General features: G+C 73.2%; 37 protein-coding genes and 8 pseudogenes (2 of these 45 cut by a window edge). 22 read left to right on the top strand and 23 right to left on the bottom strand.

What is annotated here, in order from left to right; translation table 11 throughout:
• A protein-coding gene (locus tag E4N62_RS22275; RefSeq protein ID WP_230216996.1) for a glyceraldehyde-3-phosphate dehydrogenase crosses the window boundary here: on the top strand, nt 1-668 show its 3' end. It extends 787 nt beyond the left edge of the window; 668 of the gene's 1,455 nt are visible here — the last part of the coding sequence; the start codon falls outside the window, past its left edge; its stop codon occupies nt 666-668.
• 574 nt (nt 669-1,242) lie between these two features.
• Nucleotides 1,243-3,345 (top strand): NAD-dependent DNA ligase LigA, encoded by a 2,103-nt coding sequence (gene ligA / locus E4N62_RS22270; protein ID WP_230216994.1) that lies wholly within the window; start codon nt 1,243-1,245, stop codon nt 3,343-3,345.
• Between the two features lie 91 nt (nt 3,346-3,436).
• On the opposite strand, the pseudogene E4N62_RS22265 reads toward ligA, so the two are convergent.
• The 11 genes and pseudogenes from E4N62_RS22265 to E4N62_RS22210 form a co-directional block, all read right to left on the bottom strand.
• Nucleotides 3,437-4,661: pseudogene (locus E4N62_RS22265) on the bottom strand (PP2C family protein-serine/threonine phosphatase).
• A gap of 158 nt (nt 4,662-4,819) precedes the next feature.
• Nucleotides 4,820-5,017: a hypothetical protein gene (locus tag E4N62_RS22260; RefSeq protein ID WP_230216992.1), complete on the bottom strand. Its 198-nt coding sequence runs from the start codon at nt 5,015-5,017 to the stop codon at nt 4,820-4,822.
• 15 nt (nt 5,018-5,032) lie between these two features.
• Complete coding sequence (locus E4N62_RS22255; protein ID WP_230216990.1) at nt 5,033-5,836, bottom strand: endo alpha-1,4 polygalactosaminidase; 804 nt, start codon at nt 5,834-5,836, stop codon at nt 5,033-5,035.
• The gene (locus E4N62_RS22250; protein WP_230216988.1) at nt 5,833-6,495 is read right to left on the bottom strand and encodes a spherulation-specific family 4 protein; all 663 of its coding nucleotides are present in this window, start codon (nt 6,493-6,495) and stop codon (nt 5,833-5,835) included. The genes E4N62_RS22255 and E4N62_RS22250 overlap by 4 nt, the downstream gene beginning before the upstream one ends.
• Nucleotides 6,492-7,556: pseudogene (locus E4N62_RS22240) on the bottom strand (NAD-dependent epimerase/dehydratase family protein). The gene E4N62_RS22250 and the pseudogene E4N62_RS22240 overlap by 4 nt, the downstream one beginning before the upstream one ends.
• A gap of 7 nt (nt 7,557-7,563) precedes the next feature.
• The gene (locus E4N62_RS22235) at nt 7,564-8,277 is read right to left on the bottom strand and encodes a sugar phosphate nucleotidyltransferase (RefSeq protein ID WP_230216984.1); all 714 of its coding nucleotides are present in this window, start codon (nt 8,275-8,277) and stop codon (nt 7,564-7,566) included.
• Nucleotides 8,278-8,318: 41 nt separating this feature from the next.
• Nucleotides 8,319-9,320 (bottom strand): GDP-mannose 4,6-dehydratase, encoded by a 1,002-nt coding sequence (locus E4N62_RS22230; RefSeq protein ID WP_230216982.1) that lies wholly within the window; start codon nt 9,318-9,320, stop codon nt 8,319-8,321.
• A 78-nt stretch (nt 9,321-9,398) separates the two neighbouring features.
• A complete protein-coding gene (locus E4N62_RS22225) occupies nt 9,399-10,817 on the bottom strand; it encodes a hypothetical protein (protein ID WP_230216980.1) in 1,419 nt (472 codons plus the stop codon).
• A complete protein-coding gene (gene pelF, locus E4N62_RS22220; protein ID WP_230216978.1) occupies nt 10,814-12,322 on the bottom strand; it encodes a GT4 family glycosyltransferase PelF in 1,509 nt (502 codons plus the stop codon). Before pelF ends, E4N62_RS22225 begins: the two co-directional genes overlap by 4 nt.
• Nucleotides 12,323-12,414: 92 nt before the next feature.
• Entirely contained in the window at nt 12,415-14,574 is a 2,160-nt protein-coding gene (locus E4N62_RS22215; RefSeq protein WP_230216976.1) for a hypothetical protein, read from the bottom strand.
• Nucleotides 14,575-14,984: 410 nt separating this feature from the next.
• Nucleotides 14,985-15,512: a hypothetical protein gene (locus E4N62_RS22210; protein WP_230216974.1), complete on the bottom strand. Its 528-nt coding sequence runs from the start codon at nt 15,510-15,512 to the stop codon at nt 14,985-14,987.
• A gap of 745 nt (nt 15,513-16,257) precedes the next feature.
• Here E4N62_RS22210 and E4N62_RS22205 point away from each other — a divergent pair.
• The 5 genes and pseudogenes from E4N62_RS22205 (at nt 16,258) to E4N62_RS22185 (ending at nt 29,220) form a co-directional block, all read left to right on the top strand.
• Nucleotides 16,258-17,124 carry a DUF4132 domain-containing protein gene (locus E4N62_RS22205; protein ID WP_230216972.1) on the top strand — a complete coding sequence of 289 codons (867 nt, stop codon included), beginning with the start codon at nt 16,258-16,260 and terminating at the stop codon, nt 17,122-17,124.
• Complete coding sequence (locus E4N62_RS22200; RefSeq protein ID WP_230216970.1) at nt 17,121-22,040, top strand: DNA-binding protein; 4,920 nt, start codon at nt 17,121-17,123, stop codon at nt 22,038-22,040. Before E4N62_RS22205 ends, E4N62_RS22200 begins: the two co-directional genes overlap by 4 nt.
• A gap of 112 nt (nt 22,041-22,152) precedes the next feature.
• Nucleotides 22,153-23,313, top strand: a complete 1,161-nt coding sequence (locus E4N62_RS22195; protein WP_230216968.1) for an AAA family ATPase — start codon at nt 22,153-22,155, stop codon at nt 23,311-23,313.
• Complete coding sequence (locus tag E4N62_RS22190) at nt 23,310-27,197, top strand: DUF5682 family protein (protein WP_230216966.1); 3,888 nt, start codon at nt 23,310-23,312, stop codon at nt 27,195-27,197. The genes E4N62_RS22195 and E4N62_RS22190 overlap by 4 nt, the downstream gene beginning before the upstream one ends.
• Nucleotides 27,194-29,220, top strand: a pseudogene (locus tag E4N62_RS22185) (hypothetical protein). Before E4N62_RS22190 ends, E4N62_RS22185 begins: the two are co-directional and overlap by 4 nt.
• Nucleotides 29,221-29,355: 135 nt before the next feature.
• Here E4N62_RS22185 and E4N62_RS22180 read toward each other — a convergent pair.
• Nucleotides 29,356-30,384, bottom strand: coding sequence for a hemolysin family protein (locus E4N62_RS22180; RefSeq protein WP_230216964.1), 1,029 nt, complete (start codon nt 30,382-30,384; stop codon nt 29,356-29,358).
• Nucleotides 30,381-31,352 (bottom strand): annotated as a pseudogene (locus E4N62_RS22175) (hemolysin family protein); the annotation flags it as partial. The pseudogene E4N62_RS22175 and the gene E4N62_RS22180, both read right to left, overlap by 4 nt.
• A gap of 70 nt (nt 31,353-31,422) precedes the next feature.
• On the opposite strand from E4N62_RS22175, the gene E4N62_RS22170 reads away from it, so the two are divergent.
• From E4N62_RS22170 to E4N62_RS22155, 4 genes are all read left to right on the top strand, one after another.
• Nucleotides 31,423-32,631, top strand: a complete 1,209-nt coding sequence (locus E4N62_RS22170) for an ABC transporter permease (protein WP_230216962.1) — start codon at nt 31,423-31,425, stop codon at nt 32,629-32,631.
• Nucleotides 32,628-33,734, top strand: a complete 1,107-nt coding sequence (locus tag E4N62_RS22165; protein ID WP_230216960.1) for an ABC transporter permease — start codon at nt 32,628-32,630, stop codon at nt 33,732-33,734. Before E4N62_RS22170 ends, E4N62_RS22165 begins: the two co-directional genes overlap by 4 nt.
• A gap of 173 nt (nt 33,735-33,907) precedes the next feature.
• Nucleotides 33,908-34,255, top strand: coding sequence for a hypothetical protein (locus E4N62_RS22160; RefSeq protein WP_230216958.1), 348 nt, complete (start codon nt 33,908-33,910; stop codon nt 34,253-34,255).
• A 324-nt stretch (nt 34,256-34,579) separates the two neighbouring features.
• Nucleotides 34,580-35,191: a hypothetical protein gene (locus E4N62_RS22155; protein WP_230216956.1), complete on the top strand. Its 612-nt coding sequence runs from the start codon at nt 34,580-34,582 to the stop codon at nt 35,189-35,191.
• Nucleotides 35,192-35,281: 90 nt separating this feature from the next.
• Here the strand turns inward: E4N62_RS22155 and E4N62_RS22150 are convergent, their stop codons facing one another.
• Entirely contained in the window at nt 35,282-35,863 is a 582-nt protein-coding gene (locus E4N62_RS22150; RefSeq protein ID WP_230216954.1) for a TetR/AcrR family transcriptional regulator, read from the bottom strand.
• 86 nt (nt 35,864-35,949) lie between these two features.
• Here E4N62_RS22150 and E4N62_RS22145 point away from each other — a divergent pair.
• Nucleotides 35,950-36,417, top strand: a pseudogene (locus E4N62_RS22145) (zinc-binding dehydrogenase); the annotation flags it as partial.
• A gap of 366 nt (nt 36,418-36,783) precedes the next feature.
• Here E4N62_RS22145 and E4N62_RS22135 read toward each other — a convergent pair.
• The 3 genes from E4N62_RS22135 to lnt form a co-directional block, all read right to left on the bottom strand.
• Entirely contained in the window at nt 36,784-37,179 is a 396-nt protein-coding gene (locus E4N62_RS22135) for an aminotransferase class III-fold pyridoxal phosphate-dependent enzyme (protein ID WP_230216952.1), read from the bottom strand.
• Nucleotides 37,180-37,375: 196 nt separating this feature from the next.
• A complete protein-coding gene (locus tag E4N62_RS22130; protein ID WP_184898127.1) occupies nt 37,376-37,852 on the bottom strand; it encodes an NUDIX domain-containing protein in 477 nt (158 codons plus the stop codon).
• Nucleotides 37,853-37,919: 67 nt separating this feature from the next.
• Nucleotides 37,920-39,536, bottom strand: a complete 1,617-nt coding sequence (gene lnt, locus E4N62_RS22125) for an apolipoprotein N-acyltransferase (RefSeq protein WP_230216950.1) — start codon at nt 39,534-39,536, stop codon at nt 37,920-37,922.
• A 282-nt stretch (nt 39,537-39,818) separates the two neighbouring features.
• On the opposite strand from lnt, the gene E4N62_RS22120 reads away from it, so the two are divergent.
• Entirely contained in the window at nt 39,819-40,814 is a 996-nt protein-coding gene (locus tag E4N62_RS22120; RefSeq protein WP_230217091.1) for an O-antigen ligase, read from the top strand.
• 77 nt (nt 40,815-40,891) lie between these two features.
• Here E4N62_RS22120 and E4N62_RS22115 read toward each other — a convergent pair whose 3' ends face one another.
• A complete protein-coding gene (locus E4N62_RS22115; protein ID WP_230216948.1) occupies nt 40,892-41,449 on the bottom strand; it encodes a hypothetical protein in 558 nt (185 codons plus the stop codon).
• 50 nt (nt 41,450-41,499) lie between these two features.
• Nucleotides 41,500-42,306: a glutamate racemase gene (locus tag E4N62_RS22110; protein WP_230216946.1), complete on the bottom strand. Its 807-nt coding sequence runs from the start codon at nt 42,304-42,306 to the stop codon at nt 41,500-41,502.
• A 39-nt stretch (nt 42,307-42,345) separates the two neighbouring features.
• On the opposite strand from E4N62_RS22110, the gene E4N62_RS22105 reads away from it, so the two are divergent.
• The gene (locus tag E4N62_RS22105) at nt 42,346-43,539 is read left to right on the top strand and encodes a glycosyltransferase (protein ID WP_230216944.1); all 1,194 of its coding nucleotides are present in this window, start codon (nt 42,346-42,348) and stop codon (nt 43,537-43,539) included.
• Between the two features lie 63 nt (nt 43,540-43,602).
• Here the strand turns inward: E4N62_RS22105 and E4N62_RS22100 are convergent, their stop codons facing one another.
• Complete coding sequence (locus tag E4N62_RS22100; RefSeq protein WP_230216942.1) at nt 43,603-44,898, bottom strand: TerD family protein; 1,296 nt, start codon at nt 44,896-44,898, stop codon at nt 43,603-43,605.
• A gap of 321 nt (nt 44,899-45,219) precedes the next feature.
• Here E4N62_RS22100 and E4N62_RS22095 point away from each other — a divergent pair.
• The 5 genes and pseudogenes from E4N62_RS22095 to E4N62_RS49560 form a co-directional block, all read left to right on the top strand.
• Nucleotides 45,220-45,640 (top strand): annotated as a pseudogene (locus tag E4N62_RS22095) (DUF6643 family protein).
• Nucleotides 45,641-45,694: 54 nt separating this feature from the next.
• Nucleotides 45,695-46,519 carry an MOSC domain-containing protein gene (locus E4N62_RS22090; protein ID WP_230216940.1) on the top strand — a complete coding sequence of 275 codons (825 nt, stop codon included), beginning with the start codon at nt 45,695-45,697 and terminating at the stop codon, nt 46,517-46,519.
• 252 nt (nt 46,520-46,771) lie between these two features.
• A complete protein-coding gene (locus E4N62_RS22085; RefSeq protein WP_230216938.1) occupies nt 46,772-47,395 on the top strand; it encodes a hypothetical protein in 624 nt (207 codons plus the stop codon).
• Between the two features lie 111 nt (nt 47,396-47,506).
• A complete protein-coding gene (locus tag E4N62_RS22080) occupies nt 47,507-49,945 on the top strand; it encodes a right-handed parallel beta-helix repeat-containing protein (protein WP_230216936.1) in 2,439 nt (812 codons plus the stop codon).
• 272 nt (nt 49,946-50,217) lie between these two features.
• A pseudogene (locus tag E4N62_RS49560) lies at nt 50,218-50,286 on the top strand (hypothetical protein); the annotation flags it as partial.
• A gap of 37 nt (nt 50,287-50,323) precedes the next feature.
• On the opposite strand, the gene E4N62_RS22070 reads toward E4N62_RS49560, so the two are convergent.
• Nucleotides 50,324-52,936, bottom strand: a complete 2,613-nt coding sequence (locus E4N62_RS22070) for a hypothetical protein (RefSeq protein ID WP_374117030.1) — start codon at nt 52,934-52,936, stop codon at nt 50,324-50,326.
• 291 nt (nt 52,937-53,227) lie between these two features.
• Between E4N62_RS22070 and E4N62_RS22065 the strand changes: the two genes are divergently transcribed.
• Entirely contained in the window at nt 53,228-54,061 is an 834-nt protein-coding gene (locus E4N62_RS22065; protein ID WP_184898106.1) for a DeoR/GlpR family DNA-binding transcription regulator, read from the top strand.
• Nucleotides 54,062-54,188: 127 nt separating this feature from the next.
• Here the strand turns inward: E4N62_RS22065 and E4N62_RS22060 are convergent, their stop codons facing one another.
• Nucleotides 54,189-55,313, bottom strand: coding sequence for a PLP-dependent cysteine synthase family protein (locus E4N62_RS22060; RefSeq protein WP_230216933.1), 1,125 nt, complete (start codon nt 55,311-55,313; stop codon nt 54,189-54,191).
• Nucleotides 55,314-55,668: 355 nt separating this feature from the next.
• Between E4N62_RS22060 and E4N62_RS22055 the strand changes: the two genes are divergently transcribed.
• Together E4N62_RS22055 and E4N62_RS22050 are read left to right on the top strand one after the other, a co-directional pair.
• Nucleotides 55,669-55,992, top strand: a complete 324-nt coding sequence (locus E4N62_RS22055) for a hypothetical protein (RefSeq protein WP_184898104.1) — start codon at nt 55,669-55,671, stop codon at nt 55,990-55,992.
• A 270-nt stretch (nt 55,993-56,262) separates the two neighbouring features.
• Nucleotides 56,263-56,796 (top strand): ATP-binding protein, encoded by a 534-nt coding sequence (locus E4N62_RS22050; protein ID WP_230216931.1) that lies wholly within the window; start codon nt 56,263-56,265, stop codon nt 56,794-56,796.
• 28 nt (nt 56,797-56,824) lie between these two features.
• Here E4N62_RS22050 and E4N62_RS22045 read toward each other — a convergent pair.
• A pseudogene (locus E4N62_RS22045) lies at nt 56,825-57,671 on the bottom strand (ketol-acid reductoisomerase) (its annotated part continues 329 nt past the right edge of the window); the annotation flags it as partial.

Genomic DNA, 57,671 nt, shown 5'->3' with positions numbered 1-57,671 from the left:
CCGGCAAGGGCGACGTCCCGAACATCGTGCACGGCGTCAACCACCACACGATCAAGCCGGACGAGCAGATCCTGTCCTGCGCGTCCTGCACGACCAACGCGATCGTGCCGCCGCTGAAGGCGATGGACGACGAGTTCGGTGTGCTGCGCGGTCACGTGGAGACCGTCCACTCGTTCACCAACGACCAGAACCTGCTGGACAACTACCACAAGTCGGACCGTCGTGGCCGCTCCGCGCCGCTCAACATGGTCATCACCGAGACGGGTGCCGCCTCGGCCGTCGCCAAGGCGCTGCCCGACCTGAAGGCGCCGATCACCGGCAGCTCGATCCGCGTCCCCGTCCCGGACGTCTCGATCGCGATCCTCAGCCTGCGCCTCGGCCGTGAGACGGACCGCGAGGAGGTCCTCGACTACCTCCGGGGCGTCTCGCTGACCTCGCCGCTCAAGCGCCAGATCGACTTCACCAACGCGCCCGACTCTGTATCCAGCGACTTCATCGGCTCCCGCCACGCCTCGATCGTCGACGCCGGTGCCACCAAGGTCGACGGCGACAACGCGATCCTGTACCTCTGGTACGACAACGAGTTCGGCTACTCCTGCCAGGTCATCCGGGTCGTCCAGCACGTCTCCGGGGTGGAGTACCCGACCTACCCGGCACCGGCGGTCTGATCCACCGGGCCGAGCGCCCTCCCATGTGACACCGACCGCCCGCCGGGGCCTTCCGCCCGGCGGGCGGTTCGCGTTCCACGGAACCCTTCGGAACGTCTTGAATCGGGCTTGGGCCCCTGGTCGGCGCAGGGCACGACGAACGGGCCCTGGAGGTCGGCCCCGCGCATCAGCGGCGGGTCCTCGGGGCCGGGCGTTGACCCCTATGGGCGTGGACATCGTGCGCGAGCAGGGCGGTTACCGCATCGCCGTCGAGCCGTAGAGCCGTCGGTGGTCGACGCGCACCGGTTCCGCGAGCTGACGAGCCTGGCCGCGCCGGCGGGCGCGGACGAGCGGGCGGTGGCGTGCGGGGAGGACGCTCTGGGACTGTGGCGAGGAGAGGCGTTCGCCGGAGCCGACACACCGTGGTTCAACAGCCGACGCGCACTGCCGGACGGGGAACGCCTCCCCGCGCGAATGGACCTGACGGACGTACGGCTCCGTTTCGCCGGCCCGGGGACCTTCAGCCGCACCTTCCGCGACATCGTGGCACCTCGCCGCGGGGGGCGTTGTCAGTGGTGGGCGGCAGGATGGGGGCATGACGACATCAGCTGCAGTGATCGTGGATGCCGCCGCCTACGCACAGGCCGTCGAGGACGCGGTGCGGGCCTCGGCCGCCTACTACACCGGGGGTACGTCGGCGCTGGACGACGACACCTACGACCGGCTCGTGCGCGGCATCGCGGCGTGGGAGGCCGAGCATCCCGATCTGGTCCTGCCCGACTCGCCCACCGGCAAGGTCGCCGGTGGCGCGGTCGAGGGGGACGTGCCCCACACGGTGGCGATGCTGAGCCTGGACAACGTGTTCTCGGGCGAGGAGTTCACCGCGTGGACGGCGTCGCTGGCCCGGCGTATCGGGCACGATGTGGAGCGGTTCAGCGTGGAGCCCAAGCTCGACGGGCTCGCGGTCGCCGCACGCTACACACGGGGCCGGCTCACGCGGTTGATCACCCGGGGCGACGGGACCGCCGGGGAGGACGTCTCGCACGCCATCGGCACGATCGAGGGGCTGCCGGACGAGCTCACCGAGCCGGTCACGGTCGAGGTGCGGGGCGAAGTCCTCATGACCACCGCCCAGTTCGAGCACGCCAACGAGATACGCACCGAGCACGGCGGGCAGCCGTTCGCGAACCCGCGCAACGCCGCGGCGGGCACCCTGCGCGCCAAGGAGCGTGCCTACACCGTGCCGATGACGTTCTTCGGGTACGGGCTGCTGGCGCTGCCGGGCACGGACGCCGCCGACGCCGCCCGGCTGACCGAACTCGCCCACAGCGAGCTGATGTCCCGGGCCGCAGAACTGGGCGTCAACACCACCGCGAGCACGGCCGTGCCCGGTGTCACCGCCGCCTCCGTCGAGGAGGTTCTCGCCCGGGTGACGGAGATCGCCGCGCTGCGGGCCGGGCTGCCCTTCGGGATCGACGGGATCGTCGTCAAGGCCGACCTGGCCGCCGACCAGCGGGCCGCCGGGTCCGGTTCCCGAGCCCCGCGCTGGGCGATCGCCTACAAGCTGCCCGCCGTCGAGAAGATCACGCGGCTGCTGGAGGTGCAGTGGAACGTCGGCCGCACCGGCATCATCGCGCCGCGCGGTGTGCTGGAGCCCGTCGAGATCGACGGCTCCACCATCACGTACGCCACCCTGCACAACCCGGCCGACATCACGCGCCGCGATCTGCGGCTGGGCGACCATGTCATGGTGCACCGCGCCGGTGACGTGATCCCCCGCGTGGAGGCGCCCGTCGCCCATCTGCGCACCGGCGAGGAACAGCCCATCGTGTTCCCCGAGGTGTGCCCCAGATGCGGGTCCGGCATCGACACCGGCGAGCAGCGCTGGCGCTGCGAGAACGGCCGCAACTGCCATCTGGTGGCCTCCCTGTCGTACGCCGTCGGCCGCGACCAGCTCGATGTGGAGGGGCTCGGGCACACCCGGGTCGTCCAGCTCGTCGAGGCGGGCCTGGTGGCCGACCTCGCGGACCTGTTCGCCCTCACCCGGGAGCAGCTCCTCGGGCTGGAGCGCATGGGGGAGACCAGCACCGACAATCTCCTCGCCGCGCTGGAGACTGCCAAGGGGCGGCCGTTGTCGCGGGTGCTGTGCGCGCTGGGGGTGCGGGGCACCGGACGTTCCATGTCCCGCCGTATCGCCCGCCACTTCGCCACCATGGAGAACATCCGGGCCGCGGAAGCCGAGGCGATCCAGCGGGTCGAGGGCATCGGCACCGAGAAGGCCCCGTCGATCGTGGCCGAACTCGCCGAGCTCGCCCCGCTCATCGACAAGCTCGTGGCGGCCGGGGTGAACATGACCGAGCCGGGCGCCACACCTCCCGCGCCGGCCGGCGAGGACTCCCCCGACGCCGAGAACTCCGCCGCCGAGGAGGGCGCCGGGGCCGCGGGCGGGCCGCTCGCCGGGATGGCCGTGGTGGTCACGGGCGCGATGACCGGCGTCCTGGAGAAGCTCAGCCGCAACCAGATGAACGAACTCGTCGAACGCGCCGGGGGACGCGCCTCCTCCAGCGTCTCCAAGAGGACGTCCCTGGTCGTCGCGGGAGAGAACGCCGGCTCCAAGCGTGCCAAGGCCGAGGCCCTCGGCATCCGCCTGGCCGGCCCGGACGAGTTCGCCGCGCTGGTGGCCGACTTCCTGGACTGACCGTTCGTGGCGCCGCGGTGAGCGGCGTCGCGCGGCGGGGCCTCGGGGTGGCTCGGCGAGCGGTGCCCGTGGCGGCCACCGGCCGTGCGTCTCACAGCCGAAGGATCACGAGGGCAGTGTCGTCGGTGGCGCGGCCGTGGTGGAGGAGGTCGAGGAGCAGGGCGTCGGCGAGAAGCTCGGGGGCGGAGCGGCGATGGCGGGTGAGCGCCTCGGCGAGGCGGCCGAGGCCGGCGTAGATGTCCTCGTCACGGCGTTCGATCAGACCGTCCGTGTAGAGGACCAGGGTGTCGCCCTCGCTGAAGTCCAGGGTGGCCTCGGGCGGGTGTGCTCGGGCGGGCGCCGAGCGGCGGGTCGGTGGCCCCGTCGAGGAAGACGACCGTGCCGTCACGGCACAGCAGGGCGGGTGGCAGATGGCCCGCGCTGCTGTAGGTGATGGTGTGGGTGTCCCAGTCGACGCAGGTCTGCACGACAGTGGTGTTCTCGGCGCCGTCGACGGAGCGGGCGTACAGGCCGAGCGCGTCCAGCGCCTGGGCGGGACCGTCGGCCACCAGGGACGCGGCGCTCAGCGCGCTGCGGAGCTTGCCCATGACACAGGCGGCGGCCAGACCGTGACCGACCACGTCACCGACGGCGATCCCGACACGGTCGACGCCGGACAGGTCGACCAGGTCGTACCAGTCGCCGCACACGTTCAGGGCGTCCGTCGCCGGCTGGTAGCGGACGGCCGCCCGATGGTTCCCGATCGGGTCGGGCGCGGGCAGCATCGCCTTCTGCAGGGCGAGCGCGACGTCCCGTTCGTGGGCGTGTGCCTCGCGCAGCCGTTCGTTGACCTCCTGCAGCTCCCGCGCGCGGGTGTAGAGCTCGGCCTCCATGACGCGGGCCCGGTCGCCGGGGGCGCGCTCGCGGGCGCGGATCAGCTCGGTGACCTCCTCCACCTTGTGGATCAGCAGCACCACCTTCCCGTCGGAGCCGAGCACCGGCGCGTTCACGGGGCTCCAGTACCGCTCCTCCCACTCCCCCGGCCGCTCCACCGACTCCACGTCGTAGCGCTGCAACGCCATCGAGTCCCTCTCGCCGGTCTCCACCACGCGGTTGAGCGAGGCCGCCAGATTCCGCATCCCGCTCGCGGACGGGTCACGGGGATTGTCGGGGAAGACGTCGAAGAGGTACCGGTTCACCACCTGCTCGCGGGTGCGCCCCGACATCCGCAGAAACTCCTCGTTCGCGTCCGCGTACACCAGCTCGGGTGTCAGCAGCGCCACCATGCCCGGCAATGCCTGGAACACCGCCGCGTAGTCGATCGCCGTATCCGCCATGGTCGCCGCCTCAGCGTCCGTCGCCAGCCTGTGATCTCCACCATAGGAGCCGAGAGCCGCGTGGGCGCGGTTCTCGTTCCAGGAGAACCGCGCGGTCACGCACGGTTGCAGGAGCGACGACACAGTGTCGCGGGCGCGAGAGGGGCCGCCGGAGGTCGTCAGCGGGCGGTGCGCGGGAGGAAGCCGCGCATCGAGCCCATGCCGTACGTGTCCTCGTGGCCGGACAGCTCGGCGGCCTCCCGCAGGAGGGGACCGATGTCGATCCCCACGCGCCGGACCCCCTCGGGGGTGGGCCCGTCGGGCAGGTGCACGCCCCAGCGGAACGCGGTGTGGTGCGGCCGCGGGGCGGCGTCCACCCGGGCGGCCCGCGCTCAGCATGGCTGGCGCCACACCCCCAGCTCCAGTCGTTTGACCATGGACGAGAGCCCGAGCCGGCGGGACTCCGCGCAGAAGCGGCTCCTGGGTTCGGTGTACTCGACGTGGAAAACCGCCTTCCCGGCCTCGATGAAGGGCGAGAGCCGCGCGCATTCGTCGTACTGGGCGCACTCCTCGTTGACCGCGAAGTCGAAGTCGGCCAGCAGCTGGGGTATCTGGGGCAGGTCGTTCTTCAGGCCCACCGCCAGGCCGCGCTCGTGGGCGATGTCGGCGATCATGCGGTTGTAGGTCAGCTGGTCGCGCGCGGTGAGGGGGAAGCCGGTGTCGTCGCCGTAGCCTTCCATCAGGTCGGGCTCCACCGCGTCGAAGCCCTTGTCCCGGCACATGTCGAAGCGGCGTTCCATGAGGGGCCGCAGGACGTCCACCTGCCGTATGTCCAGCCAGCGTTCGCCCGCCCAGCCGTTCTCCTCGCCGAGCAGCGAGCGCGGGAAGGCGTCCTTGTCGGGCCGGAAGTCCTCCCAGGCGCCGACGTTGATGTAGCAGATGACCTTGCGGCCGTCCCGGTGCAGCCGGGCCACGTCGGCGGCGGAGTTCTCGAAGCCGTCGATGTCGTAGACGGGGACGTCCGCCGAGGGGTCGACCCTGCCGTCCAGCTGCCACTGCCAGGCGAGACCGGGGCGGGGTTTCCAGCGCGGCCCGGACGTGGATTCGTTGTCCGGCTCGGAGTCGCCGCAGCCCGCCAGGGTCGAGGCCACCAGGGCGGCCAGCAGCGCCGCGTACGCGAACGTCGGCCTCCTCATCGGTCCGTCCCGGTGAGGGCGGGCGTCAACTGGGCCCAGGGGTTGGGTGGTTCCCCGGTCACCGGGCCGCAGACGGCGGCGCCCCGGTCGTGCGCGGTGCGCACGGCGAGCGGGACGAGGGCCTCGGGTACGCCGTAGACGAGGTGGCAGAGCCGCTCGGGCGGGTGGCGGGCGGCCCAGGCGGGCCGGCTGAACGCCGACACGTACGTCGACCAGTGTCCCTCGAAGGTGACGGTCAGGTCGGCGAGGCGGGCGTAGCCCGGGGCCGGGTGGACGCCGGGGTTGAGGACGACGGTGGTGGCGCCGAGCCGGCGGACGGCCCGGACGAGCCTGCGGCAGGCGGGCAGGCCGTCCGGGGTGGCCGTCACCTGGTCGAGGAAGCAGCCGTCGGCCGCGTACCACTCCCGGTGACGGCGTACGTCGTCGGCGATCTCGGCGCGGTCGCGCACCCCGTAGTCGGTGTCGACGTAGCCGAGCAGCCGGGCCCCGGCCGCGCGCAGCGCCCCGGCCGCCGCGGTGAAGGCGGGGTCGGGGACGTCGCCGGGACCGTTGGCGGGGTTGAGGACGACGGCGTAGGTGCGGGGCGCCGCCGTGATCAGACGGTGCCAGGCACCCGGGTCCTCGGCCGGGTGCACGTAGAGCGGGATCAGCAGACTCACGACGTACGGTCACCTTTCCCGCCGCCGCCGTTGTCTTCCCGTCCGCTCTCCCACAGCGTGGTGAGCGCGTCGTCCAGGCTGTGCAGGGGCCGCCAGCCGAGCGCCGCCTCGGCGGCGGTGATGTCGGAGCACTGCCACGACACGTCCGCCGACCGGAGGGAACCGGCCGTCGACGCCGGGACGGCAGCCCCAGGGACCGTCACCACCCCGGCCTCGGCGGGCGTCGCAGGGGAGGAGGGACCGGCCCCACCCCTACCCGGCCCCGCGGCACCCACCGCCCTCGTGCGGCCGCGCGCCCCGCGCCCGGCGCGTTCTCCTCGATGCGGCCGCGGAAGCCGCCTTGGCCGCCAGGCCCCGGACCACCTCGCGGGCCGGGACGGCCCTGCCTCCGCCGATGTTGAGGATGCGGGGCAGCGGACCGGGAGCCGTGGCCGCGAGGACGACCGCCCGGGTGACGTCGCGTACGTCGACGAAGTCGCGGTACGCGGAGAGGTCGCCCAGGGGCAGGACCGCGTCGGGGTCGGGGCCTACCGTGCGGAGGAGCGTGGCGATGCGGCCGGGGAGGCCGGTCGGGGTGCGCCGGGGCCGACCGGGTTGCCGACGCGCAGCACCACCGCGTCCAGGCCGGAGGCGGTGACGGCGACCGTGCCCGCGAGCTTGGTAGCGCCGTAGGGGGCGACCGGACGGGTGGCCGCCGACTCCGTGACCCGGATGTCCGGGACGCCGGGCCCGTACTCGGCGGCCGAGCCCAGGTGCACCAGCCGGGCGCCCGGGGCGGCTTCGCGGAGCGCGGCGCACAGGACGGCGGGGCCACGGGCGTTGACCTCGGCGAGGGTCACGGGATCGCCGCCGGTCGCACCCGCGCAGTTGACCACGGTGTCGGGTGCGGCCGAGGCCAGGATCTTCGCCAGTTCCGGTGGGCCGATGGTGGCGAGGTCCACGGTGTGGTCGGCGGTGGGCCCACGTCCCCCGCCGAGGACCAGCGCGCCCGGCAGGCCGCGCAGCCCCTCGACGACATGGGTGCCCAGATAGCCGGTGAAACCCAGGACGAGAATGCGCATGTGGTGCTCAGGCTCCCTTGAGCAGAAGCGACTTGCGGGTGGTGAACTCGGCGTTGGCCCGGTCGTAGTCGTCCGGTCGGCCTATGTCCAGCCAGTATCCGTCGAAGTCGTAGGCGTGCGGCTGGTTCTGAGTCCTTATCAGATCCAGGACCAACTCGTCGAAGCCCAGCGGCAGTCCGGGGGTGTAGCCCTCCAGGGTGGAGCGGGAGACGCCGTAGACGCCCATGGAGACGCGGTAGTCCATGCTCGGCTTCTCGGTGAAGGCGACGACCTTGCTGTCGTCGGTGGTCAGGACACCGAAGTCGATGTGGACCTCGCGGGTGTAGGTGGCGATGGTGAGCGGCGCCCCGGAATCCCGGTGCCGGCGCAGGACGTCGGCGTAGTCGAGGTCGGTGAGGATGTCACCGTTCATCACGAGGAACGACTCGGGCAGCTTCTCGCGCAGGTTGAGCAGCGGGCCCATGGTGCCCAGCGGGCTCTCCTCGGGGGCGTAGTCGACGGTCAGGCCCCACTGGGAGCCGTCGCCGACGTAGGCACGGATGATCTCGCCGAGGTGGCCGATGGCGATGGTGACATGGGTGAAGCCGGCCGTGCAGAGCTGGCGAAGCACGATCTCCAGGATGGCGTGCTGGTCGCCGATGGGGACGAGCGGCTTCGGCAGCGCGGTCGTGTAGGGCCGCAGCCGGACGCCCTTGCCTCCCGCCAGGATCACTGCGTGCATGGTGCTCCTCCTTCATGCTTCGTGCCGTGCGTGGACGGGAGTCAGATGTTGTAGATGCCGGTCTTGTAGCGGGCGAGGTTGGTCGGGTCGCGGAAGAACTCCACGGTGTGCGCGAGGCCTTCCTCCAGGGTGTGGGCGGGCTGCCAGCCGGTGGCGGCGGTCAGCCGGGTCGCGTCGGCGACGAGCCGCATGACCTCGGAGTTCGCGGGCCGGATGCGTGCCTCGTCCTCGCGGACGTCGAGTTCGCGGTCCATGACCTTGCCGATCAGCGCGACGAGGTCGCCGACGGAGATCTCGCCCCCGGTGCCGGCGTTGAAGGTGCGGCCCACGACCTTGTCGGCGGGAGCGGTGCCGACGGTCAGGAACGCCTGGGCGGTGTCCTTGACGAAGGTGAAGTCCCGGGTGGGGCGCAGATCGCCGAGGGTGATGGTGCGCTCCCCCGCCGCGACCTGCCCGATCACCGTGGGGATCACCGCGCGCATCGACTGGCGGGGTCCGAAGGTGTTGAAGGGTCTCAGGGTGACGACCGGGGTGTCGAAGCTCGCGTGGTAGCTGTCGGTGAGTCGGTCCCCGCCGGCCTTCGAGGCGGCGTACGGGGACTGGGTGTTGATGGGGTGGTCCTCGGTGATCGGCACGGTCCGCGCGGTGCCGTAGGTCTCGCTGGTGGAGGTGTGCACCAGGCGGGGTGTGCCGAGGGTTCTGACGGCCTCCAGGACGTTGAGGGTGCCGGTGACGTTGGTGTCCACATAGCTGTGCGGCGCCTGGTAGGAGTACGGGATCGCGATGAGGGCGGCCAGGTGGTACGCGGTGTCGGCGCCGTCGAGGAGGCCGCGGACGGAGCCGGGGTCGCGGACGTCGCCGAGGACGATCTCGACCTGGTCGAGGACGTCCGGGTGCAGGGTCTCCAGCCAGCCGTAGGAGGAGAAGGAGTTGTACTGGGCCATGGCCCGGACCCGGTGTCCGGAGGCGACGAGCGCCTCGGTCAGGTGCGAGCCGATGAAGCCCTCGGCTCCGGTGACGGCGGCGAGCGGTGCGGAGGTCAACTGGTGTGTCCTTCCGGTCGGTCGGTTGTGTGGGGGTGGCACGTGAGGGGGGTGCGGTGGTCGTGGTGAGCACGGGGCTCAGGCGTGCGGCGCGGGTCGGCCGAGCAGCCGCAGCGCGCACGCCGACAGACAGAGCGCGGCGGCGGCGCAGCACAGGGGCAGCGCCAGGTCGCCCGGTGGCAGGCGCAGCAGGGTGACCGTCCCGGCGGCGCCGGCCGCCGCGAGACAGATGGCGGCCGACGGCCAGGCCGCCCCGAAGGCCTGCAGCAGCAGCGCGGTCCACAGGACGGCGGCGAGCAGCAGGAGCGGGACGGGGTCGGCGTCGGTGAGCAGGGCCGCGGGCAGCAGCGGCAGCAGGTACGCGAGCAGGCAGAGGCCGAGGATGCCGGCCGAGCGCAGCAGGAACCCGGCGGGGGTCGCGACGGCGCGCAGCGCGGAGACGGACAGTCCCCGGTAGCGGTGGAGCAGCCATTCCGCGGGGCCCATGCTCACCGTCAGCACGATCACCGCGTACGGCTCCTGCCGGCCCTCCAGCAGCACGAGGACACCGGCGGCCAGTCCGAAGAGGCCGTACGGCAGGGACCACAGCGGGCGGGAGCGGCCGGCGTCCGGGACGGCCGGGGCGGCGAGGGTGGTCCGCAGGGTCAGGGCGGTGACGGCGAGGGTGGCGAGCAGCGCGAGGAGCGGCAGTACGCCGCGGAGCCACGGTCCCGGTTCCCACCAGGGCAGGACGGCGGCACCGGCGATCAACGGGCTGAGAGCGGCGAGGAGTTGACGTTCCCGCCCCAGGACCAGCAGGACGCCGGCCGCCGCGAGGTACGCGGACTGCGCGGCGGCCACCAGGGTCACCGGGCCGCCCTCGGCGGGCAGCGCGGCGACCGCCGTGGCGAACAGTGCTCCGACGGGCGCGCCGGTCATGAGCGTACGGCCCGCCTCACGCGGCCCGGTCGCCATCCGCAGATGGGCGCGGTGGCCGAGGGCCTGGCCCCAGGCCCAGGAGACAAGTCCCGCCACGATGAGTGCCGGGGCGTGTGCGCCGGGGTTCCACAGCGGGGCGGTCAGCAGATAGGCGAGGCCGGGCAGGGCGAAGAGGACACCCCGCAGCAGGCAGCGCACGGTGTCCGGGCGCCAGGGGTCGACGCCAGGCGCGGGTTCGGGGAACGTCCTCGGCACCCGTTCGTACAGGGCCGAGGCCAGCGAGAACAGGTTCGGGTGGCCGTAGCGTTCCTTGATGAGGGAGGCGGACAGGCCCTCCGCCTCCAGGATGGCGGCCACCTCGTACGGGTGGACGGCGGGGCCGACGCGGTCGGCCAGTTCGGCGGCGAGCGCGTTGACCGCGTCCTCGTCCGGGCCCTGGTACGGGAGCCGGATGGTGAGGGTGGTGTCGTCGCCGAGGGCCCAGCTGGGGCGGCGGCGCGGGCGGCGCCGGTCGGCCAGCCGGATGGCGAGGGTGTCCTGTTCGACGCCGCCGGGTTCGAGTGACAGGGGGCCGCTCATCCGGCCACCGTGCTGATCGGGGCGGGCGTCGGCGCCGGGATGTCGACGGTCGTCGATCGCCTTTCCAGGGTGGGCAGTTCGAGGTAGATGGAGCGGAAGGTGTCGATGGTCCGGCGGAGGGTGAACTGCTCGATCACCCGGAGCCGGGCCGCCTCCCCCATGGCCCGGCGGCGTGCCGGGTCGCCCAGCAGTTCCAACGCGGCCTTCGCCATCGTCTCCGGGTCGCGCGGTGGCACCACGAGCCCGGTGTCGCCGACGGCCTCGCGCACACCGCCCACGTCGGTGGAGACGGTGGCCCGCCCGCAGGACATGGCCTCGATGAGGGTGAACGGGAAGCCTTCGCTGATGCTGGAGAGCATGACGACGTTGCCTGCGGCGTAGGCGTCCTTGATGTCGTCGACGCGGCCCTCGAAGGTGACGGCGTCGCCGTGGCCCAGCTCGGCGGCGAGGGCCTCGCAGCGCTCCCGGTAGGCCTCGCCGCCGCGTGGTGTCCCGCCGAACAACCGCAGCCGCGCGTCCGGGAGTTCCGCCCTGACGAGGGCGAACGCCCGGATGAGCGTCTCCAGGTCCTTGATGGGGTCGACGCGGCCCGCCCAGCTGAGGGTGAGCGTCTCCGGTTCGGGCCCGGCGGGTGGGAACGCGGCGGGGTCGACGCCGTTGTAGACGGTGCGGATCGAGTCGGGGTCGGCGCCGCCCTGTTCCTCCCAGAGCCGGTTGTAGCGGTTGCCCGGGGTGATCAGGGCCGCCCGCCGGTAGGTCTCCTCGGCGAGGAGGCGGAAGAAGCCCAGGACGACGGCCTTCACGGGCCAGCGGTAGGGGGCGGTGCGGTAGCCGAGGTAGCGCTCGCGCAGATAGACGCCGTGTTCGGTCAGCAGCAGGGGGACGCCGTGCCGTTCGAGGGCGGCGAGGCCCGGCAGGACGGCGACACCACCGCTGACCGCGTGCGCGACGCCGGTCTCGGGAGCCGGTGCGGCGAGCGGGCGCAGGGCGTGTTCGAGCAGGGAGGTCGCGGTGAGCGCGTCGTGCAGCGTGGGGCGGGCCTCGCGGACGGCAAGGCCGGGGCGGTTCCAGACGGCGGTCAGCTGGGCGATGGCCCGGTCCGAGCGCAGGTAGGGGCTGAGTGCGCCGTCCCCGGCTGCCCGGGCCAGCTCGTACAGGGCGGGCGCGAAGCCGTCCTCGGCCCCCGGGTCGAGCAGGGCGGTGAGGAACCGCTCATAGGCGCCGGCGAGCCGGTGACGGGCACGGCCCTGGGGCGCGCGGCCCTCGGGCGGGTCGCCCCACATGGGGACCGACAGCACACGGGCGACGTGTGCGGGCAGGTCCCAGACGAGGGGTTCGCGTCCGGTGCCGGTGACGGCGATGACGTCGAAGTCGAGGTCCGGCATGCCCTGGACCAGTTGGTCGCACCAGACGCTGACGCCGCCGTGGCTGTGGGGATAGGTGCCTTCGGTGAGGAGGGTGACGCGCGCCGCGCCGAGTCGGCGCGCGTCGTGGGGAACGGGCATCGGTGTGCTCCACGGCCGTGGTGTGGGGTGGTTCCTGCCGGTCCCGGCCGGTGCAGTGCGGCCGGGACGGCTCGATGGGCGGGAGCCGCGGGTCAGTCGTCCGCGGTGGTGGAGTCCGAGGTGACGGATTCCGCGGTGTACGGCACTCTCTCGCTCACGCCCGCGGGAACACGGGTGTCCGGTGCGGGGGCCGTGGTCTCGACGGGCCCGGTGGCGTCGGTGGCCGAGGGGCCGACGGAGGCGGGCAGGCCGAGGGAGAGGGGGGCGCCCGTGGAGGGGGTCCAGCCGGAGACGGCGCCCGCGTAGGCGTCGCCGAAGGCGGAACCGGCGAGGGTGGTGCCGGTGGGCGCGGTGACGGTGATCGCCAGGCCGTCCGGGGCCTCGACGGTGACGGTGTCGCCGATGCGATGGGCGGTGACGTCACCGGCCTGCAGCGCGGCCTGCCAGGCGGCCCTGCGGCGGAGTTCGGCGCCGACGTCCTTCATCCGCAGGTTGACCACGGGGGTGTTCTCGGCGAACAGGGCCGCGTAGCCGTCGAGGACGCCGTCGAGCACCGGGTAGGCGATGCGGTCCTCGGCCAGGTTCGACTGGTGGATGAAGTGCGGCTTGGGGTCGCCGGCGAGGACGTGGCCGAGGGCGATCCGCTTCTCCAGCGGCACGATGACCTCTTCGTAGCCGGTGGCCGGGTCCAGCGGTGCGGTGAGGCAGGTGGTGGTGGCGGGGTTGTCCTCACAGATGCCGCTGCCGCCCTGGGCGCGGCCGGTGTAGATCCAGTTGTACTCGTCGACCTGTTCGGCCGCGCGGCCGGCGTTGTAGAAGACGTTCATCGGGTGGCGGGGCACGGTCGTGGCGGGGCCGACCTGCCGCTGGACGGGCTCGCGGGAGTTGTCGGAGCCGAGCCAGGTGATGTCGTTGTCGTCGAGGGCGAGCGCCAGGTTGGGGTTGTCCGCGGGCTGTTGCGGCAGCACCTTCATGCCGGAGTGCTCACCGGTGACCAACTCGTCCTCCTCCAGGGGGAGTCCGGCGGTCTCACCCCAGACGCGGTTGGTGGCGATCTCGTCGGATATGTCGTTGCGGCTCACCCACCGGGTGGAGCCGTCGGCTTCGGTGGCGCATCGCCAGGGGACCACGCTGGTGTCCTGGACGCAGCCGAGGAAGGGGTGCGAGTAGGTGTGGTTGATCCAGCGGAAGCGGTTGCGCTCCGCGACGAACCGGTCGGTGAGGGCGTCGTCGCCGTTGTTGTCCTCGCGGTGGTCGACGCTCCCGGCGCCGTTGTAGGCGAGGTCGAGGGTGAAGCCCTGGGCGGTCTGCCAGGCGGTGGCGTGGTCGACGTCGTCCGGGGTCATACGGATGGGGTCGGGCTCGACGTTCGGGTCGGCACAGTCGACGTCGCCGGGGGTGCAGTTGAGTTCGGTGTTCCAGCGGTCGTCGGCGGCGAACACGTCGTCGACGTGCACGGCGAAGTAGTTCCGCGTGGCGCCCAGGTGCACCCCGCCGGTCATCCACTCGACGATGCCGCGGGCGAGCAGCCGGAACTGCTGCTGGTACTGGTTGTACACGAAGGTGACGACGAGTTCGCGCCGCCCGTCGTGGCGGTACTCGCCCACCAGGCTGCCGCGCGTGGACTGGCCGGGGATCGCCGCGTCGACGTAGGACGTGAAGTCGGCGCCCGCCACCGGTCTCGACAGATAGCCGTAACTCTCGCCGACGGCGGGGTCGTTGTCCTCGAAGGGCACGGCGCCGTCGAGGTAGCCGAAGGGGCCCGCTTTCCCGGCGTCGGTCACCTGGGCCTCGGCGCCGTCGAGGCCGCCGGAGTAGCCGCCGTACACCGGGTACTGCAGACCGGCTTCCGGACGCGCGTAGGTGTAGGCGTCGACCTGGGGGATGGCGTACGTGCGCTCGTACTCCGCGAGCGCCGTCATCTCGGTGGAGCCGGCCGGGAACGGATTGTCGTTGGGCAGTACGACCGCCTGGTACTTGGCGCGCGGGCGGCCGTCGACGGTGTCCGCGAGGAAGCCGGCGTCGATCACGGGCCGGTCGGGGCTCGTCAGGTCGATCTCGGTGTACGGCGTGCCCTCGGTGGTGAGTTCGGCGGCTATCGCGTCGGTGGACGGGCCACCGTCGCTGACCACCAGGACCCGCAGATCGATGCGGGGTGCGGGGTCGTCGGCGTGGGCCGGACCGGCGGGCAGGCCGAGCGCGGCGATGAGCGCGGCCACCGTGAGCACGGTGGTGCGTGAAGTCCGCTTCATGCGGTGAAGTCCCCTCCCCGGGCAGGGGTGAGCACGTCTCTCCTGGAGCGGACGCACCCCCTTGCGTGACGCCGGCGTCCCCCTCTGAACCCGGTCGTCGACGCATCCGTCGCGTCACATAGTGGTGTCTGTGTGTGGCTTTCGTGGTCATGCTGCGAAACATGACGGAAAAGTGCAGGTGTCCAAGTGGGCGCACCTGGAACCGAATTGAACGTTTTCTCATCCACCCCCGAACGGGGCACACGACGACCCGCGAGGGCCCGGCACGCTGGTCCGGGCCCCGCGGGGCAGGTCGACGGACCGCCGGGGTCCGCCAGTTCGTTCGCCAGTGGTCCAGACCATGACGGAAGCCTGATCGCAGATCATTTCAGGTCACTCCCGTCACGACCGCCCACCTCGTCGACGGGCCGTCAGGCGCAGAGCACCCGGGTCTCGGGCGTGAACACCGGGCCGCCGCTGACGTTGGTCCTGTCGCTGAACTCGGCGTAGTAGTACGAGTAGAAGCCGATGTTCCCGTTGCAGCCGGAGTCACCGGCGACCTGGAGCGTCAGCGTGACGGTACGGCTCTGGCCGGGCGGGATCGTGGCGCCGTAGTTGGTGCCGAGGTCGGCGGGGCCGGTGCCGGCGCAGGGGGTGGCACCGGCGGCCGTGGCGAGGCTGCAGCCGGTGAAGGAGTACTTCAGGTCGGGGCGCTGGTCGGTCAGCCAGGTGGGCTCGATGGTCTGGTAGACGAACCAGACGTCGTAGGTGTGGTTGTTCGTGATCGTCATCGACAGGTCGACCGTGCCGCCGGGCGTGGTGGTGGCGCTGTCGGTGGCGAACGTCAGCTCCGCGGGGGCCGGGGCGGCCGCGCTCGCGCCGGGGGCCATGCCGAACACGGCGAGGGCGAGGGCGAGTACGGCGCCGAGGCCGAAGCGTCTCATCAGTGGTGATCGCATGGGCCGGGAGGCTAGGCATCCGCCGGGCGCACCGTCTGCCCCGACGGGCGGCGGCCGACCGCGGCCCGGCCGGAAGTGTGCGCCGGGTGAAGACGGTGCGGCGGAGCCGTGGCGGCCGCCCCGCGAGCCCGCATCAGCGCACGGTAACGGTGGCGTGACAGGGGGTACGGGTGGGGCCGGAGCCGCCCGTTCGGGCCGTGCGGCGGGCGGGACGGCATCCGGATCGCATTGGCGCGTATCGCACGCCGCGCGCCGCTCTCCCGCCACCGCGCCGTGCGCGCGATCTCGGCCATCCGCCGTTTTCCGGCCCCTGTCTGTGGAAACCGCGGCCCCGTTGACGAGTCGGGGCATCGCCTGGCTCGTCGGACGATCGGCGCCCCCGGCACGGCCGTCGGCCGGGGCACGTGTCACTGCGGAGGGTGAGCGCGGCGGACACACGTCGGCCGGGCGACAGCCGCGCGGCGCCGCCTACGGGGACTGGCCGGTAATACGTACTCCGGTTACGTAGGTCTACGGATGCGTCAGCCCTGTTCGCTTCGATTGGCTTGCCGGACGCCGGGGGGATCCTCTCGCGTGCCCCTTTCGCCGTCGGGCTCCCGACGTGCCGCAGGGGGCGTCGTGGGGAGGCGCCGGACGGATTGTCAGTGGCTGCCGCTAGCGTTCCGCACATGGTCGCACTTGGGCCGGGATTCCCCGGCTGAACTGTGCTTTCTTCTTGTGCAATTGACGCTAGGGGCTGGGGTTCGTGGGATGGCTGTCGGCGGGCGACGGGTACGAGGTCGCTCTTGTGGAGGGGCGGGTGGCCGCACGAGCCACCTCGGGCCGTGCGGCGGGACGGCAGTTGAAGTCGCTGCCGAAGGCGCTGAAGGACCATCCCGAGGTGGACCGGCTGCGCCGGTTCGCCGAATGGCTGGATCGGCACGCGACGGCATGTGTCGAACAGGTGGACGCCTGGATGGTGTCGTCACTGCCCGTACCCACCGGCCTGCTGGCCCGGGTGTGGCCGGACGAGGCGTGGCAGGCCGCCCTGCGCGACCTCGCGGTGGTCGGTGACGACCCGGACGAAGTGGGCTTCCTGCGGGGCGCCACCGACTCCGGCGAACTGCGCGTGGTGAACCTGGACGGTGAGACGGTCCGTCTCTCCCCGCGCACGGTGACCCTGCCGCACCCCGTGCTGCTGCCGGACCTCGACGACATCCGGGAGTTCGCGGCGGAGCTCGGCATCGTCCAGCGCGTCGAGCAGATACACCGGGCCACCTGGCGGCGCCCGGACGACCTGGCGGCCAAGGCCACCCAGGTGCGGGAGTTCACCGGCGGCCAGTACCGCTCCCGGTTCGCGCTCGCCGCACGGGCCACGTCCCTGGGGTACCGCGTCTCCGGCGGGTACGCCACCGCCCGCGTCCGGGACGGCGAGCGCACCGTCGAGGCCTCCGTGTGGATCGGGGAGCCGTACTGGGACGACGAGGTGGAGACCGGCAGCCTCACCTGGCAGGACCAGGACGGCCACGCCCTGCCGCTCGGCGAGGTGGGCCCGGTGGCGTGGTCGGAGGGGATGCGGATGGCCGCGGCGCTGTACGCCGGGCGCGTGATCGAGGAGGGCAAGGACGCATGAGCGGGGGGACAGAGGTGTCGTACGAGGATGTGCTGGCCGCGGGCGGGGTGCTGCCGCCGGACACCGAGGGGGCCGGGGAGCGGGCGGTGCCGCTGACGGCGCGGACGTACCGTCATCCGGGCCTGGAGGACCGGGTGGTGGTGCGGCTGGTCGCCGGGGAGCTGGGCGCGGCGGAGGATCTGGCCGCCGGGTTCCTGGGCCTGGAGCCGGACGCGGAGCCGGCGGTCGTCGGGCTGGGGCTGCGGCAGTCGCTGGGCTTCCCCGAGTGGGTGCTGGTGCACCACCCGGCGGACGGGCACCACGCGCTGGGCATCGTGCCGGACCTGGAGAAGGCGGCCCGGCGGGCGAAGTCCAAGCCGAAGACGGCCATGGACGCCTATCTGGAGCTCGGCGAGCGGCTGGCGGCGTCGGTGCCGCACTTCCTGCCGACCTTCTTCGAGCAGGCCGGACGGGTGTTCCTAGCCGAGGAGAACGCCACGTACGCGGCCCAGTTGTTCACCCGCGCCCGCAAGGCCGAGGCGGAACACGGGCTCGTCGTGGAGGAGGAGCGGCTCGACGCCGTGTTCCTGGAGTTCGCGCTGGCCGGCGCGCTCCCGGTGAAGGTGCTGTCGGCGTACGCGAAGGAGCTGGCCGCGCGGGTCCCGGCCGAGGAGGCGCTGCGGCGCTTCACCAAGCTGTGCCTGCGCCGTACGGCCGGTGGTCTGCCGCCCTCGGCCCAGATGGCGAACGACCTGCGCCGGCTGGCCCGGGCCGCCGGACGGGACGCGGACCAGGCCGAGCAGGAGTACCTGGCCGAACTGCTGGTCCTGCCGTCCACGCCGCGCGCGGCGGCGGGCTGGTGGAAGGGGCACCGTACGGCGCTGGTGGCGCTGGCGGAGCGCGAGCCCAAGGTACGGGGCACCCTGCTGGACACTCTCCCCTCGTCTCACGACGACATGCCCGCGATGTGGCTGGACATGTTGGAGGCCTCCGGCGCCACGGCCGGGCTGTGGGACGGCTCCCTGCCCGAGGAGCAGCGTCCGCACGACGGCACGGCGGGCTGGCTGGAGCGGTTCCTGACCTACCGTGAGCGGGCGCGGTCCTGGCGCGGCTCCACCCGGATGCCCGAGCTGTATCCGCTGGTCGAGCGGACGGCGGACCGGCTGCGCGCCGAACTGACCACAGCCGGACGCGAGTTGCGGGTCACACACGACATCGACCTGATGGATCTGCTGCTCTCCCTGGACGTGCCCGTGGCCGCCCCGCCGAAGGACTCGGCGTTGCCGCTGGAGCAGTGGGCCCCGGGTGAGGGACACCGCGAGCTGCTGTCGCTGGCCGCCGACTCCCGCTTCCACAAGGCTTTCCGGCGGGGCGCGGACCGGTTCGGCGACGACGACCAGGGGCGGCGCGCGATCCGGGTGCTGGCCGCGTCGCCGGGCGGGCGGCCCCTGCTGGCCGAGTGGGTGCGCGGGGTCGTCCGGCGGTTCGCCGCCGTGGGTCTGCCCCAGCTTCCCGACGCGCTCGCCCGGCTGAAGTGGCTGCCGGCCGAGGCGCTGGCGCTCGCCGAGGAGGAGGTGCGCGGCGCCGTCTCCACCGACCTGGCACCGGTGCTGTCGCGCACGCTGCGCGCCGGGCTCTTCGACGAACTGGGCTGGCCCGCCTGGGAGGACGCGACGGCCACGCTCGTCCCGAAGGACGATGTCGAGGACATCGTCGTCGCCGACGCCTGGCCGCATCTCGTCGTGGCGGGCGCCGCGCAGGCCCGGGTGATCGGCGCGGAGGGCACGCTCCTCACCCACGACCTGCGGGTATCCGCGGACGGCAGGTGGGGCGACCCGGGCTTCCACCACGTGGACGGCGAGCTGCTCGTCTACTGGCGGTCGCGCGACAACGGCCTGCGCGGCTACTGGCACACCCGGGCCGACAGCCCCCGGCCCATGGAGGGCCCGGGCGGCACCCGGAGCACCGAGATGGACTGGTACAAGGCCGACCTGAAGCTCACCCTGCCCCTGCCGGGCGGCGGCCGGGCCACCGGCGCGGGGGTGCTGCACGCCGGGGACACCACGATCCCCGACGAGCGGTGGCTGCTGTTCGACGGCGCCTCGTACTGGGTCTGGCACGCGGAGGGCGAGCGGGAGACGCACGGGTTCTACGAGTACGACCCGGCGACGCACAGGCGCGGGCGGATGAGCATGCCCGCCTTCCTCGCCGACGCGCTGCGCGACGCCCCCGAGGGCAGCGTGTACGACAGCGGCTGGCTCGGTCCCTCCCCGACCGTCGGCCGCGCGCCGGCCTGCGCACCCGTCGACGGCGTGGTCGGCCTCCGCACGGTCCGGCTGCCCGACGGCGCCTACCGCACGCAGGACCTGGCCGGGCACACCGTCACCCTGCCCGCCGGGAAGGGCCGGCCGTCCGCGCTGGTCGTGTTCCCGGGCGACGACCGGGCCCGTGCCGTCGTCCGCAACGGCTGGCAGCTGCAGATCGTCGACACCGACGGCGTCGTCACCTCCGTCGCGAAGACGGACCGCACCCCGGGCGCCTTCGGAGAGGGCACGCTGCTGCTGCCCCCGGTGCAGTTCTGGGAGTGCATGACGCCCCGCGACCCGGAGGGCTCCGCGGCGCTGCGCCGCATCGACGCGGCCACCTCGACGGCCCTGCTGGCCGCCGCGCAAGGCGCAGCGCAGGAGGACAAGGACACGCTTTCCGACGCGATCCGCGCGCTGCTGCCGGTCACCCATGACGCCCTCGTGGCGGGCATCGCCGGAGTCGTCCGCCACGCCGCCGGGCAGCAGGCCGTCCTCGACGCGGCGGCGGCCCGCCTCACCCGGGCGCTGGACGAGGGAGTGGACGAGCTGGAGGGACCCGCGGGCCCCGCCGACACCGTCCTGCAGAGCGCCCTGAGCGGCCTCGGCGAGCCGCCCCACCACTGGTGGAACCGCGACGAGGAGGCCGACACCGTCTTCCGTTCGCTGCGGGTGATGAGCAGGGCCGCCGGACTCCTCCCCGCCACGACCGCGCCGAGGGGAGCGGCGGTCCGCCTCCACCTCGACGGGACCGAACTGCCGAGCGGACAGCCGGATCTGTGGTCGCTGGCCGACCGCACGAGCGCCATCGTCTTCCGGGCCCTGGCCCTCACCACCCCGGAGGAGCACCGGGAGGCGCTGCGTGCCCTGCTCGACCGGTTCGCGACGCTGGGGCTGGGGATCGGTGCCGCCTCCGAGCGGTGGCGCGCGGTGATCCTGGGCCTGAAGGCCGATCAACTGCGCACCGCCTCGGGCGACTGGCGCACCGGCTCGTGGAACGGCCTGCTGCCGCTGGGCGACGACGCCTTCCTCGCCGTCGTGGGACGCCTCTCCCTCAACGACGACGGCGCCGTCTTCACCGGGTTCTTCCACGACCCGACGGGACGCTTCGAGATCCCGGAGCCGTACACCCTCCGCGAGTCCTGCCGACTGGCCGGGGAAGCGCACGCGGCCCGGCTCGGCGCGTTCCTCACGGAGCTGGCCGAGCGTGGCCCGGCCCCCTGGTTCCCGGAGGCCGCCGAGGAGTTCGCGCGCCGCACCGGTGTCACCGAGACGATGGCCCGGCTGATCGTCGCCGGACTTCCCCAGGCCGACGTCTACCAGCGGGTGTTCCTGTCCAAGGAGGCACGCGACGCCATCGGTGTGAAGCAGGCTCCCGCGGCCGTCGCCAAGGACGAACTGCGCGGCGTCGACGGCGAGATCCGCGCCGCCGTGGTGGCCGCGCTGCTGCCAGCCGACCCGGCCCGGCTGTGGACCGAGGGGCCCGACGTGGCCGCCGCGGCCGAGGTCTGGAACAGCAAGGTGGGCAGGCGGATCGCGATCCCCGAGGAACTGCTCGCCGACGCGACCCGCGCGGTCAAGCACTCCCGGTGGGAGCTCCGCAGCGCCCTGCCCGCGCTGCTCCACCCGGCCGGTGAACCCCGCCTCACCCGGGACCTGGAATGGGCGGTCAGGGGCGACCAGGTCCGGCCCGTCGACGACGACGCGGTCGGGTTCACCGCCGACACCCTCGTCGGCTCGGTGGGCCTCGCCGCCTGGCTCGCCCACCGGCTGCCCGCCGGCGACCCGCTGCGGGCCGCGCTGCCCACCGCGCTCACCGCCGTACGCGAGCGGCTGGCGCACCCCGGGCTCGTCCTGGACGTCGGGCGGTACATCGGCCTCCCCCAGTTCCGGAAGACCGCGGGCACCCCGACCGAGGTCGGCGAGGGCTTCGAGCGGTACGGCGCCGTGATCCTGGCCACCCAGGACGACCAGCCGGCGCCGGGCATCCGGGTCGCGCTGCTCGACGAGGCGGGCGAGGACCCGTACCTGCCCGCGCTGCGCATCGACAACCAGCGGCCCTACGCCGTCGAGGTGGCGCTGCGGCTGGCCCGTTCCACCCCGTACGCCGCCCTGCTGGCCGACCCGGGCGACCCGGTGGCGGGCGAGCGCGGCAAGGACGGCACCTGGTGGCCGCAGGACCCGAGCCGTTCGGTGCCCGAGCTGGTGACCGAGGTGGCGAAGGAGTACGGCATCGGCGAGGACGCGGCCACGCTGTATCTGATGCTGCTCGCCATGCCCGACCCGACGGACCGTATGACGGCCCGCTGGACGGGGTGGAAGCCGGCTCGGCTCAAGGCGGCCCGCGCCGAACTGTCCGGGGGCGAGCTGGTGGTGGAGGCCACCCGTGCCAGGGCCGGGCGTTCGCTCTTCCTGCCCGGCGGCTGGGTCGACCCGAAGTCGCCGCGGCTGCCGCTGGAGCGGTGGAAGCTGCCGCTGTTCGCCGGCCTGATGACCGACGAGGACGCCACGTTCGGCGTGATCGTGCCCTCCGAACCGGCCGCCGCGCTGTACCGCAGGGCCTGGCAACGGATCCAGGACGGCGACGCGCCCCGGTTCGAGGAGCTGAAGGTGCGTCGGGGCCGCCGCCGCTGAACAGGGTCGGGGCGCCCGGCCACCGGGCGCCCCGGCCTGACCCCGCCTCGCACCTTTCCACGCACTTACCGACTCACCTGCTTACCGACTTACCTACTGAGCAAGGACGTTCATGACCCCGACCGACACGGCGACGGCCCTTCCGGCCCGGCAGATCCTGCCCGCCGAGGAGCGCCACGCCACCGAACTCGACTTCCTCGCCGCCCACGACGAGGGTCCGCGGCCGCCCGGCTGGCGCCTGACCCCGCGTTCCGTGGTCACCTTCGTCTGCGGCAGCGGCGGCGAGGCCCTGAAGCCGGCCAAGCCGCACGAGACGCTGCCGGACAAGCTGGTGATCGCGCCCAAGTTCGTCGGCGAACGTGCCCTGGTCGAACGGTGCGTGGTCACCCTCGCCGGTGAGCGCGGCCTGCTGCTCGTCGGCGAGCCCGGCACGGCCAAGTCGATGCTCTCCGAGCTGCTGTCGGCCGCCGTGTGCGGCACCAGCGCGCTCACCGTGCAGGGCACCGCCGGCACGACCGAGGACGCCTTCCGCTACGGCTGGAACTACGCCCTGCTGCTCGCTCAGGGCCCCACCTCGCAGGCGCTGGTCGACTCGCCGGTGCTCGGCGCGATGCGCTCCGGCCGGGTGGCGCGGGTCGAGGAGATCACCCGCTGTCTGCCGGAGGTGCAGGACGCCCTGGTGTCGATCCTGTCCGACCGCCGGGTGAGCGTGCCCGAGCTGTCCGGCACGGACGACGCCCAGGTCGCGGCGGCGCCCGGGTTCACGGTCATCGCCACGGCCAACCTGCGCGACCGGGGTGTCTCGGAGATGTCGGCCGCCCTCAAGCGCCGCTTCAACTTCGAGACCGTGCACCCCATCGCCGACGTCGACGCCGAGACTGCCCTGGTCCGGCGGCAGGCGGAGGCGGCGGTGCAGCGGGCGGGCGCGGCCTTCGGCGTGGACGACGCGGTGCTCGACGTGCTGGTCACCGTCTTCCGCGATCTGCGTGCGGGGCGTTCCGCCGAGGGCTGGGACGTGGAGCGTCCGGGCACGGTGATGTCCACCGCCGAGGCCGTGTCGGTCGCGGCCTCGCTCGGGGTGGCCGCCGCGTACCTGCCCGGCGGGGACGCGCTCGACCTCGTCCCCGGGCACCTGCTGGGCGTGGTCCGCAAGGACGACCCGGCCGACCACGCCCGGCTGCTCGGCTACTGGGACGGCCCGGTGCGCCGTCGCGCCGAGGACGGCTCGGCGATGTGGCGCCGCCTCTGGGACCTGCGGGAGAACCTTCGGTGACGACCACTCAGGACCCGAGGGCCGCCGTCACGGTCCTCGCCGACTCGGCGGTGCCGTACCTGCTGGGGGTACGGCACCACAGCCCGGCCCTCGCCGCGGCCGTGCCCGCCCTGCTGGACGCGTCCGGCGCGGATGTCGTCTGCGTGGAGCTGCCGGCCGACTTCCAGCACTGGCTGCCCCACCTCGCCGCGCCGGGCACCCTCGCGCCGGTCGCCCTTGCCGGGGCGAGCGAGGGAGGCCGCCTCGGCTTCTACCCGTTCGCCGACTTCTCCCCGGAACTCGCCGCCCTCCGCTGGGCCCGGGAGCGGGGGAAGGAAGTGGTGTGCTGCGACCTGCCGATGTCCCATCCGGCGTGGAGCACGGACCGTCCGGGGACGGACACGGGCCGACCGGGGACGGACGCGGGCCGACCGGGGGCGGTGACGGATGAGCTCCTCCCTGCCACGGGCCGACAGGCGGCAGAGACGGGAGAGCCCTTCCCGGACACCGGCCGGCCGGCGACGGACGCGGACGGGCCGAAGGCGTCCCTCGTCTCGCCCACCGCCTTCGCGGCAGCGCTCACCGCCGCCGGAACCGGCCGTGACGGTGACGATCTGTGGGACCGGTGTGTGGAGGTGCTCGCTCCCGGTTGTACGCCCGAGGCGATCCGCCGGGCGGCTCTCGGCGTGGGGTGGGCGTTGCGCAGCGACGCCCAGACCGCGGGCGGCGTGCCGTCGGTCGACCTGGCACGGGAGGCGCACATGCGCGACACGATCGCCCGCGCGGCGGCGGGTGGGCGCCGGGTGGCGGCCGTGATCGGCGCCTTCCACGCCCCGGCGCTGACGGACGCGGCCCTCGTGGACGCCGACCCGGCCGGCGCGCAGGACGGAGGGGTCGGACCCACCGCCGAGGAGACGGCCGGCGCGGGTGGTGCGGGTGGTGCGGTGTCCGCCGCGAGGGCGGACGGCATCGCGGCCGGGGCCCGCGGAGCGGGCCTCGTCGGGGAGCACCCGCCGGTCGTCACCTCGCTCGTGCCGTACGCCTTCGACCTCCTCGACTCCCGCTCCGGGTATCCGGCGGGCATCCGTGACCCGCGCTGGCAGCAGGCGGTGTTCACGGCCGGGGGCGACCCCGAGCTGCTGTACGGCGCCGCCTCGCGGGCCATCACCGATGTGTGCCGGGAGCTGCGCGCTGCCGGGCACACCGCGGGCACGGGCGAGGCGACCGAGACCCTGCGGGTGGCGGGCGACCTGGCCAGTCTCCGGGGGCTCGCGGCCCCCGGCCGGGGTGAGGTCCTGGAGGCCTTGACGACGGTGACGGGCCAGGGCGAGCCGCTCGGCCGGGGCCGGGCCCTCGCCCGGGCGCTCGAAGTGGTGCTGGTCGGCACCGATCGGGGCCGGATCGCACCGGGCACCCCTCGTTCCGGTCTGGGCCCGTCCGTGGAGGCGGAGGTGGCCGCGCTGCGGCTGCCCGGCCCGGAGGACCCCGCCTCGCGCGAACTCCGGCTCGACCCGCTCCGCTCCGCCCTCGACGGCCGCCGCGAGATCCTGCTCCAGCGGCTCGCGGTGTGCGGTGCGGGCTACGGCGAATCCGTGGAGGTGACCGGCACGGGCGACGGCACGGCACTCACCACCCGGTGGCGCGTGTCGTGGACTCCGGCCGTCCCTGTCCGGCTCGACCTGGCCGGGATCCGGGGGGTGACCGCGGCCCTGGCCGCCGAGGGCACCCTGCGGGAGACCTTCCGCCGGGAGTCGGCGCACGGCGGGCCCACCTGTGCTCTGGTCCTCGCCGGGCTTCGGGCGGCGGCCCGCTGCGACCTGCCCGCGCTGGTCGCCGACCGGCTGGCGGACGCGGCCGTCGTGCTCCCGGCCTCGGCCACCCTGCCCGAACTGCTCGAAGGGCTGGACCTGTTGGAGGCGCTGCGGCGGGGCCACCTGCCCGGCACCACGCCCGAGGGCAGGTCGGCGGCGGCCGAGTTGGCCGTCGACCTCCTGGAGGCGGCGGTCCGCGCGCTGCCCGGTCTCGCGGGCAGTGACCAGCCGGAGGACGCGGCCGCGCTCGTCGCGCTCTCGTCCCGGGCCGGTGAACACCGCCTCGGGCTGCGCATGGACGACGCCCTGGGCACGCTCGCGCGCTCCGGCTCCCCGTTGATCCAAGGGGCCGCTCTCGCCGCGCGGGTGCTGCTCGACCTCGACGGCGCCGATACCGTCGGGACGCGCGCGGCAGGCTGGATCGACACGGCCACCGGGCCCGACGGCCGCCGCGCGCTCGCCCTTCGGCTCAGCGGTCTGCTCAGCGGCGCCGCGCCGCTGCTCCAGTCCGCACCGACCGCGCTGGACCCGCTGCTCGACCGGATCGACACGCTCACGGACCAGGGCTTCCTGGATCGGCTGCCCGCCCTGCGCGGCGGCTTCGACACGCTCACCCCGGCCGGCCGCGACCGTCTGCTCGGTACGGTCACCGAACGTCTCGGCGACCGCCTCGACCTGTCCCTCACCGCCTCCCCGGAACTCCTCGCGCTGTGGACGGCGGCGGACACGGCGGGCCTGATGGCGGTCGACTCCCTCCGGCTGCCGATCGGTACGGCCCCGGCGGGGTCTGCCGACAACACCACCGCCGCGCGGACCCCGCCTGACGGCGCGGTGGCAACCGAAGGCACCGTGACGACCGAAGGCACGGTGGGCGCCCGCGCCCCGTACGCGGCCGTCACGGCCGACGCCACCCGCCCTGCCACCGCCGCCGACGCGCCCCACGCCACCGCTCAACCGTCCGTCGCGCCCCTCCACCTCTCCCCCACCGACCGCTGGCGGCTGCTCCTCGGCCGGGAGAGCGAGAAGCTGCCCCAGGACGCCCGGCGTTACGCGCACGCGCTCGACGAGTTGTACGGCGCCGGCCGGGGCGAGGGCTCCTCGGACCTCGGCCGGGGCGGTCCCGGTCAGGGCGGTTCGCAGGAGGCGTCGTTCCCCACGGCCCGGGATTGGGGCGAGGAGTTGGACGCGCTGTTCGGCGCCGAAGTCCGTGAGGAGGTGCTGGCGCGGGCCGCCGACCGGGGCCGTACGGACGTACTGGCCGAGTTGGACCCCAAGGCCGTCCGCCCGTCGGTCGATCTGCTGACCTCCGTGCTGAACCTCGCGGGCGGCATGCCCGAACAGCAACTGGCCAGGCTGCGCCCGCTGGTACGCCGGCTGGTCGACGAACTGGCCAAGGAGCTTGCCACCCGGATGCGCCCCGCGCTCACCGGTCTGGCCACCCCGCGTCCGACCCGGCGCCCCGGTGGCAGGCTCGACCTGCCGCGCACCCTGCGGGCCAACCTGGCGAGCACCCACCGTACGGCGGACGGCCGGACCATGGTCGTACCGGAGCGGCCGGTGTTCAGCACCCGGTCGCGCAAGGAGGCGGACTGGCGGCTGATCCTGGTCGTCGACGTGTCCGGGTCGATGGAGGCCTCCGTCATCTGGTCGGCGCTGACCGCGGCCGTCCTGGGCGGCGTGCCCACGCTGTCGACGCACTTCCTGGCGTTCTCGACCGAGGTGATCGACCTGACCGACCGGGTGGACGACCCGTTGTCGCTGCTGCTGGAGGTCCGGGTCGGCGGCGGCACGCACATCGCGGCGGGGCTCGCGCACGCCCGTTCCCTGGTGACCGTGCCCAGCCGGACCCTCGTGGTCGTGGTGAGCGACTTCGAGGAGGGTTACCCCCTGGGCGGCCTCCTGGGGGAGGTCCGGGCCCTCGCGAGTTCGGGTGTGCACCTGATGGGCTGTGCCGCCCTGGACGACACGGGTACCCCGCGCTACTCGGTGCCCGTCGCCCAGCAACTCGTCGCGGCCGGCATGCCGGTCGCCGCCCTCAGTCCCCTCGCCCTCGCCCGCTGGGTGGGGGACCGCCTCCGCGGAGAGAGCCGATGAACGCCGAAATGCCCCCGGTGGCACCCGAGGTGGTGGCCGCCGCCGTGGAGAGCCTGACCTCCCGGTTGCGCAAGAAACTGGACGCCGCGGTCGAGACGTACGCGGCCCTGCCCGTCGAGGCCGACGGCGGTGTCCTGCGCGTCCGGTGCGGCGAGGACGCCGAGGTCGCACTGACGCCGGGCCCTTCGGGCGCGGTGACCGACGCCGAGCGGGCGGTGTGCAGTTGCCTGCTCGCACCCCGCTGTCTGCACCGTGCCGCCGTCCTGAGCGCATGCCCGGTGGCCGACGCCGAGGACGTGGCCGCGACCGTGTCCGCCGCCAAGCCGGCCGACACGGCCGCGGACGACCTCCACGGAAGTGATGGTGAGGCCCCTGCGGCCGGACCGGCCGTCGGAGCCAACGGCTCTCGTGCAGCGGGCGGATCCTGCGCCACCGTCGCCCCGGCCGAAGCCTCGAGACAGGCCGATCCCACCACCCCCACCGACGCGACGAGACAGGCCGAACCCGGCACCACAGGCACCGGCGTCTGCGCGGGCGTGAGCCCGCCGCTAGCGCCCCCACCGCCCAGGTCGCCGCCGCGGCCGGTCTCTGGGCGGCCACCGCGGCCGTGCTCGCCTCCGGGGTGCCGGCGGCGGGGGCGGTGCCGCAGGCGGAGTTGCTGCGGGCCGCGCACACCGCGCGCCTCGCCGGACTGCACCGTGCCGAGGCGGCGGCCCTGCGGGTCGTCCGGGGACTGCGCGGTGCCCGCGCCCGGCACGACGGCCACCGGCTGGCCGACCTGGTCGCCGCCGTACGCGAACTGCTGCTCACCACCGGCCTGTTGGCGTCGGCCGACACCGACCCCGCCCTCGTCGGCACGGCGCGGCGCGCCTATCGGCCGGGCGGCGGTCTGCGGGTGCACGGTGTGTGCCGGGAACCGGTGATCTCGGCCACCGGATACGGCGGTGTCGTCACCCATCTCGTCTCCGGCGACGGGAGCTGGTACTCGATCGCCGATGTGAAGCCGGGCGGTCCGGCCCGTGCCCGGGGCGCCGCCAAGGCAACCGTCGCCCTCGGCTCCGGGACCCTCGACCACGCCGGCCTCTCCCGGGGCGGACTGCTGATCTCCGGCGCCACGGTCTCTCCGGAGGGCCGCCTCGGCTCCGGCAAGGGCGTGCGGGCCACTCCGCTCGCCGGTCTCTCCTGGACGGCGGGCCCGCTCGCCGCCCTGTTCGCCCGCCCCCTCGCGGAGGCGGTGGCGGAACGCCTCACCGGCGGCCCGGGGGCCGACCCCGAGCAGGCGGAGCAGGAGGCGCGCCGACTGATCGGCTGCGACCTGGTCCTCGTCGGCGCGGCGGGCGACCACCTGTTCGCCCGCGAGGTGTCCGGCTCCGGGGAGTCGGCCGACAGCGGGCTCCTCGTCCGGCTGACCCCGGCCAACGGCCACCCCGATCTCGCGCACACCGCCAACCTCCGTCAGCTGGCCGGCCGTCCAGGGCTGCGCATACGGGTGCTCGGGCGCCTGGAACCCGACCGTGCCGCCACGCTCCGCCCACTCGCGATCGGCCCGGTCCCGGGCACCGAGGCGACGCTGCGGCTGCCGGACGAGTGGCAGGGGCACGCCGACCTGGGCTACGACCGCCTGCAGGGCGCGCACTTCCCGCCGCAGGACGCGCTGCCCGAGGTCGACGGCGCCGCCGGGGCTCCGGCCGACCCGCTCGCCGAGGCTCCGCTGTGGCGGCTGCGCCGACTGGTCGAGGTCGCCGTCTCCGGAGGCCGCCGCGCGGTCGCCGAGCCGGCCCGCGACAGCGACCGGGACGGAGCGGGCGCGGCACTGCGGCGCAGTGGGTTCACGGCGGGCGCGGACCTGGCGACCGCGCTCACCGCGGAGGCGGACCGCCGCTCCCGCGACGTCTTCGGACGCGTCACCGACCCCGACCCGGACCGCTACGCCTGCGCCTGGCTAGCCGCCGCGGTCTATCTGACCGGCACCGAACGCGCCCTGATCCAGTCAACGTGGCGGCTCCCGGCCCCCACCACCTGACCCTCGGCCGATCACGGCCGAGCGCCACCGCACCGCTGCGGGATTTCGGCCCACCGGGACCTCGTTTGCCCCCGGGGCCCAACCCACCGGGATCCCGGCGCCCGGTGGCCCGTCGCCCCACAGGTCGTCGAGCCGTCAGACCGTCCTCGGCTGCAGATAGCGGGCCAGAAGGTCGTCCAGGCTGACGAGGCCGGTGAGGCGCCCCGTGTCGTCGTGGACGACGGCGAGCGTGGCGCGGTGGCGGCGCAGGACGTCGATCGCGTCGGCCACGGTCGTGTCGTCGCCCAGTCGCGGTACGGGCCGGGCGAGGCCGCGGGCCGTGCCCGCGCGGCCCCTCGCCCGGGCGACCAGGGCGTCGCGCGCGTGGACGGATCCGAGGACCGTGGCGTCCGGGGCGCGGACCAGGAGCCGGGTACGGTCGTGCTCGGCGGCGGCGCGGAGGACGGCCTCGGCGTCGGCGTCCGCGTCCGCGTCCACCGAGGTGATCTCGGCGGCCGGCACCGCGAGTTCGCGCACCGGCGTCTCGGGCTCCGTCAGCGAACGCGTGATCAGCTCGGAGTCGGCCTCGCTGATCAGGCCGAGGCGCTGCGACTCCTCGACGAGGTGGGTGAGCTGCTCGCGGTTGTGGACGGAGGCGAGTTCGTCGCGCGGTGTGACCCGGCACAGTCGTACCAGGGCGTTGCTGACGCGGTTGAGCAGTCCGATCAGGGGACGGACGGCCCGGACCACGGCCCGGAAGGCCGGGGACAGCAGCATCGCGGACCGCTCGGGGTGGGCGATGGCCCAGGACTTGGGTGCCATCTCGCCGACGACCATGTGCAGGAAGACCACGACGACCATCGCGACCACGAAGGCCACTCCGTAGCTGACGGCGCTGGGCAGTCCCAGGTCGTGCAGCAGGGGGTCGAGTTCATGGGAGATGGCGGGCTTGGACACGGCGCCCAGGCCCAGGGAGCAGACGGTGATGCCCAGTTGTGCGCCGGCGAGCATCAGGGACAGTTCCCGCATGCCGGCCAGCGCGGCGTGCGCGCCGCGCCGGCCCGAGGCGGCGGCCTGCTCGACACGGTGCCGTCTGGCGGCGACGAGCGCGAACTCGGCGGCGACGAAGAAGCCGCTGCCGATCAGCAGCAGGACGGTGACGAAGAGCGCCATGGGGAAGCTCATGCCTGGGTCTCCTCGTGCTCACGCGCGGGCAGCCGTTCCAGACGGACCGTGTCCGGCACGTGTCGGTCGAGGGTGCGTACGTCGATGACCGCGCTCCCCCCGTCGGGCAGGTCGACGGTGAGCCGGTCGCCGATGGCCGGGAAACGGCCGAGGCGGTCCACGACCAGCCCTGCGACGGTGTCGTAGTCCTCCTCCTCGGGCAGTGCGACACCGGTGGCGTCGGCGACCTCGTCGAGGCGGCGGCCGGCGTCCACCAGCCAGCCGGCGCCGTCGGGGACGGCGAGTGCGACGACGGTGTCGGACTCGTCGGCGATGTCGCCCACGAGTTCCTCGGCGATGTCCTCGTACGTGACGATGCCGGCGACTCCGCCGTGCTCGTCCAGGACGACGGCGAACTCGTCGTCGCGCTCCCGCATCCGGGTCACGGCGTCCGGCAGCGGCAGGGTGTCCGGCAGCAGCAGTGGGCGCCGTGCGAGGGCGCCCGCGGTGGTGGTGAGGGGTCGGCCGGGCAGTCGCATCAGCTCACGGACGCCCAGCACCCCGGCGACGTCGTCGGGGTGGTCGCCGAGCACGGGGTAGTTCGAGTGGCCGTGTTTCGCGATCAGTTCGACCGCCTCGGCTGCGGAGGCGTCCTTTCGGACGAAGACGGCGCCCGCGCGCGGCACCATGACCTCGTCCAGGGTCCGGTCGGAGAACTCCAGGGCGTGGTCGAGAAGTTCGGCGGTGTCCCGGGGCAGTTCGCCCTGCTCGTGGGACTCACCGATGAGGTGGCCGAGCTCCTCCAGGGTCGCTCCGTGGTGCAGTTCCTCGACGGGCTCTACGCCCACCCGGCGCAGCAGCCTGTTCGCGGCACTGTCGAAGATGTGCACGACGGGCCCCACGATCTTCAGGTAGGCAAGCGTGGAGGCGGCCAGGGACTCGGCCAGCCGCTCGGGGACGGCGAGCGCGAGGTTCTTCGGGGCCAGCTCGCTGCGCCAGCCGTCTCGTCAAGTTCGCCGACGGCCGCGTGCGCGGCGAGCACACCCTGGAGCCGTCCGTATGAGGGCCGTGTGGCGGGCCGCGCGCGCGGCGGTACGGCGGCGCAGGCTCCAGACGCTGGTGATCGGGCTGCTCACCCTGACCTCGACGACGGCGATCGTGGTGGCGCTCGGTCTGGTCGACGCGGCCTCGTCCCCGTTCGACAAGGCCTTCGGCGCGCAGCGCGGGCCGCACGTGGTCGCGGCGTTCGATGCCGCGAAGGTCTCGGACGGTCAACTGAGACGGGCGGCCCGGCAGCCCGGGGTCGCGGCGACCGCGGGCCCCTTCCCCCAGGCCACCGTCGAGCTGCCGCGGGAGGCCATGGGCTACGGCCTCGGCAGCGAGCTGACCTTCGTGGGCCGGTCCGGCCCCGGTGGCCCGGTGGACCGGCTGGACCTGTGGGCGGGCCGCTGGGCCACCGGGCCCGGCGAGGTCGTCCTGAACCGGCAGTCGGACTGGACGGCGGACGACCTGGGCAAGAAGCTCCGGTTGCCTTCCGGTCCCACGCTCACGGTCGTCGGCTTCGCCTTCGACCTGAGCCGGACCGCCGACGCCTGGGTCTCCCCCGGGCAGATCGAGGCCCTGCACCCGACAGCCACGCAACTGCTGTTCCGCTTCGACGACGCCTCGTCGGACCGTCGGCTCAGCGCCCAACTGAAAGCGGTGACAGAGGAGTTGCCGACGGGTGCGCTGGCAGGCTCACGGTCGTACCTCACCCTCAAGGACCAGATAGGCAGTGCGGCGCGGGCGTACGCGCCCTATCTGCTGACCTTCGGAGTCCTCGGCGTCGTGGTGTCCGTGCTCATCGTCGCCAACGTGGTCAGCGGCGCGGTGATCTCCGGCTTCCGGCACATCGGCATCCTCAAGGCGCTGGGGTTCACCCCGGGACAGGTGGTGGCCGTCTACCTCGTGATGATCTCCGTCCCGGCGGTGCTGGGCTGTGTCCTCGGGACCGCCGCCGGCAATCTGGCGGCACGGCCCCTGCTCCAGTTCGCGTTCACGGGTCCCGACGCGGGGGTGTTCCACGACAGTGTCTCGCTCGCCCCCTGGGTGAACCTCCTCGCCCTGGCCGGCATGCCGGCCGTGTGTCTCCTCGCCGCGCCCGCGCCCGCGGTGCGCGCCCACCGGCTCTCGCCGCGCGGGCGATCAGTGCGGGCAGCGCGCCGCGCACCGGCCGGGCGCTCGGTGTCCAGCGCCGGCTGGCGGGCAGCCGGCTGCCGCGCTCGGTGAGCCTCGGGCTGGGGCTGCCGTTCGCCCGGCCGGGGCGCAGCGCCCTCACGCTCGCCGCCGTGGTCCTCGGCGTGACGACCGTGACGTTCGCGACCGGCCTGGCCACGACGATGGACAGGCTCGGCAACGCGGGCCGCGACGCCTACCAGGTCACGGTCTACGTGGGGAAATACCGCGACGGCAAGGAGACCAGGCCGGTCCACGACGACCTAGCCCTGCACGCCCTGCTGCGTTCGCTGCCGGACGCGCGTGAGGTCACCGCCCGGGCGGACACCGAGGTCCGGCTGGCGGGTTCCACGGAGAAGCTCTGGCTGGAAGCCCGCCGCGGCGACCGTCCCCTGATGGGCAACGTGCTCACCGAGGGCCGGTGGCTCCGGGGCGCCGGTGAGGTGGTGGCGGGCTCGGCCTTCCTGCGCGGACACGGCCTGGACGTCGGCGACCGCTTCCGGATGGAGAAAGGCGATCGCGGCGCGGACGTGGTCGTCATCGGCGAGTACATGGAGACCAACGCGCGTGTCGTGGTGGCGGACTGGGCGACCATGCGGACCGTGGCCCCGGCGGAGAAACCCATCGCCTACCACGTCAAGCTCCGTGACGGGGCCGATGCGGGCGCCTACGCCCGTGCCGCCGAGGCGGCCGATCCGGGGCTCAGCCCGTCCGCGACCGGCGCCAACTCCGTCACGCGGACCATCATCGGCTCTGCCACCGCGCTCACCCTCCTGCTCGCCGCCGTCGCGTCGCCCGGTGTCTTCAACACCGTCCTCCTCAACACCCGCGACCGCCGCCGCGACCTCGGCATGCTCAAGTCCATCGGGATGACACCGCGCCAGGCCACGGTGATGACAGTGGCCTCGATGGCGCTGCTCGGCGTCCTCGGCTCGCTCCTGGGCATCCCGCTCGGCATGGCGGGCCACCAGGTGGTCGTTCCGCGTATGGCGGACGCGGTGGACCTCACCCTGCCGTCGTACATGACGGACGTCTGGAACGCCCCGGCCCTGGCCGCGCTCGCCGTGGCGGGCGTCGTGATCGCCGTCATGGGCGCGTACGTCCCTGCACGCCGTGCGGCCCGGCTGACGATCGCGCAGGTGCTGCACAACGAGTGACACGGCCCGAGGGACCGCCGGGGCGGCGGGGCGGCGGGCGGCGGGCAAGGGGCGACGGCGCGGCAGGCGAAGGGGCGGCGGCTGTCGGATTCCGACCATCAGCGGTCCCGAACCGACACTGGCCCCGGCCGGTCCCGCCCTGCGTTGGGAGAACGCTCGAAAGGACCCGGCAGATGACCGCCCAGAACGACGCCACGAACCACGCCACGTTCGCCCTCACGGACGACTCCACCGCCTCCGTGACGTCACCCACCGCGCTCCCGGCCGCCGCCGACACCCTCCGCACCTGGCTCGACGAGGCCGACCGCGTCCTGGTCGCCGCCGGCGCGGGGCTGAGCGCGGCCGCCGGCTACGACTACGGCGACAGCGCACGCCTCAAGGAGCTGCTCCCGGCGCTGTACGGGCTCGGCCTGCGCTCCCGCTATCTGCTGGGCGTCCCGCTGCCCGCGGACATGATGTGGGGCTACTGGGCCGTGCACATCGGCGACATCCGCTTCGGTTCCGAGCGCAACCGTTCCTGAAAACTGAGCAGGAGTGAACCTGACTCAGCCGCACGCCCCGAACGGTCTTGAGCGCACTGGTCCCTGGCGTACTCAACCCCGAGGCAGCGACACGCATCCTGCGCGTGGTCCGATCCCGGGAGGCCGGTTCCCTGTGCGACCTGGCCAAGTGGATACGGCCAGTGGCGACGGGCAGGCCCCGAACCATCTCTCCGGTGAAGCAGGGGCCCCGCACGCTGGCGCCATGTCCGGCGTCCCATGATCGCGCGATCACGTCAACCCGGACCGCCCAGGGCGCCGCAAGCCAGGAAGCCGACCATCACACGATCGAGTCAAAGCGGCCTTATGCGCGCTCCTAGGCCAGCAGTTACCAACCCCCTGTACCGGCGGCTGCGTTCCCTGGTCGGCGACCGCGAGCACTGGGTGATGACCTCGAACGTCGACGCGCTGTTCGCCCGCAACGGCTTCGCCCCGGACCGGGTCTTCACTCCCCAGGGCGACTACGGCCACCTGCCGTGCACCGTGCCGTGCGTCCAGGAGACCTGGGCGGCCCGGCCGTTCCTCGACCGTGTCCTCGCCGCCTACGACCGGGAGACGGGCCGGGTGACCGACCCGTCCGCCCTGCCCGTCTGCCCGAACTGCGGGGCGGATCTGTTCCCGAACGTGCGCGTGGGACCGGAGTTCGTCGACGCCGCCCACATGCCGGCGGGCAAGCGGCTGAGCCACTGGCTCGGGGAGGCGCCCGGCGCCGCCCATCTGCTCGTGCTGGAGATCGGGGCCGGCTGCAACACGCCCGGCGTGATCCGGTGGCCCATGGAGAACGTCGTACGGCACACCCCCGGGGCACGCCTGGTACGGGTGAACCCCGACCATCCCGAGGTCCCCGCCGACCTGCGGAACCGGGCCCTGGCCGTACCGTTCGGTGCTGACCTGCTCCTGGACGCACTCGCCGGGTGAGCAGGGACAGGCACACACGGTCGGCCCGTACACGTACACCTCGGCCTGTTGTATCGCCGCGCCCATGACCCAACCTGGGGCCTCGTGCTCTCAGGCCCGGCCCGGCGCCCCCGTGCGCAGGCCGCGCATGACCAGGTCGAAGAGGCGGTCGGCCCGGGGGCGCCAGTCGCCCGTGGGGTCCATCTGCCAGACGCCCGCGATGGCGAGGACGAAGTCGTCCGTGGTCACACCGGGGCGGATGGTGCCGGCCTCGTGGTTGGCGGCCAACAGACGATCGATCGCGGCGAGGAAGAGCGGATAGCCCGGCTTCGCCGCACCGCCCGTCACCGCGGCGGCCCGCCGGAGCGCGTCCGCCAGGCCGGCCTTGGCCATGGCGTAGCGGGCGAGGCCGTTCATCCATTCCCGCAGGGCCCGGTCGGGTTCCCGGGTCCGCAGCAACTCGGCGGCACTGTCGGCGAGTTGCTGCACCTCCTGGCGGTGGATCTCCAGGACGAGCGCCTCGCGGTCGGGGAAGTGGCGGTAGAGGGTGCCCTGTCCGACGCCCGCCTTCTTGGCGATCGCGCTGAGCGGGACGTCGGCGGAGCGCGACAGCTCGGCGAGGGCCACCTCCAGAATGCGCTCACGGTTGCGCTGCGCGTCCGACCGCTGCGGCACCTCACCTCTCGACACCACTCACCATCCCCTCACCTTCATGGACGACGGTCCACTTAGGTGCACCTTACCGCGCGGCACGATTCAGCCAGAACGTCCCCTTCCACAGCATCGGCCTGTACGTGTGCGACATCGCCCGCGCGCTCGGCGCCTCCGACGTGCTGTACGTCGATCCCGACCCCGCGCACCGGCAGCTCGCCGAGGGCTTCGGCGCCCGTACCGCCGAGGCCGTCGAACCCGTCCCGCACGGATTCGACCTCGCCGTCGAGGCCACCGGCCGGGTCGACCAACTCGCCCTCGCCGTCAGGTCCCTCGCCCCTGAGGGCGTCTGCGAGTCCTCGGGCAACCACTTCCGGCCCGGCGAACTGCCCCTGCTCGACATGTACCTCAGCGGGCTCACCCTGCGCGTCGCACGGGACAACGTCCGCGTCCACATCCCCGACGCCCTCGCCCTCGCCGGTTCCCGGAAGGTCGACCCGGCGCGCGTCGTCTCCCACGTCCTCGACTGGGAGCAGCTCCCCGACGCGCTCCCCGAGAACCACCTCAAGCCGGTCTTCGTCCGCGTCGATGGCTGAACCCGCGCAGGTGGCTGCTGCTGGGCGCCTGGGCGGGGCCCGCGGGGGCACCACTCGGTGGCCGGCTGCTCCACCGCGCCGTCGACGTCCTGTTGCTCGCGGTGGTCTGGTGGGCGTTGCGCCTGTTGCCCGGACCGCTCACCCGCGCGACCGTCCCGGCACTGGCGGTCGGCTGGCTCTGCGCGACCGTCCTGGCCCTGCTCACGAGCCAGTTCCTGCGGATGCTGGTGTACGGGACGCAGCTGCGGGTGCCCCGGACGGCAGCACGGGTCACCAGCCGTACGTCAAAGCGTCGTCCAGGGCGGCGACGAAGCCGTCCGCGTCCTCCCGTGTCAGACACAGCGGTGGCTTGATCTTCAGCACGCACTACCGGTCGGATGTCGGCGGCATGATCACGTCGAGTTCGCGCAGCCGCTCGCAGATCGCGGCCGTCTCCTCGGTGGCCGGCTCCGGCGTCGTACGGTCGCGCACGAACTCGACGCCGAGACAGAGGCCGGAGCCGTGCACCGCGCCGATCAGCTCGTGACGGTGGGCGAGTCGCTGGAGCCGGTCCTTCAGATGGCCGCCCACGTCCCGGGCGTTGGTCTGGAGGGTCTCGTCCCGCAGGGCGTCGAGGACGGCGAGGCCGACCACCGAGCCGACCGGGCTGCCGTCGGCGGACGAGAAGAAGTACCCCTGGCTGCGGTAGGTCTCGGCTCTCTCGCGCCGGGTGATCACCGCGCCCAGCGGCTGCCCGTCGCCCATCGCCTTGGCGACGGTCACGACGTCCGCGGGGGATGGCTCATCTCAGGGCTCCACCCCGCGTGCCGGAACGTTCCGGGAACCGTAGGCCGCGTCGTTCGGCCACGTCAACGCCACCGAAGGGAGGAGCCGTCGGGGCCGGTGCCCGCGCGCACGCCCGCGCGGCGTGCGCGTGCACCACGCGCACGGACCGGGCCCCGCCGTCCCGCGCGCGGTCTCAGACCGTGGGGTCGAACCACGTGGCTGTGTCGGACATGGCCTGCTTGATGCGGAACAACGCGAACTCGCACAGATCCGGCGGCAGGGCGTCCAGCGAGAACCAGCCGACGTCCAGGGACTCGTCGTCGTTGACCCGTGCCTCCCCGCCCACGGCACGGCAGGAGAACGTGATGTCCATGTACTGGCAGACGTCCCCGTTGTCGTACCGCACCGGTTCCAACGCCTGTACGAGCACGACCCGTTCGGCCACACACTGCACCGCCGTCTCCTCGTGGACCTCCCGCACGGCACAGGCCGCCGGCTGCTCCCCCGGGTCCGGGATGCCGCCGATCAGCGCCCACCTGCCGGTGTCGGACCGGCGGCCCAGCAGCACTCTGCCCTCGTCGTCGAAGACCAGGGCGGTGACTCCGGGGAGCCAGAGGAGCTGGTTGCCGGCGGAAGCACGGAGTGTGCGGATGAAGTCAGGGGTAGCCATGGAGCCGACCCTAACGGGCCGGTCCCCTCACCCCCGCCGTTCCGGTACGCGCACGCGAGGCGTACGGCTACACGCCACCGGCGCGCCTCCCGCGCACACCGGCCCCGATCGCCCAGCCGAGTCCACCCGCCGCGACCAGCACCAGAAGCATCTCGGGCGCGATGCCGACCCGGGTGGCGGGCGTCTGCGAGGACCGCAGCGGGACCTTCTGCACCAGGGAGTCCGGGACGAACATGCCCGTCCTCTGCGTGATCCGCCCGTCCGGCATGATGATCGCGCTGACTCCGCTGGTCACCGGGACGGTGACGGTGCGGCTGTGCTCGACGGCGCGGACCCGGGACATGGCGAGCTGCTGGTAGGTCATCTCGCTGCGGCCGAAGGTGGCGTTGTTGCTCGGCACCGAGATCAGCTGCGCGCCGTCGGTGACCTCGGAGCGCACGGCCCAGTCGAAGGCCGCCTCGTAACAGGTCACGAGACCGACCTCGGTACCGTCCATGGCGAACACGCCGGGCTTCGTGCCCCGGCTGAAGTCCTGGCGGACCATGGACGTCCACTCGCTGTTGATGGCGCCGACCAGCGACCGCAGCGGCAGATACTCGCCGAACGGCTGGATCTGCCGCTTGTCGTAGGTGTCGACGGGACCCTTCTCGGGGTCCCACAGGATCTGTTCGTTGTAGAGCTTGCCGTCCCGCTCCACGACCCCGCCGACGGAGATCGGGGCGCCGATGGCGGTGGCCGCCCCGTCGATCACCGCGCGGGCGTCGGCGTTGGCGAAGGGGTCGATGTCGGAGGAGTTCTCCGGCCAGAGCACGAAGTCGGGCCGGGCGACCTTGCCGGCCTTGACCTCGGCGGCCAGCCGCTCGGTCTCCCGGGCGTGGTAGTCGAGCACGGCCCGTCGCTGGGCGTTGAAGTCGAGCCCCAGGCGCGGGACGTTGCCCTGGATGACCGCGACGGTCGCGGTCCCGTCCTCCGCCTCGTCGCTCACCAGCGCGCGGGAGGCGAAGGCGCCCACCAGGGGTACGGCCACGGAGAGCGCCGCCACCGCCGCGGTGCCCCGGCGTACGGCCTCGCCGGTGCGCCGGTTCTCCACGACCAGGCGCACCACCTCGTAGAGGCCGAACCCGCACAGGACGACCGCGAAGCCCAGGACAGGAGTGCCGCCGAGCGCGGCCAGCGGCAGGAAGACACCGTCGGCCTGGCCGAAGGCGATCTTGCCCCAGGGGAATCCGTTGAACGGGGCACGCGCGCGTGCCGCCTCACCGGCGATCCACAGGGCGGCGGCCCACACGGGCGAGCCGGGCAGCTTCGAGACGACGGCGACGCCCGCGCCGACGAGCGCCACGAACACCGCCTCGATGGCGACGAGCGCGAGCCACGGGCCGGGGCCGACCTCCACGCCGGTCCACACCAGCAACGGCAGCAGGAATCCGAGACCGAACAGGTAGCCGAGACCGAGGCCCGCCTTCCAGCCGCGTCCGCGCAGCACCCAGCCGAAGCCGGCGAAGGCCGGCAGGGCGAGCCACCACAGGGTGCGGGGCGGGAAGCTGACGTAGAGCAGCACCCCGGAGAGGGCCGCGACGACGGCCGGAAGGAGCCTGCCGACCCATCGGGGCACCCGGGAGACGGGCGCGGCCTGGGGTTCGAGCTGCTCCGGCTCGTCTACGGGAGTGGCGGTGACGGTCACTCGGGGAGTGTACGGCGCGTCACCCCGGCGCCGACAGCGCGGCCCGCACGTCCCGGGTGCGGCATTTGTCGCCCGCAGCCGCATCGTTCCTGCATAACTCGTCCACAAACCGGCGCATCACCCGTTACGGTGTGCGCGAGCCTCTGACGTGCGGCCGGATGTGGTCCGGGCGGTCGAGGCCCTGCACAGTCGGGGGGCGACACGTTGGGGTCCACGGGGACGGAGGCCGCGGCAGGAGCGTCGGCCTCGCACGAGAGACGGAACGTCTCCGACGTCACGGGTGTGCTGCTGCTCGGGGCGTGCGCCGCCTGGTCCTTGATCACCGCGGCGGCGCGGGGCGGCCGTCCGGAGGGTGTGCTGCTGGCGGTGCTCGCCGTGGCGGCCGGTTATGCGGCGGGCCGGATCTGCGGGGCCCTGCTGCCGGTGGTGGCACCGTCCGCGGCCGCGCTGGCCGGTATCGGTCTGGCGGTCACCGACCCGCACACCATGACGGGCTCGCCGCTGGTCTCACCGCTCGGGCACACCGGGGCGACCGCCGCTCTGCTGGTCCTGGCGGCGGGTGCCGCCTGCTGTGCCGCCTGGGCGGCCCGTTCGCCCGCTCTGAGGCTGACGCTGCGGCTGCTGGCCTGCGGGATCGCCGTGACCGCTGCGGTGCTCGGCTCCACCACCGGTTTCGCCGCGTGCGCCGGGGTGCTGCTGTGTTCGCTCGCGGCCGCCCGGATGCGTCGGGGCCCGGGGCTCGTGGGACTCGCCCTCGCCACGGCCCTGGTGACGGCGACGGTCTGGGCCGTCGCCGAGAACGCCCTGCCGGCCGGGCTGACCGACTTGCTGGAGGGCCAGCTCACGCCGCACCGGATCCTGCTGTGGCACGACGCGCTCGTCCTGGTCCACGACGACGCGCTGCTCGGCGCGGGACCGGGCCGCTTCGGGGAGCTCAGCCCGACGGTCGCCGAGTCTCTGTCGGCCGACGACCGGCCCCATTCGGCGCCCCTGCAGCTGGCCGCCGAGCAGGGACTCTTCGGTGTGGCGCTGCTCGCCGCCGTGTTCGGCTGGGTTCTGTACGTCCTGTGGCGGACCCCGCGCCCCACGCCGGTGGTGCTCACCGCGGGCGCTGCCCTGACGGCGGTGGCCGCGATCGCCGCCGTGGGCAACGCGCTGAGCTTCGCCACGGTGACCGCGGGTGCGGGCCTGCTCGCGGGCATGGCGACGGCGCGGCCACTGCCGGAAGGGGAGACTGCGGGGACGCCGGACCTCGACGAACGCCTCGGCGACCGCTAGGGGCTGTCGTCACCTTCCCGCCAGCCTCGCGACGCCACGCACGACAGACTCCGCGCGACCGGCGGAGGGAGAGGGAGTCAGTGCGGGGCGTCGGTCGCCTTGGGGGTGAGCCGGGCGCGGATGACGTCCACGGCCGTCTCCGCGTTGTCCACGGTGATCGTGAACGTGTGGCCGTCCCAGAGGCTCAGCACCACGGCCTCGCCACGTCGTACGACGACGGCGGTGCCCTTCTCGGGCCGCCAGCGGTAGCCCCAGCCACCCCACTGGTGGGGCGTGACGCAGGGGGCGAAGGCGGCGTCGGCGACCTGGGACAGGGGGATGCGACGGCGCGGCACACCGATGTGGCCGCAGCGGACCTCCAGGCAGTCCTGGTCGACCTTCACGGAGACGTGCACGAACGCGAGCGTGCCGAAGAGGACGAGCAGCCCGGCCGCGATGCAGCCGACGACGGACATGACGAGCGGGGCGACACCGGACGCCCACGCGGAGTCGACCGCGAGTTCGATGCCCAGTGCCATGCAGGCGGCGCCGCCGAGTGCCAGCAGCCACTGGCCGCGGTTGGTCGCGCGGCCGGTCCATACCTCGGGGTGCGGGCCCGCGGGGGTGCCCGGCTCGCCGTGGGGGTGGTCCCTCATGGCTTTGAGACTACTCAGGTTCCGCTGCGCGGGCACCTGGTCGCGCAGCGTTACCGCTCGGCGATGACGGCCGTCGCCGCACCGGCGGTCCCGAGGAGCCGGCCCTCCGCGTAGGCCAGTGCGGGGGCGGGCAGCGAGCCCTCGCGGCCGCTGAGGATGACGGTCAGCGTCGACCCGGTCCAGTCGGCCTCGGGCTTGGGCAGTTCACCGATGCGGCGCAGCGTCTGCGCGGCCACGGCGCCGGCGGAGCCGTGCAGGACGAGGGGCGGCAGGCCGGGCTGCTGGACGGCCGCGCGGATGCGTTCGGCGACCAGCTCGTAGTGGGTGCAGCCCAGGACGACGGTCGTCACATCGGTGGGCGTCAGCGCGGCCGCCGCGGCGATGGCGGCGTCGATCGCCGCGTCGTCGGCGTGCTCCACCGCTTCGGCCAGTCCCCAGCAGGGCACCTCGGTGACCGGGACGCCGTCGGCGAACTCCTCGATGAGGCCGCGCTGGTAGGGACTGCCGGTGGTGGCGGGTGTCGCCCAGATGGTGAAGGGGCCGCCGCCGGACGCGGCCGGCTTGATCGCCGGGACGGTGCCGATCACCGGCAGACCGGGTTCGAGGAGGGCGCGCAGGGCGGGCAGGGCGTGCACGGAGGCGGTGTTGCAGCCGACGATCAGCGCGTCGGGCCGATGGGCGGCGGCCGCCTCGGCGACGGCGAGGGCGCGCTCGGTCAGGTCCTGGGGGGTGCGCGGGCCCCAGGGCATGCCGTCGGGGTCGGAGGAGATCACGAGGTCCGCGTCGGGCCGTAGCCGCCGTACCGCCGCGGCGGCGGGCAGCAGACCGATACCGGAGTCCATGAGCGCGATCTTCACCCGGCCACGATAGACGATGGCCTCGGTACGGCCGCTGCCGTGGGGCAGACTGCGGGCGTGAGCGCCATCGCGTGGACCGCCGTCGGATCACTCGCCGCCTGGCTGTGGCTGCTGCTCGGCCAGGGTTTCTTCTGGCGCACGGATGTGCGCCTGCCACCCCGCCGGGACCCCGGCGAATGGCCGGGGGTCTGTGTCGTCGTCCCCGCTCGTGACGAGGCCGCCGTCCTGCCCGAGAGCCTGCCGTCGCTGCTGGGCCAGGACTATCCGGGGCGGGCCAAGGTCTTTCTGGTCGACGACGGCAGTTCGGACGGCACCGGCGAGCTGGCCCGTGAGCTGTCCCGCCGGTTCGGCGGCCTGCCGCTGACCGTGTCCTCGCCCGGGGAGCCGCCCGCGGGCTGGACGGGCAAGCTCTGGGCCGTACGCCACGGCATCACGCTGGCACGCGCGCGGGAACCCGAGTTCCTGCTGCTGACGGACGCGGACATCGCGCATCGCCCGGACAGCCTGCGCGCGCTGGTGGCGGCTGCCCGGACCGGCGGGTTCGACCTGGTCTCCCAGATGGCCCGGCTGCGCACCGAGAGCGTGTGGGAGAGGCTCGTCGTGCCCGCCTTCGTGTACTTCTTCGCCCAGCTCTATCCGTTCCGGCGGATCGCCGTACGGGGCTCGCGGACGGCTGCAGCGGCGGGCGGCTGTGTGCTGCTGAGCGCCGAGGCCGCCGAGCGGGCGCGGATCCCGGACGCGATCCGGCAGTCCGTCATCGACGACGTGGCGCTGGCCGCCGCGGTCAAGAGGAGCGGCGGCCACATCTGGCTCGGGCTGGCGGAGCGCGTGGAGAGCGTGCGGCCCTACCCACGGCTGCGCGACCTGTGGCACATGGTGGCGCGCAGCGCCTACGCCCAGCTGCTGCACAGTCCGCTGCTGCTCACGGGCACGGTCCTCGGCCTGGCCCTGGTCTATCTCGTCCCGCCGGTCGCGCTCGTGACGGGCCTGGTGACGGCGGACCCGGCGACGGCGCTGCCCGGCGGGCTCGCCTGGCTGGTGATGACGGTGACGTACGTACCGATGCTCCGCCATTACGGACAGCCGCCGGGGCTCGCTCTCCTGCTGCCGTTCACCGCGTTCCTGTATCTGCTGATGACGGTCGACTCGGCGGTGCGGCACCACCGGGGGCGCGGCGCGGCCTGGAAGGGCCGCACCTACGCGCGCCCGGACCCGGTGCCGGAGGAGGGTTAGAGGGTTAGGGGTCCGCACCGGAACCTGCCTCGTGTGCGGAACCCTTTCCTCACATGCGGACGGCTACTTCCGGCCGGGTGTCCAGTTCATGCCCCACCCGTAGGCGTAGTCGACCGTGCGCTGCGGGCTCACCCCACGCTCGGGGACGAGGTAGCGGGCCTCGCGCTGGACGATGAGGTCGCCGCCCTGGTTGGTGATGAGGGCGAGGGCGCAGACGGTGGAGGGGACCGTGCACTCGTCGAGCGAGAAGTCGATGGGTGCGCCGTGCTGCGGCTGGAGGGTGACCGTGGCGTGCAGGTCGGCGAAGGAGCGGGCGCCCTCGTAGATGGTGACGAAGATGAGGATGCGCCGGAAGTACTGCTTGTGGTCGAGGTTGACGGTGAGGTTCTCGCCGCTGCTGACGGCACCGGTGCGGTCGTCGCCGTCGAGGTGGATGAAGGGCGGCTGGTGCAGGGAGCCGAAGGCGTTGCCGAGTGCCTGGACGACGCCCTTGCTGCCGTCGGAGAGTTCGAACAGGGCGCACAGGTCGAGGTCGAGGTCCGCGTGCATGGCGACGGCCCGGCCCAGTTTGCTGCCCCATCCCTTGAACTGCTTGCGCACCTCCCAGTTGAGGTTCACGCGCATGGCGCCGGATGTGCCGCCCTGTTTGGTCAGGGAGACCGCCGGGGCTTCCTTGGTGAGCGTCACCTTGGCCAGACGGACCGGGGCCGGGCGCCACGGGCGGGCGGGGGCGGGCGGGCGGTCGTCACTGGCGGCGGCACGGTGACGGAGGGGCGACGGAGCGACGGGCGCGGGCGGGGCGACCGGGACGGGCGTGGGCGTCGGTGCCGCCGCCTGCTGGGGCTCGTCCACCGTGATGCCGTAGTCGGTGGCGAGGCCTTCGAGCCCGGTGCTGTAGCCCTGGCCGACGGCGCGGAACTTCCAGGCGCCCTGGCGACGGTAGAACTCCCCGAGGACGAAAGCGGTTTCGACGCCGGCGTCCGCGCTGTCGTAGCGGGCCACCTCGGTGCCCGCCCGCTCGTCGAGCACGCGGATGTGCAGTCCGGGTACCTGTCCGAAGGTGCCGCCGTCCGCCGAGGCGACCAGCACCACGGTCTCGATGGCGGGCTCCACGCGCGCGAGGTCGACGAGGAGCGCGTCGGTCACCTGCCCCCCGGCGTCGCGCTTGCCCTCGTGCCGGACCGCGCCGGAGGAGTGCGCGGGCTGGTTGTAGAAGACGAAGTCGGCGTCCGAGCGCACCTTCCCGCCGACGAGCAACAGCGCCGAGGCGTCCGCGTCGGGCACGCCCGGTCCGGAGCGCCAGCCCAGTTCCACGCGCAGCGCGGTCGTCGGAACCGCGGTGTTCGATCCTTTCGGCATTGACATGTCCGCCCCCATCAGATGGTCATCCAGAAGGTCGTCACCGGGCCGCGTCCCACGCAGTCCGTCGGATCCGGCCGGATCCGTTGTCGGCCCAACCTATTCCCCCGGGGCCCGGATGCCCCAGAACCCGTACCGAAAGATCCTTGGTCAACCGCCGGTAACCGGCCGGGAACTCGGCCCTTACACGATCAGAACGCGCTTTGCTGCCCTTTTTCGCCGAGTTCGCTCGCATTGGGGATCCGGCGTCACTGCCGACACGGAAAACAACCCTCTTATCGGTCTCCCCAACCAGCACATCGTGGGCTTAACTTATGTGCCATGACCTCCCCCCGCTCCACCTACGGCGGCGGTTACTACTCCGCCTCGTCCTTCGCGGACACCCCGATCTACGACTCTCTCGTCGCCGAGCGGGGAACCCCTCAGATCGCCCCGATCCGGGTACCTGCCGCGTACGACACGCCGGGCAGCAACCTGCCCGCCCTCCCGTCCGCGCTGCCGCCTCTCCCAGCCCGCCTACGGTTATCCGCAGGCCCAGCAGCCTTCGCCGCTCCAGCAGGCGCCGAACGCGTACATCCCGCAGCAGGCCGCCGGCCCGCGCGGCTACCCGGGCGCCCAGCCGCCGCAGCAGCAACGTCCGATGGCGGGCTACGAGGCCATGCGCCCGGCGGCCCCCCGCCCGGCCCCCGCGGTCCCGTACCAGCAGGACCCGTACAACGGCCAGCAGTACCGCGGGTACTGAGGCATCTGGAACCTTTCGCGTGGGGTTGTCACAGCCTGCTGGCAGGATGACCCCATGGGGAATCCGTCACTGCACTCGATTTATGTCCACCCGCTGAAGGCGGCCCGGGGCTTCGCCCCCGACGAGGCCGCCGTGGAGCCTTGGGGGCTGGCGGGCGACCGCCGTTGGGTGCTGGTCGACGACTCGGGCAAGGTCATCACTCAACGTCCGCATCCGCGCATGGCGTTGGCCGCCGCCGGGCAGCAGCCCCGCGGCGGCCTCTTGCTGTCCGCGCCCGGCCGCGAGCCCCTCACCGTCCCGGTACCCTCCCCCGCCGACACGATCACCGTGGAGATCTGGCGGGACAAGGTGGAGGGCGTCCCCGCCGACGCGGCGGCGCACACCTGGTTCAGCGACTACCTGGGCCTCCCGGTCCGGCTCGTGCACCTCGACGACCCGGCGACCCGCCGACCGATCGACCCCGAGTACGCCCGCCCCGGCGAGACCGTCAGCTTCGCCGACGGCTATCCGCTGCTGCTCACCACACTCGCCTCGCTGGACGCGCTCAACGACCTGATCGCCCGGGGCGACCACGCCGAGGAAGGCCCGCTGCCGATGAGCCGCTTCCGGCCGAACGTCGTCGTCGACGGCACGGACGCCTGGGCCGAGGACGGATGGCGGCGGGTCACCATCGGCGAAGTGAGCTTCCGGGTCGCCAAGATGTGCGGCCGGTGCGTGGTGACCACCACCGACCAGGACACCGCCGAACGCGGCCGTGAGCCGCTGCGGACCCTGGCCCGCCACCGCCGCTTCGGCGACAAGCTGGCCTTCGGACAGAACCTCGTCCCGGAATCCCCGGGCACGGTACGGGTCGGCGATCCGGTCCGGGTGCTCGAATAGCGAGTTCGATCCCGATGGGTTCTGGGCGGTCCTGAGAGAACCCCCGAAACCCTCTTGAAAGTTCAATCTCCCCCGATTCGGCCTACGATTCGGTTCGCGCGGGGAACACACGCCGCGGGTCCGGCCGTTGGGTCTTTGTGAGAAGTTCATGAGAAGGCCGGTCGGAGGGTGATTTCCCTCTCTCTTGACCGGGATCGCGCGTGGACGGCTCCGCCCGGGGCTATCACGGACGCGTAAGGGGGTGTGGGGCGAGTGCGGGCAATCGGTGGACTACGGGCGTTCGGCGGGCTGTGGCGCTGGCGTCACAACCCACTGCGACGGCCGACCGATCTGGTCGAGGCCTGGCTGGCGTTCGCCGCCCTCGTACTGATCCTGGTCGCCGCGCCGCTGATCGGCGCCGTCGTCGGCACCAGCGCCCAGAGCGCCCTGCAGCAGTCCGTGCGGGACCAGCAGCTGAGCCGCCACCGGGTCACGGCCACGGTCGTCAAGAAGGTCGACGGCTCCCCCCTGGACCCGGATCCGGAGACCGCGACGACCCGGGACCGGCAGAGCCGGGTCGTCGCCGACTGGACCGGCCCGGACGGCACCGCCCGGCACGGCACGGTCATGGCGAACCTCAAGACCCCTCGGCCCGGCGACCACTTCACGCTGTGGACTGACCGCCAGGGCCGCACGGTGGGCCGCCCCCTGGACACCGCCACCGCGACCACCCACGCGGTGCTGGCCGGATTCGGCTCCACTGTGCTCGCCGCGGGACTGGTCGAGGGGATCCGACGGCTGATCGTCTGGCGCATGATCCGCCATCGCTACACCCGTTGGGACCAGGCATGGGACAAGGCCGGGCCGGACTGGGGCAGGACGGGCACGGGCAGCTGACCGCCTTTCCACTCCGGTCAACTCCCCCTGCCCGCGCACGCTACGGTGGACCGACCAGCCGAACTGTTCGGCATCGACCCGCGTTCCACGAGGTGGGGGCACAGCAACGCCATGGCACAGGGCACGGTCCAGGTGACGCACACCGGTACATCGCGGTGGCGGCGCCGCACGGGTGAGTACTCGTCGCTCGCCGCGGCCCTGGAGGCCGCGAGCGACGGCGACGTGCTCATCGTCGCTCCGGGCACGTACCGGGAGAACCTCGTGGTGCGGCGCGGGGTCACGCTGCGCGGCCCGGAGGGTTCGCCGGGCTCGGTGCGCATCGCGCCCGTGGACGGTGTGCCGCTCACCGTCTGCGCCTCGGCCGTCGTGCAGGACCTGCATGTGGAGGGGCAGGACGCGGCGGCGCCCGCGCTGCTCGTCGAGGACGGCACCCCCGAGCTGCTGGACCTGCGGATCGTCACCCGCTCCGCCGCGGGTATCGAGGTGCGCGGCGGCGCCCGCCCCACGGTCCGGCGCTGCACGGTCGACAACCCGGCCGGCATCGGCATCGCCGTGGTCGACGGCGGCGGGGGCGTGTTCGAGGAGTGCGAGGTCGTCGCGGCCGGCCAGGCCGGAGTCGCGGTGCGCGGCGGCGGCCACCCCCGGCTGGAGCGCTGCCGCATCCACCACACCTCGGGCTCCGGCCTGACGGCGACCGGGGAGAACTCCGCGCTGGAGGCCGTCGGTTGCGAGATCTACGAGGTCCGCGGCAGCGGCGTACAGATCACCGGGCGGGCCACGGCCCATCTCACCGACTGCGATGTGCACCGGACCACGGCCGACGGGGTCACCCTCGACACCGACGCCGTGCTCACCCTCGCGGACTGCCGCATCCACGACATCCCCGAGAACGCGGTGGACCTCCGCTCGCGCTCGGTCCTCACCCTGACCCGTACGTCGGTCCGGCAGTTCGGGCGCAACGGCCTGTCGGTGTGGGACCCGGGCACCCGGGTGGACGCCAACCAGTGCGAGATCTTCGACAGCACCGGCGACTACCCGGCGGTCTGGGTCAGCGACGGCGCGACGGCGGTGCTGGAGTCCTGCCGGGTGCACGACGTGCCGGACGCGCTGTTCGTGCTGGACCGTGGCTCCCGCGCGGACGTCGTCGACAGCGACCTGTCGCAGGTGCGCAACACGGCGGTGTCGGTGAGCGACGGGGCCATCGCGCAGCTCGACGACTGCCGTATCCGGGACGCCGCCACGGGTGCCTGGTTCCGCGACCACGGCAGCGGCGGCACTCTCAACAACTGCACGGTGGACGGCACACAGACCGGTGTGATCGTCACCAAGGGCGCCGACCCGACCATCGAGCGCTGCACGGTGACCTCTCCCGCCGAGGCCGGCTTCTACGTCTCCGCCGAGGGCCGCGGCAGCTTCCTCGACTGCCGGGTGACCGGCAGCGGAGGCTACGGCTTCCACATCATCGACGGCTGCCAGGCGACGCTGCGCAAGTGCCGTACGGAGCGCTGCGCCCGCGGTGGCTACGAGTTCGCTGACGGCGGCCCCGGCACGGCCGGCGGTGGTCCGGTGGTCGAGGACTGCACCAGCGACGAGAGCGCGTCCGTGCGGACCCCCGCCCCGCGGGAGACGGCCACCCAGACCAGCGCTCAGGCGCCCGCTCCACTGGGCTCGATCCCGGGTCAGCGCCCCGCCGAGCAGCCACCGACGGCCGTGCCCGCCGTGGCGCCCGAGCCGTCGGCGCGGACCTCGAAGGCAGTCCTCGGCGAACTCGACGCGCTGGTCGGCCTGGACAGCGTCAAGCGCGAGGTCCGCGCCCTCACCGACATGATCGAGGTGGGCCGCCGCCGCCAGCAGGCCGGCCTCAAGGCTGCCTCGGTCAAACGGCACCTGGTGTTCACGGGCTCCCCCGGCACCGGCAAGACCACGGTCGCCCGTCTCTACGGCGAGATCCTGGCCTCGCTCGGTGTCCTGGAGAAGGGGCATCTCGTCGAGGTGTCCCGGGTGGACCTGGTCGGTGAGCACATCGGCTCCACCGCGATCCGCACCCAGGAGGCGTTCGAACGGGCCCGTGGCGGTGTGCTGTTCATCGACGAGGCGTACGCGCTGTCGCCGGAGGACTCGGGCAGGGACTTCGGCAAGGAGGCCATCGACACCCTGGTGAAGCTGATGGAGGACCACCGCGACGCGGTCGTGGTCATCGTCGCGGGCTACACGGCCGAGATGGAGCGCTTCCTCACCGTCAACCCCGGTGTCGCGTCCCGTTTCTCACGGACCATCACCTTCGACGACTACGTCCCCGACGAGCTGTTGCGGATCGTGGAGCAGCAGGCCGAGGAGCACGAGTACCGGCTGGCGCCGGGCGCGGGCGACGCCCTGCTGAAGTACTTCACCGCCCTCCCCAAGGGCCCGGCCTTCGGCAACGGCCGTACCGCGCGCCAGACCTTCGAGGCGATGGTCGAGCGGCACGCGAGCCGAGTGGCCCAGGTCGACGAACCGAGCACGGACGACCTGACGTTGCTCTACGCGGAGGACCTGCCGGAGCTGCCGTAGGCCGCGGGCCGACGGGTTCGCGGGCCGAGGGCCGGGGGCAGACCCCACCCCCGGGTGACCGGGCTGCCGGATGGGGCGGCAGTGGCCCCTCGGACAGCATGGGGCCATGACAGCTCGCACCCGGAACGCCCTGGTCCACGCTCTCACCGCCTCGGTCGTCGGCACCCTTCTGACGGCCACGACCCCGGCTCTCGCCTCCTCGCCCTCACCGTCACTCGCCTGGTGCCCGTGCGCCCAGCCCGGCGGTCCGGCCGGGCAGGAGTCCGCCGAGCTTGCCGTACCGATCGGGTCACGGCGTCTACCTGGGTACCGGCGATGCCTGCGGCAACCGTGCCGTGACCGCGTTCCTGACCACGGGCGAGCGTCCCGCGCGGGATGTCAGCTGTCGGGACCAGGCGAGGTCCGGGGCCCCGGCAGCTGAGTGCCGAGCCGGTCCAGCAGGTGCTTGCGTTCGGCCACGAAGGCCGGGTCGGCCTGGTAGTCGGAGTGGCCGAGGATCGGGGCGGGCAGCGGGTGGGCGCCGGTGCGGCCGTAGGCGAGCGGGTCCGTGAAGGGCTCGGCGTCGACCTGCGTTCCGTGCCGGCTCGTCAGCCGCACGGGGCCGCCGATGGGGTCGGTGCGGCGGTACAGGTTGCGCCAGCAGTCGACCTCGCGGTGCAGGGCGGCGAGCGACTCCGGGCCGAAGTGGGCCGGGAACCAGCGCCCGTACAGCCGCTCCAGCGGTGATCCGTAGGTGAGCAGCGCGACGCGTCGGCGCACCGACGGGGTGAGCTGCCATGCGGCGGCCGCTGCGAGGACGCTGCCCTGGGAATGGCCGGAGATGACGAGCCGGCCGCCGGTGGAGCGGGTCCAGGTGGCCATGCGCCAGGTCAGGTCGGGTACGGCCCGCTCGGCGTAGCAGGGCGGTGCGAACGGGTGTGCGGCTCGGGGCCAGAAGGTGCCCACGTCCCAGAGGATGCCGATCGTGCGCCGCGCGGAGGCGTCCTTGTAGGCCCGGCGGCCCCAGGTGACGAACAGCAGGAAACCCACGCCGATCAGCCAGGACCCCAGCGCCTGCGCGGTCTCGGCGGCGCCCGCGACGATGTCGTACGAGCCGTGCGCCACCCCCGCCGGTGTCTCGCCCGTCACCAGGGCACCGGTGAGGGCCGCCGCGCCGAGCAGCAGAGTCACGGTGGAGGTGACGGCGACGATGCGGGGCGCCCGGTCGGTGAGGGCCGCCATGGCGCGGGTCCGCGCGATACGACGGGTGCGACCGGCGTCCTGTGCCTCGTGCTCCCCGTTCAGCGCCGGGCCGGAAGCTCCGGGTGCCGAGGGCTGCTGCGGCTCCTGCGGCTCCAGCGGCTCCAGCGGCTCCAACGGCGGTTCTCCCAGCAGGCCGTACTCGCGCTCCACCGCCGCCGTCTCCGCCTCGCGCAGGACCCAGGTGCGGTGGGCCAGCCAGGCCAGGAGGGCGAGGAGGACCAGGAGGAGGGGTGGGATGACGGAGGCCTGCCAGGTCAGGAGGACGGGCGGGCCGGAGAGGGCGTCCTCCGTGCCGCCCAGCCAGTCGGCAACCCGCTGGGCGACACCGGCGGACATCACGCCCCCGAGGGCACAGGCGAGCATCGCGACGGCGGGGCCGGCCAGGCCGTACATGGCGGTGCGCGGGTCGGGGCGGGAGCGGTGGAGGAGGTGGGCGACCACGCCGAGCGCGACGACGAGGAGGCCCTGCACCAGGGTGATCCCGCCGAAGGCCAGGTCGCCCGGCAGTCGGCCCGTCGACCTCCAGCCGGGGCGCGACCACCCGGCGTACACCACGGCGAGGACGAGCACTGCGATCGAGCAGGCCGGGAGGAGACGGACCAGGTTCTCGTCGAGTTCCTTGTCGAGGCGCCGCTCGCTGCGGCCTCTGCGGCAGACCACCCAGAGCACGCTCACCGCCAGCAGCACGAGCGCCGAGTTCAGCAGCCAGCCCAGGAGCTCCAGGAGGGCCGGTCCGCCCGCTCGGCGGTCGTGGCGGGCCGCCGAGGTGCCCACGGCCGCCGCGACGGTGAGGAACCCGGCCGCCGCGTGGGCGGCGCGCAGCCTGGCGACGAGACGGCGCCCGTACCAGAACCCGGGCCGGCCGAGCGCGACACGGGCCGTGTCCTCGACATCGGCTGCGGCTCGGGCCGTGGCATCGGCTGCGGCTGCGGCTGCGGCTGCGATGTGAGTCGCGGCGTCGCCCACGGCTGCGATGTGGGTCGCGGCCTCGCCCTCGGGTGCGTCCGGGGCCGGCTTCTCGTCCTCGGCGCGGACGTCGTCGCGGTCCATGGGGCGCTGGGACTCGTACGCGCTCCAGGTGCGGTGGGAGAGGTACCACAGCAGGCCGGTCAGCGCGGCGGGCACCACGGCCGCCACGGCGAGGCGGCGGCCGGGCCGGCTCCACCAGCCGTCGTCCGAGACGGCGGGAGAGAGGAAGCCGAGCCAGGTGTGTGCCTCCGCGCACGCGCGTGCGCCGGCGCACTGCCAGGCGGTCAGGTCGAGCGCGACCTCACAGGCCGCCGCGACGAGCAGCACGGTCAGGGTGAGGCCGACCAGCCGGACGAGGAGCCCGTAGAGGCGTACCGTGCGTCGGCGACCGCGGCTGCTGGGGCGCATCCAGTGCGCGAGGTTGACGACCATGAACGGCAGCAACAGCAGCCACAGGGCCCGTGAGCTGTTCCCGGAGGTGAGGTTGCACCAGACGTAGGCCTCGGGGACGGGCTTGCCGCGATGGTCGGCGGGATGTTTCTCCGCGTCGGCGTCGTCGATGCGCCGGAAGACCGCGGCCGTGTCGTCGCCGGTGACACGGACCGTGCGCGGATCGTCGAGCATGCGTTCGGGGGTGGTGCCGCCGACGCCGTGGACCAGGAGTTCGAGGGCGGTCCCGTCCGTCGCGGAACGGCCGGAACAGGGGTGTCGGCCCCCGTCCCGCGATGCCGGCTGTTCCCTGGGTTCCGTATGTGCCGTATGTTCCCTCGCACGATCCACTGTTCCGCTTCCCCCGTGACGCGCCACAAGTCGGTGTGATGTGCAGGCACTGATGATCGCCCCAGATCGGACGTCATACACCTGTGATCACCGAATCTCCCCGATCCATGTGATAGTGGCGGGCGCGAGGAACGCAGCGTGACGTGCACGCGACTGTGCGGGGAATGGCGTCACCTGCGGTGGAGCGTGCGAATATGGGACGTCCTCGGGACCGGGGACGGGGGAATGTCCTCGTCGGAGGGGGTAGGGAAGGCGTGTCGGGCGTGATGGGGCGAGAGGACCGGAGCGAACGTGAGTGAGAACCAGAACCTCCTCGCGGAGCAGCGCCGAGCCCTGATCCTCGACGAGGTACGACGGCGGGGCGGGGTCCGGGTCAACGAGCTGACGCGGAAACTCGGTGTCTCGGACATGACCGTCCGCCGCGATCTGGACGCGCTGGCCCGTCAGGGCGCGGTGGAGAAGGTGCACGGCGGCGCCGTGCCGGTGGCCGAGGCGAGCACCCACGAGCCGGGGTTCGAGGCGAAGTCCGGGCTGGAGCTGACCGCCAAGGAGGACATCGCACGGGCGGCCGCGGAGCTGGTGGCGCCGGGCTCGGCGATCGCCCTGTCGGGCGGCACGACGACGTACGCGCTCGCGCACCGGCTCGTGGACGTGCCGGATCTGACCGTGGTCACCAACTCGGTGCGGGTGGCCGACGTCTTCCACGCCGCCCAGCGCACGACCGGCCCCCGGCAGGGTGCGGCGACCGTCGTGCTCACCGGTGGGGTGCGGACGCCGTCCGACTCGCTGGTGGGGCCGGTGGCCGATCAGGCGATCGCTGCGCTCCACTTCGATGTGCTGTTCCTCGGCGTGCACGGGATATCGGTCGAGGCGGGCCTGTCGACGCCGAACCTGGCGGAGGCCGAGACGAACCGGCGTCTGGTGCAGTCGGCGCGGCGGGTCGTGGTGGTGGCCGACCACACCAAGTGGGGGACGGTGGGGTTGAGTTCGTTCGCCGCGTTGGAGCAGGTCGACACGTTGGTGACCGACGCGGGGTTGGCCGCGCAGGCGCGGGCCGAGATCTCCGAGCATCTGCGGCGCCTGGTGGTGGCCGGGGAGGACGAGGACGACGGCGCGGACGTCTGAGCGCGCGGACCTTCTGAGCGCCGCCACGGATGAGGTCGGTTCGAGGCTGCGGGTCGTTCGTAGCTGGTCGCGCAGTTCCCCGCGCCCCTGACGGGGCGCGGACGTGCACGGCGGGGACAAGCGCGCCTCAGTCCGTCCAGACGCCCGTCGTCAGCAGCCTCTCGATCGCCACCGCGTACGGCTCGATGTCCAGGCCCTGCCGCCGGAGCCACTCGTCGGAGTAGTACTTGTCGAGGTAGCGGTCGCCCGGGTCGCACAGGAGGGTGACCACGCTGCCCTGGCGGCCCTCGGCCACCATTTCGGCGACGATCTTGAGGGCGCTCCACAGGCCCGTGCCGGTGGAGCCGCCGGCCTTGCGGCCGATCGCGTTCTCCAGGGCTCTGACGGCGGCGACGCTGGCGGCGTCGGGCACCTTCATCATGCGGTCGACTGCACCGGGGACGAAGCTGGGCTCCATGCGGGGGCGGCCGATGCCCTCGATGCGGGAGCCGCAGTCGCAGGTGACGTCGGGGTCGCCGGTGGTCCAGCCCTCGAAGAAACAGGAGTTCTCCGGGTCGGCGACACAGATGCGGGTGTCGTACTGCATGTAGTGGACGTAGCGGGCGATGGTCGCTGAGGTGCCGCCCGTCCCGGCGGTGGCGACGATCCAGGCGGGCTCGGGGAAGCGCTCCAGACGGAGCTGGCGGAAGACGGATTCGGCGATGTTGTTGTTGCCGCGCCAGTCCGTGGCCCGCTCGGCGTACGTGAACTGGTCCATGTAGTGGCCGCCGGTCTGCACCGCGAGGCGGGCCGACTCCTCGTACATCCTGCGTGAGTCGTCGACGAAGTGGCAGCGTCCGCCGTGGAACTCGATCAGACGGATCTTCTCGGCGCTGGTCGTGCGGGGCATGACGGCGATGAAGGGGATGCCGATCAGTTTGGCGAAGTACGCCTCGGAGACGGCCGTGGAACCGCTGGAGGCCTCGATGACGGGGCGGCCCGGCCGGATCCAGCCGTTGCACAGGCCGTAGAGGAACAGGGAGCGGGCGAGGCGGTGCTTCAGGCTGCCGGTGGGGTGGGTCGACTCGTCCTTGAGATACAGGTCGATCCCCCAGCTCTCGGGCAGCGGGAAGCGCAGCAGATGGGTGTCGGCGGAGCGGTTGGCGTCCGCCTGGACCTTGCGGACGGCCTCTTTGAGCCAGCCGCGGTACTCGGTGTCGCTGTGATCGACGTCGAGGGTGGCGTCAGGACGGGTGGGGTGGGCGGTGCTCACGGAGTGCTCCTCACGCATTGCGCCGACGGCGGATCGCGGCGTCGGACGTCCCGATGATAGACACCTTCCGCACGCTTCTCACCTGCATAAACATGCCTTTGAGTCCCTCAAAGAGACTCCTGTGGCGAGGATGCGCGGGGCGCATGGGGGGCGCATGCCGCGCATGCGCCGGAACCCCGCCCCCGGTCCTCTGTGCGCACTGGTGCTCGACGCGGGGGACGTGCAGACTTCACCGCACGGGCCGAGTCGACGCCGCCGGAGCCGTCCAGGGGGAGGCGACCTCGGGCACACTGGATCACGGTCCGCGACGGATCAGACGACAGGCACAGCCGAAGCGCACTAGGGGGCGGGGTACATGGCCGAGCCGGAGTTCACGGCCACGGGCGTGCGGATCGGGAAGAGGTTGCGGCAGCTCACCCGGGCGGGGCAGGTCCGGATCGAGGACGGCCGACTGCAACTGCTCACCAGTTACGGCAGCGAGATCGACAGCGCGCCGGTGCAGGCGGTGCGGGCCTCGAAGCCCTGGTTCGCCAACGAGGACCGGGCGTTGGCCGATGTGAACGGCACCCGCTACACGCTCACGCTGAACGAGCACGACCCCGCTCCGGGCAAGCCGGGTCCACCGTCCGCGCGCCGGTTCATAGAGGCGGTGCGCAGGGCGGCCGGTCGCAGCGGCTGACGAACCGCGAGTTGCGGGACCGGGCCCCCTGGGTCACTCTGGTCTCACGTCACTCTGGGTTTACCGGCGATAACGCTGCGAACCAGCCCGCCGGCCACGTCAGCGGGCGGCGGTCGTCGACAGCCACCCACGAGCAGGCGGCGGCTCATGCCTCCGCCCCAGGCGGCAGTCGTAGGCGGCCGCACCTCAGCAGGCGGCGTTTTTCGCCCAGCCACCTCGCTGGATCCGTACTCCGATCTTCTTCCGGACTCAATTCGGGGAGTCGCAGCCGTGATCAGCCAGCAAAGCAGGCACTGCACGGTGGAGCTCCAAGCCCTGCCGTCGCGGATCGGCCAGGTCCGCAGAATCGTATCTGCGCAATTGCGCTACTGGCATCTGGATCCCTTGATAGAGCGGGCCGCACTCGGGGTGACCGAGCTGCTGTCCAACGTCCACCGGCACGCGGAACCGGACAAGACGTGCACCGTGGAGATGGAGTTGCTCCTCGGCCGGCTCACGGTCTCGGTGCACGACCACGACCCCCGTCTCCCGGTCGTCCAGGACGCGGACCCCTTCGCCACCTGCGGCCGAGGGCTCGCGATGGTCGCCGCGGTGAGCGAGAGCTGGGGTGTGCGGCCGCACGGCGAGACGGGGAAGGTCGTGTGGTTCACCCTGCCGGCGTCCTCAGCCTCGGTACCGAAGATCTCGCCGTACGACACGGGCCTGACGCTCGACACCGCTCCGCCGTACGACACCGGACGCAGGCCCGCCGCGCGTGGGCACAGGTCCGAACACGCTCCCGCCCGGTCGGCCGTCGCAGGCTGACCGGGCGGTGACCACCCTTCAGGCCCCTTCAGGCCACCGAGATGTCCACCGGCGGCCGGAGCTTCGACGCCGCCGCCAGGGCCTGGTGCACGGGGTGGGCGGCGAAGGACGCCAACAGGCCCTCGTCGGCTGGGTGTTCGGCGGCGGGGTAGGCGATCTGCGTGTAGGCGGCCGCGAAGCGGGGGCCCCAGCGGCGGGCGCCGAGGCGGGCCGTGCGGGAGCAGTTGTCGACCATGTGGGCGACGTCCCGGGCACGCGTGTAGGGCAGGAGGGAGTCGACGGCCTCGATGACGGACTCGTTGACGATCTCCGACCAGGGGTGGCCGCGCTCGACGAACTCGTCGATCTGCGCGGTCATCGTGGCGATGAAAACCCCTGCGGTGAACGGGTCGACGGGCAGGTCGCGTTCTCCCCGGCGGGCGTGTGCCCGGGCGCTCACCGACCACATCGGTGAACCGCCGATCTCGCTCATCGGGCGGGCGCCGAGGCGGCGTTCGGCCAGGACCACGCTGCGCAGCTCGGTGCCGTCGGCCACCTCGTCGTAGATCTCCGCGACGATCTCCCGGGCGGGCCCGTAGGTGGCGGTGTAGGCTCGGTCGAAGACGCCTCGTCCGTCCGTGTCGAGGTTCTCACGGACCGCGCGCAGGCCGGCACGGGAGATGGTGCGGGCGATCGGACCGGTGACGTTCTCGCAGGAACGCTCGTACGCGGTCACCTCGTCGTCGCCGGCGAGCCGGTGACGGGTGTAGAGGCTCTCCACGATGCCGTGCACGGCGCCGAGCAGGATGGCACGCTCGCCGACGATGTCGGAGAGGTACTCGCTCTCCAGGGTCGTGCGGAAGGTGTACGGGGAGCCGAGGGCGACCGACCAGGCG

The sequence above is a fragment of the Streptomyces sp. MNU76 genome (assembly GCF_020982545.1).
GTDB lineage: Bacteria > Actinomycetota > Actinomycetes > Streptomycetales > Streptomycetaceae > Streptomyces.
Note: the sequence above shows the minus strand (reverse complement) of the source record. Positions and strands in the feature narration are given on the sequence as shown.

Excerpts from the sequence above, each read along its gene's own strand:
- pelF (WP_230216978.1), bottom strand. The coding sequence starts at position 12,322 with ATGCCCGTTCCCCACGACGCGCGCCGACTCGGCGCGGCGCGCGTCACC.
- E4N62_RS22080 (WP_230216936.1), top strand. The coding sequence starts at position 47,507 with ATGGCACAGGGCACGGTCCAGGTGACGCACACCGGTACATCGCGGTGG.
- E4N62_RS22100 (WP_230216942.1), bottom strand. The coding sequence starts at position 44,898 with ATGCCGAAAGGATCGAACACCGCGGTTCCGACGACCGCGCTGCGCGTG.
- E4N62_RS22130 (WP_184898127.1), bottom strand. The coding sequence starts at position 37,852 with ATGGCTACCCCTGACTTCATCCGCACACTCCGTGCTTCCGCCGGCAAC.
- E4N62_RS22235 (WP_230216984.1), bottom strand. The coding sequence starts at position 8,277 with ATGCACGCAGTGATCCTGGCGGGAGGCAAGGGCGTCCGGCTGCGGCCC.
- E4N62_RS22115 (WP_230216948.1), bottom strand. The coding sequence starts at position 41,449 with ATGAGGGACCACCCCCACGGCGAGCCGGGCACCCCCGCGGGCCCGCAC.
- E4N62_RS22210 (WP_230216974.1), bottom strand. The coding sequence starts at position 15,512 with ATGCGATCACCACTGATGAGACGCTTCGGCCTCGGCGCCGTACTCGCC.
- E4N62_RS22055 (WP_184898104.1), top strand. The coding sequence starts at position 55,669 with ATGGCCGAGCCGGAGTTCACGGCCACGGGCGTGCGGATCGGGAAGAGG.
- E4N62_RS22195 (WP_230216968.1), top strand. The coding sequence starts at position 22,153 with ATGACCCCGACCGACACGGCGACGGCCCTTCCGGCCCGGCAGATCCTG.
- E4N62_RS22170 (WP_230216962.1), top strand. The coding sequence starts at position 31,423 with ATGAGGGCCGTGTGGCGGGCCGCGCGCGCGGCGGTACGGCGGCGCAGG.
- E4N62_RS22160 (WP_230216958.1), top strand. The coding sequence starts at position 33,908 with ATGACCGCCCAGAACGACGCCACGAACCACGCCACGTTCGCCCTCACG.
- E4N62_RS22255 (WP_230216990.1), bottom strand. The coding sequence starts at position 5,836 with ATGAGGAGGCCGACGTTCGCGTACGCGGCGCTGCTGGCCGCCCTGGTG.
- E4N62_RS22200 (WP_230216970.1), top strand. The coding sequence starts at position 17,121 with ATGAGCGGGGGGACAGAGGTGTCGTACGAGGATGTGCTGGCCGCGGGC.
- E4N62_RS22225 (WP_230216980.1), bottom strand. The coding sequence starts at position 10,817 with ATGAGCGGCCCCCTGTCACTCGAACCCGGCGGCGTCGAACAGGACACC.
- E4N62_RS22155 (WP_230216956.1), top strand. The coding sequence starts at position 34,580 with ATGCGCGCTCCTAGGCCAGCAGTTACCAACCCCCTGTACCGGCGGCTG.
- E4N62_RS22215 (WP_230216976.1), bottom strand. The coding sequence starts at position 14,574 with ATGAAGCGGACTTCACGCACCACCGTGCTCACGGTGGCCGCGCTCATC.
- ligA (WP_230216994.1), top strand. The coding sequence starts at position 1,243 with ATGACGACATCAGCTGCAGTGATCGTGGATGCCGCCGCCTACGCACAG.
- E4N62_RS22180 (WP_230216964.1), bottom strand. The coding sequence starts at position 30,384 with ATGAGCTTCCCCATGGCGCTCTTCGTCACCGTCCTGCTGCTGATCGGC.
- E4N62_RS22090 (WP_230216940.1), top strand. The coding sequence starts at position 45,695 with ATGGGGAATCCGTCACTGCACTCGATTTATGTCCACCCGCTGAAGGCG.